General features: G+C 72.6%; 49 protein-coding genes, 1 tRNA gene, 1 pseudogene and 1 riboswitch (1 of these 52 cut by a window edge). Of the genes and pseudogenes, 18 read left to right on the top strand and 33 right to left on the bottom strand.

What is annotated here, in order from left to right:
* Positions 1-127 carry the 3' end of a dihydroxy-acid dehydratase gene (ilvD, locus tag LO762_RS27005; RefSeq protein WP_230618840.1) on the top strand. 1,736 nt of this gene lie to the left of the window's left edge, so the window shows 127 of its 1,863 coding nt (coding positions 1,737-1,863); its start codon lies beyond the left edge, outside the window; its stop codon occupies positions 125-127.
* A gap of 148 nt (positions 128-275) precedes the next feature.
* Here ilvD and LO762_RS27000 read toward each other — a convergent pair whose 3' ends face one another.
* The 3 genes from LO762_RS27000 to LO762_RS26990 form a co-directional block, all read right to left on the bottom strand.
* Positions 276-695, bottom strand: coding sequence for an ester cyclase (locus LO762_RS27000; RefSeq protein WP_230618839.1), 420 nt, complete (start codon positions 693-695; stop codon positions 276-278).
* Between the two features lie 46 nt (positions 696-741).
* Positions 742-960 carry a zinc ribbon domain-containing protein gene (locus LO762_RS26995; protein ID WP_230618838.1) on the bottom strand — a complete coding sequence of 73 codons (219 nt, stop codon included), beginning with the start codon at positions 958-960 and terminating at the stop codon, positions 742-744.
* 73 nt (positions 961-1,033) lie between these two features.
* Entirely contained in the window at positions 1,034-1,543 is a 510-nt protein-coding gene (locus LO762_RS26990; RefSeq protein WP_230618837.1) for an HNH endonuclease, read from the bottom strand.
* Positions 1,544-1,819: 276 nt separating this feature from the next.
* On the opposite strand from LO762_RS26990, the gene LO762_RS26985 reads away from it, so the two are divergent.
* Positions 1,820-3,880: a prolyl oligopeptidase family protein gene (locus LO762_RS26985; protein WP_230618836.1), complete on the top strand. Its 2,061-nt coding sequence runs from the start codon at positions 1,820-1,822 to the stop codon at positions 3,878-3,880.
* 45 nt (positions 3,881-3,925) lie between these two features.
* On the opposite strand, the gene LO762_RS26980 is transcribed toward LO762_RS26985, so the two are convergent.
* Both LO762_RS26980 and LO762_RS26975 read right to left on the bottom strand, forming a co-directional pair.
* On the bottom strand, positions 3,926-4,468 hold the full coding sequence (locus LO762_RS26980; protein WP_230618835.1) for a GNAT family N-acetyltransferase: 543 nt from the start codon (positions 4,466-4,468) through the stop codon (positions 3,926-3,928).
* Between the two features lie 4 nt (positions 4,469-4,472).
* The gene (locus tag LO762_RS26975; protein ID WP_230618834.1) at positions 4,473-6,095 is read right to left on the bottom strand and encodes an XRE family transcriptional regulator; all 1,623 of its coding nucleotides are present in this window, start codon (positions 6,093-6,095) and stop codon (positions 4,473-4,475) included.
* A 342-nt stretch (positions 6,096-6,437) separates the two neighbouring features.
* Between LO762_RS26975 and LO762_RS26970 the strand changes: the two genes are divergently transcribed.
* The 4 genes and pseudogenes from LO762_RS26970 (at position 6,438) to LO762_RS26955 (ending at position 9,917) form a co-directional block, all read left to right on the top strand.
* Positions 6,438-6,719, top strand: a complete 282-nt coding sequence (locus tag LO762_RS26970) for a hypothetical protein (protein ID WP_230618833.1) — start codon at positions 6,438-6,440, stop codon at positions 6,717-6,719.
* Between the two features lie 359 nt (positions 6,720-7,078).
* Positions 7,079-8,011 carry a mechanosensitive ion channel family protein gene (locus LO762_RS26965; RefSeq protein WP_230618832.1) on the top strand — a complete coding sequence of 311 codons (933 nt, stop codon included), beginning with the start codon at positions 7,079-7,081 and terminating at the stop codon, positions 8,009-8,011.
* A gap of 22 nt (positions 8,012-8,033) precedes the next feature.
* Positions 8,034-8,393, top strand: a pseudogene (locus tag LO762_RS26960) (globin); the annotation flags it as partial.
* A 30-nt stretch (positions 8,394-8,423) separates the two neighbouring features.
* Positions 8,424-9,917: a glycoside hydrolase family 13 protein gene (locus LO762_RS26955; RefSeq protein ID WP_230618830.1), complete on the top strand. Its 1,494-nt coding sequence runs from the start codon at positions 8,424-8,426 to the stop codon at positions 9,915-9,917.
* A gap of 63 nt (positions 9,918-9,980) precedes the next feature.
* Here LO762_RS26955 and LO762_RS26950 read toward each other — a convergent pair whose 3' ends face one another.
* The 16 genes from LO762_RS26950 to LO762_RS26875 all read right to left on the bottom strand — a co-directional run bounded on the left by LO762_RS26950 (position 9,981) and on the right by LO762_RS26875 (position 28,605).
* Positions 9,981-10,337, bottom strand: a complete 357-nt coding sequence (locus LO762_RS26950; protein WP_230618829.1) for a hypothetical protein — start codon at positions 10,335-10,337, stop codon at positions 9,981-9,983.
* A 147-nt stretch (positions 10,338-10,484) separates the two neighbouring features.
* Positions 10,485-10,934 carry a thioesterase family protein gene (locus tag LO762_RS26945; protein ID WP_230618828.1) on the bottom strand — a complete coding sequence of 150 codons (450 nt, stop codon included), beginning with the start codon at positions 10,932-10,934 and terminating at the stop codon, positions 10,485-10,487.
* Between the two features lie 88 nt (positions 10,935-11,022).
* The gene (ettA, locus tag LO762_RS26940) at positions 11,023-12,684 is read right to left on the bottom strand and encodes an energy-dependent translational throttle protein EttA (RefSeq protein ID WP_230618827.1); all 1,662 of its coding nucleotides are present in this window, start codon (positions 12,682-12,684) and stop codon (positions 11,023-11,025) included.
* Between the two features lie 84 nt (positions 12,685-12,768).
* The gene (locus LO762_RS26935; RefSeq protein WP_230618826.1) at positions 12,769-13,977 is read right to left on the bottom strand and encodes a GGDEF domain-containing protein; all 1,209 of its coding nucleotides are present in this window, start codon (positions 13,975-13,977) and stop codon (positions 12,769-12,771) included.
* A gap of 640 nt (positions 13,978-14,617) precedes the next feature.
* A complete protein-coding gene (locus tag LO762_RS26930) occupies positions 14,618-15,088 on the bottom strand; it encodes a single-stranded DNA-binding protein (RefSeq protein ID WP_230618825.1) in 471 nt (156 codons plus the stop codon).
* A 108-nt stretch (positions 15,089-15,196) separates the two neighbouring features.
* Positions 15,197-17,683, bottom strand: coding sequence for a hypothetical protein (locus LO762_RS26925; RefSeq protein ID WP_230618824.1), 2,487 nt, complete (start codon positions 17,681-17,683; stop codon positions 15,197-15,199).
* Positions 17,680-19,362 carry an AAA family ATPase gene (locus LO762_RS26920; protein WP_230618823.1) on the bottom strand — a complete coding sequence of 561 codons (1,683 nt, stop codon included), beginning with the start codon at positions 19,360-19,362 and terminating at the stop codon, positions 17,680-17,682. The genes LO762_RS26925 and LO762_RS26920 overlap by 4 nt, the downstream gene beginning before the upstream one ends.
* A gap of 68 nt (positions 19,363-19,430) precedes the next feature.
* Entirely contained in the window at positions 19,431-20,681 is a 1,251-nt protein-coding gene (gene cobA / locus LO762_RS26915; RefSeq protein WP_230618976.1) for a uroporphyrinogen-III C-methyltransferase, read from the bottom strand.
* Positions 20,682-20,814: 133 nt separating this feature from the next.
* Positions 20,815-21,840: an Rv2231c family pyridoxal phosphate-dependent protein CobC gene (cobC, locus tag LO762_RS26910; RefSeq protein WP_230618822.1), complete on the bottom strand. Its 1,026-nt coding sequence runs from the start codon at positions 21,838-21,840 to the stop codon at positions 20,815-20,817.
* Between the two features lie 25 nt (positions 21,841-21,865).
* Positions 21,866-22,453, bottom strand: a complete 588-nt coding sequence (locus tag LO762_RS26905) for a precorrin-8X methylmutase (RefSeq protein WP_230618821.1) — start codon at positions 22,451-22,453, stop codon at positions 21,866-21,868.
* A complete protein-coding gene (locus LO762_RS26900) occupies positions 22,453-22,872 on the bottom strand; it encodes a cobalamin biosynthesis protein (protein WP_230618820.1) in 420 nt (139 codons plus the stop codon). Before LO762_RS26900 ends, LO762_RS26905 begins: the two co-directional genes overlap by 1 nt.
* Positions 22,869-24,059, bottom strand: a complete 1,191-nt coding sequence (cbiE, locus tag LO762_RS26895) for a precorrin-6y C5,15-methyltransferase (decarboxylating) subunit CbiE (protein ID WP_230618819.1) — start codon at positions 24,057-24,059, stop codon at positions 22,869-22,871. Before cbiE ends, LO762_RS26900 begins: the two co-directional genes overlap by 4 nt.
* A complete protein-coding gene (locus LO762_RS26890; protein ID WP_230618818.1) occupies positions 24,050-25,387 on the bottom strand; it encodes a cobyrinate a,c-diamide synthase in 1,338 nt (445 codons plus the stop codon). Before LO762_RS26890 ends, cbiE begins: the two co-directional genes overlap by 10 nt.
* Entirely contained in the window at positions 25,384-25,986 is a 603-nt protein-coding gene (gene cobO / locus LO762_RS26885; RefSeq protein ID WP_230618817.1) for a cob(I)yrinic acid a,c-diamide adenosyltransferase, read from the bottom strand. The genes LO762_RS26890 and cobO overlap by 4 nt, the downstream gene beginning before the upstream one ends.
* A complete protein-coding gene (locus LO762_RS26880) occupies positions 25,986-27,935 on the bottom strand; it encodes a putative cobaltochelatase (protein ID WP_308104623.1) in 1,950 nt (649 codons plus the stop codon). Before LO762_RS26880 ends, cobO begins: the two co-directional genes overlap by 1 nt.
* Before the next feature lie 36 nt (positions 27,936-27,971).
* A riboswitch (cobalamin riboswitch) is annotated at positions 27,972-28,100 on the bottom strand.
* 82 nt (positions 28,101-28,182) lie between these two features.
* Positions 28,183-28,605 carry an ATP-binding protein gene (locus tag LO762_RS26875; protein ID WP_230618816.1) on the bottom strand — a complete coding sequence of 141 codons (423 nt, stop codon included), beginning with the start codon at positions 28,603-28,605 and terminating at the stop codon, positions 28,183-28,185.
* Between the two features lie 161 nt (positions 28,606-28,766).
* On the opposite strand from LO762_RS26875, the gene LO762_RS26870 reads away from it, so the two are divergent.
* From LO762_RS26870 to LO762_RS26855, 4 genes are read left to right on the top strand one after another with little or no spacing between them, the layout of a single operon-like run.
* Complete coding sequence (locus tag LO762_RS26870) at positions 28,767-29,597, top strand: helix-turn-helix transcriptional regulator (protein WP_230618815.1); 831 nt, start codon at positions 28,767-28,769, stop codon at positions 29,595-29,597.
* A 4-nt stretch (positions 29,598-29,601) separates the two neighbouring features.
* Positions 29,602-29,778 carry a DUF397 domain-containing protein gene (locus tag LO762_RS26865; protein ID WP_230618814.1) on the top strand — a complete coding sequence of 59 codons (177 nt, stop codon included), beginning with the start codon at positions 29,602-29,604 and terminating at the stop codon, positions 29,776-29,778.
* 50 nt (positions 29,779-29,828) lie between these two features.
* Positions 29,829-30,833: an LLM class F420-dependent oxidoreductase gene (locus LO762_RS26860; protein WP_230618813.1), complete on the top strand. Its 1,005-nt coding sequence runs from the start codon at positions 29,829-29,831 to the stop codon at positions 30,831-30,833.
* A 22-nt stretch (positions 30,834-30,855) separates the two neighbouring features.
* Complete coding sequence (locus LO762_RS26855) at positions 30,856-31,827, top strand: alpha/beta hydrolase (RefSeq protein WP_230618812.1); 972 nt, start codon at positions 30,856-30,858, stop codon at positions 31,825-31,827.
* A 23-nt stretch (positions 31,828-31,850) separates the two neighbouring features.
* Here LO762_RS26855 and LO762_RS26850 read toward each other — a convergent pair whose 3' ends face one another.
* From LO762_RS26850 to LO762_RS26840, 3 genes are read right to left on the bottom strand one after another with little or no spacing between them, the layout of a single operon-like run.
* Entirely contained in the window at positions 31,851-33,614 is a 1,764-nt protein-coding gene (locus tag LO762_RS26850) for a serine/threonine-protein kinase (RefSeq protein ID WP_230618811.1), read from the bottom strand.
* Between the two features lie 38 nt (positions 33,615-33,652).
* The gene (locus LO762_RS26845; protein ID WP_230618810.1) at positions 33,653-34,615 is read right to left on the bottom strand and encodes a quinone oxidoreductase; all 963 of its coding nucleotides are present in this window, start codon (positions 34,613-34,615) and stop codon (positions 33,653-33,655) included.
* A 25-nt stretch (positions 34,616-34,640) separates the two neighbouring features.
* Positions 34,641-35,306 carry a TetR family transcriptional regulator gene (locus LO762_RS26840; RefSeq protein WP_230618973.1) on the bottom strand — a complete coding sequence of 222 codons (666 nt, stop codon included), beginning with the start codon at positions 35,304-35,306 and terminating at the stop codon, positions 34,641-34,643.
* 196 nt (positions 35,307-35,502) lie between these two features.
* On the opposite strand from LO762_RS26840, the gene LO762_RS26835 reads away from it, so the two are divergent.
* Entirely contained in the window at positions 35,503-35,769 is a 267-nt protein-coding gene (locus LO762_RS26835; protein WP_230618809.1) for a DUF6504 family protein, read from the top strand.
* Between the two features lie 10 nt (positions 35,770-35,779).
* Here the strand turns inward: LO762_RS26835 and LO762_RS26830 are convergent, their stop codons facing one another.
* The gene (locus LO762_RS26830; RefSeq protein WP_230618808.1) at positions 35,780-36,463 is read right to left on the bottom strand and encodes a DUF4328 domain-containing protein; all 684 of its coding nucleotides are present in this window, start codon (positions 36,461-36,463) and stop codon (positions 35,780-35,782) included.
* A gap of 154 nt (positions 36,464-36,617) precedes the next feature.
* On the opposite strand from LO762_RS26830, the gene LO762_RS26825 reads away from it, so the two are divergent.
* Complete coding sequence (locus LO762_RS26825) at positions 36,618-37,178, top strand: TetR/AcrR family transcriptional regulator (protein WP_230618807.1); 561 nt, start codon at positions 36,618-36,620, stop codon at positions 37,176-37,178.
* Here LO762_RS26825 and LO762_RS26820 read toward each other — a convergent pair.
* The 3 genes from LO762_RS26820 to LO762_RS26810 are packed head-to-tail and all read right to left on the bottom strand — an operon-like array spanning position 37,141 to position 40,205.
* Positions 37,141-37,710: a DUF1444 domain-containing protein gene (locus LO762_RS26820; protein WP_230618806.1), complete on the bottom strand. Its 570-nt coding sequence runs from the start codon at positions 37,708-37,710 to the stop codon at positions 37,141-37,143. The genes LO762_RS26825 and LO762_RS26820 overlap by 38 nt on opposite strands.
* Positions 37,711-37,740: 30 nt before the next feature.
* Positions 37,741-39,240, bottom strand: a complete 1,500-nt coding sequence (locus LO762_RS26815; protein ID WP_230618805.1) for a cobyric acid synthase — start codon at positions 39,238-39,240, stop codon at positions 37,741-37,743.
* On the bottom strand, positions 39,237-40,205 hold the full coding sequence (locus LO762_RS26810) for a cobalamin biosynthesis protein (RefSeq protein ID WP_374201601.1): 969 nt from the start codon (positions 40,203-40,205) through the stop codon (positions 39,237-39,239). The genes LO762_RS26815 and LO762_RS26810 overlap by 4 nt, the downstream gene beginning before the upstream one ends.
* Positions 40,206-40,241: 36 nt before the next feature.
* On the opposite strand from LO762_RS26810, the gene LO762_RS26805 reads away from it, so the two are divergent.
* Both LO762_RS26805 and LO762_RS26800 read left to right on the top strand, forming a co-directional pair.
* Entirely contained in the window at positions 40,242-41,567 is a 1,326-nt protein-coding gene (locus LO762_RS26805) for an FAD-binding oxidoreductase (RefSeq protein WP_230618803.1), read from the top strand.
* Between the two features lie 43 nt (positions 41,568-41,610).
* Positions 41,611-42,189: a GNAT family N-acetyltransferase gene (locus LO762_RS26800; protein ID WP_230618802.1), complete on the top strand. Its 579-nt coding sequence runs from the start codon at positions 41,611-41,613 to the stop codon at positions 42,187-42,189.
* Here the strand turns inward: LO762_RS26800 and LO762_RS26795 are convergent.
* From LO762_RS26795 to LO762_RS26780, 4 genes are all read right to left on the bottom strand, one after another.
* Positions 42,186-43,142: an NAD(P)-dependent oxidoreductase gene (locus LO762_RS26795; protein WP_230618801.1), complete on the bottom strand. Its 957-nt coding sequence runs from the start codon at positions 43,140-43,142 to the stop codon at positions 42,186-42,188. The two genes, LO762_RS26800 and LO762_RS26795, sit on opposite strands and share 4 nt — an antisense overlap.
* Before the next feature lie 54 nt (positions 43,143-43,196).
* Entirely contained in the window at positions 43,197-43,688 is a 492-nt protein-coding gene (locus LO762_RS26790) for a methylated-DNA--[protein]-cysteine S-methyltransferase (RefSeq protein WP_230618800.1), read from the bottom strand.
* Positions 43,685-45,148 (bottom strand): DNA-3-methyladenine glycosylase 2 family protein, encoded by a 1,464-nt coding sequence (locus LO762_RS26785; protein WP_230618799.1) that lies wholly within the window; start codon positions 45,146-45,148, stop codon positions 43,685-43,687. Before LO762_RS26785 ends, LO762_RS26790 begins: the two co-directional genes overlap by 4 nt.
* 110 nt (positions 45,149-45,258) lie before the next feature.
* Positions 45,259-45,332: transfer RNA gene (locus tag LO762_RS26780), tRNA-Arg, on the bottom strand.
* 457 nt (positions 45,333-45,789) lie between these two features.
* Between LO762_RS26780 and LO762_RS26775 the strand changes: the two genes are divergently transcribed.
* The gene (locus LO762_RS26775; RefSeq protein WP_230618798.1) at positions 45,790-46,860 is read left to right on the top strand and encodes an FKBP-type peptidyl-prolyl cis-trans isomerase; all 1,071 of its coding nucleotides are present in this window, start codon (positions 45,790-45,792) and stop codon (positions 46,858-46,860) included.
* Positions 46,861-47,014: 154 nt separating this feature from the next.
* Entirely contained in the window at positions 47,015-49,771 is a 2,757-nt protein-coding gene (locus LO762_RS26770; RefSeq protein ID WP_230618797.1) for a transglycosylase domain-containing protein, read from the top strand.
* Between the two features lie 53 nt (positions 49,772-49,824).
* Here LO762_RS26770 and LO762_RS26765 read toward each other — a convergent pair whose 3' ends face one another.
* The gene (locus tag LO762_RS26765) at positions 49,825-50,199 is read right to left on the bottom strand and encodes a hypothetical protein (RefSeq protein ID WP_230618796.1); all 375 of its coding nucleotides are present in this window, start codon (positions 50,197-50,199) and stop codon (positions 49,825-49,827) included.
* Between the two features lie 176 nt (positions 50,200-50,375).
* Here LO762_RS26765 and LO762_RS33725 point away from each other — a divergent pair, with 176 nt between their 5' ends.
* Positions 50,376-56,975 carry an SseB family protein gene (locus LO762_RS33725; RefSeq protein WP_308104616.1) on the top strand — a complete coding sequence of 2,200 codons (6,600 nt, stop codon included), beginning with the start codon at positions 50,376-50,378 and terminating at the stop codon, positions 56,973-56,975.
* Entirely contained in the window at positions 56,972-57,340 is a 369-nt protein-coding gene (locus LO762_RS26750) for a hypothetical protein (RefSeq protein ID WP_230618795.1), read from the top strand. Before LO762_RS33725 ends, LO762_RS26750 begins: the two co-directional genes overlap by 4 nt.
* Positions 57,341-57,358 lie beyond the last annotated feature (18 nt).

The raw sequence follows: 57,358 nt of genomic DNA, 5'->3' as shown, positions 1-57,358 counted from the left end.
CGACCTGGGCGGCTACCGCCCCCGCGACCGCCAGCGCAAGGTCAGCGCCGCCCTCCAGGCGTACGCCGCCATGGCGACGTCGGCCTCCACCGGCGCCTCCCGCGACGTCGGCCAGCTCCACCGCTGACCGACCCCACCGGGGCTCCCTCGGCACCGAGGAGCCCCGGCCACGGGTGTCGGCCGGGAAAACGACCAGGGCCGCTCTCCCGGGTGGGAGAGCGGCCCTGAGCCGTCCGGAGACGGCTGGGGACTTCTTCGGGGACGAGCCGTCAGGGCTAGCTCCCCAGCAGGCCGAGCTGGCCCAGGAAGGACGCGTTGTCCCAGTAGACGCGGTGCTCGCTGATCTTGTCGCCGCGCAGCACGAAGATGTCGATCAGCGGGAAGGTGACGAACTTGCCGGTCGGCGGGACCTCGCCCTCAGCGGTGCCCAGCGGCCCGGTGTGGGTGCCGCTGAAGACGAGTTCGGCGATCGCGGTGTCGCCCTCGACCCAGACGGCCTGCTGGGTGACCTTGAGGTCGGGGAACGCGGTGGCGAACGCCTGGAGGACGCCCAGGATGCCGTCGGCGCCGTGCACCGTGCCGGTCGGCAGCACGGCGACGAGGTCGTCGGTGAAGATGCTCGCCGACGTGGCGGGGTCGCCCGCCTCCAGCGACGAGTGGTGGATCTCGATGAGCTTGAGCAGCTGCTCCCGCATGACCATGCTCATTCGGCCATCGCCGCCGCGCCCTGGCGGGCGGGGGTCAGCCGCAGCAGCCGCCTCCGCAACAGCCTCCGCCGCCGCCACCCGAGGGGCGCTGGACGGGGGCCGACGCGCCGCCCGTGACGGCCACCGTGGACAGGAGCTTCACCGTGTCCGCGTGGCCCTGGGGGCAGCTTGCCGGCGCGGACGACTCCGCCATCGGCCGGGACAGCTCGAACGTGTCGCCGCACGAGCGGCACCGGTAGTCATAACGAGGCATGACCCCGAGTGTAGGTAACGGAAGCGGGCCGCCGCACGAGGCGACGGCCCGGGTCAGCCCGAGGACTGGGGGATTAGGCGGCAGGCTCGGTGACGTAGGCGGCCCACTGGGGGTCGCCGTCACTGATCAGGCCGATGAGGCGCCAGTGGGCGCCTCGGGGGACGGCGGGGGGGATGTCGAGGGACCAGCCGAGCTCCTCAAGGAGACGGTCGGCCTTGCGGTGGTTGCAGGGGGTGCAGGACGCGACGCAGTTCTCCCAGGCGTGCTTGCCGCCACGGGAGCGCGGCAGCACGTGGTCGATGGTCTCGGCCTTCTTGCCGCAGTAGACGCAGCGGTAGTTGTCGCGCCGCATGAGGGCGGCCCGCGTCAGCGGGATCCTGGTCCGGAACGGGATGCGCACGTACCGGCGCAGCCGGATCACCGACGGCACCTGCATGGACGTGCTCGCCGACCTGACGTGGGCGCCGGAGGAGTCATGGTGGACGACCTCGGCCTTCTCCCGGAGCACAAGACAGACGGCCCGTCGCAGCGGGAGCGTGGTGAGCGGTTCGTAGGTGGCGTTGAGGAGGAGGACCTGGCGCATCAGCCGACCTCCACCCTTACCCGCGTACCGCCGTTGTACCACCGATCCTGATCACCTGGAATGCCCGGCATGTCCGGCACACCCGGTCTGGTGTGCCGTGGCCGGGCCCCTGGCTCGGCCGAATCTGTCGCACCCGCCACGAGGACCTCCTCTGTGGGCGATGAGTCAACCCCAAGTTGTCAACAGTGTGACCAATGGGAAGCGGTTCGCGCTACCCCTTTATGCCCAGATCCGGGCGACCGCAGTCCTGGCGGTCCTGGCCGTAGGCTGATCCACATGGACTATCCGGTGGCACAGCGTCAGGACATCGTCGAGGAGATTCACGGGCACCGGGTCGCCGACCCCTACCGCTGGCTGGAGGACCCGCACAGCGCGCAGACCAAGGAGTGGCTCGCCGCCCAGGACGCGCTCTTCCACGCCGAGGTCGACGGCCTGCCCGGCCGGGAGCGGCTGCGCGCCCGGATCACCGAGCTGCTCGGCGCGGGCAACGTCTCGTCCCCGATCTGGCGGGGCGAGCGGCGGTTCTTCATGCGCAGGGCCGCCGACCAGGAGATGTCGGTGCTCTACACCATCGATCCCGACGGTTCCGAGCGCGCCCTGATCGACCCGATCGCCCTCGACGCGTCCGGGAAGACCACCCTTGACTCCTGGCAGCCGGACAAGGAAGGCAGGCTGCTCGCCTTCCAGTTGTCGGTCGGCGGCGACGAGGAGTCCCGGCTGTCGATCATGGACGTCGCCACCGGGGAGACGGTCGAGGGCCCGATCGACAGGTGCCGGTACTCGGCGGTGGCCTGGCTGCCGGGAGGCGAGGCGTTCTACTACGTGCGCAGGCTCCCCAAGGACGAGGTCCCCGAGGGCGAGGACCAGTACCACCGCCGTGTCTATCTGCACCGCCTGGGCACCGACCCCGACGCCGACGACGTCCTGATCTTCGGCGCGGGCCGGGAGAAGACCGAGTACTACGGCGTCGGGGTGAGCCGCGACGGCAGGTGGCTGACGGTGAGCGCGTCCCGTGGCACCGCGCCGCGCAACGACCTGTGGTACGCCGACCTGTCCTCGGGCGACCTGGAGACGCCGGAGCTGGTGCCCGTCCAGGTCGGCCTCGACGCCCAGACGGGCGTCCGGTTCGCCCGCGACGGCCGCGCCTACGTCTTCACCGACCTGGCCGCCCCGCGCGGCCGCCTCGCCGTCGCCGACCCCACCGACCTCGCCCCCGAGCGCTGGCGCGACCTCCTGCCCGAGGACCCCGAGGCCGTCCTCAGCGACTTCGCGATCCTGGACGAGCTGGACACGCCCGTCCTGCTCGCCGGGTGGACGCGGCACGCGATCAGCGAGATCACCGTGCACGACCTGGCCACGGGCGAGCGGATCGGCGCGGTCCCGCTGCCGGGACTCGGCTCGATCGGCGGGATCGTCGAGCGGCCGGAGGGCGGGCACGAGGCGTGGTTCGGCTACACCGACAACGTGACGCCCGGGAGCATCCAGCACTACGACGCCAGGACGGGTGAGACGTCCCTGTGGGCGGCGCCTCCCGGATCCGTCGAGGTGCCTCCGGTGGAAGCGAGGCAGATCGCTTACACGTCCAAGGACGGGACGACGGTAAGGATGCTCGTCCTGGGCAGCCTCGAAGGCGGCCCGAAGCCCACGATCCTGTACGGGTACGGCGGCTTCAACATCTCCCTCACGCCCGCGTACTCGGCGGGCATCCTCGCCTGGGTGGAGGCGGGCGGCGTCTACGCGATCGCCAACCTGCGCGGCGGCTCCGAGGAGGGCGAGGAGTGGCACCGGGCGGGCATGCTCGAACACAAGCAGAACGTGTTCGACGACTTCCACGCGGCGGCCGAACGCCTCATCGCCGACGGCTGGACGACGGCGGACCAGCTCGCGATCTCGGGCGGCTCCAACGGCGGCCTGCTCGTCGGCGCGGCCCTCACCCAGCGTCCCGAGCTGTACAGGGCGGTCGTGTGCTCCGCGCCGCTGCTCGACATGGTGCGGTACGAGAGATTCGGGCTCGGCCAGACCTGGAACGTCGAGTACGGCAGCGCCGAGGTGCCCGAGGAGCTCGGCTGGCTGCTGTCGTACTCGCCCTACCACCACGTGAAGCCGGACGTCTCCTACCCGGCGGTGCTCTTCACCGTCTTCGAGAGCGACACCCGGGTGGACCCGCTGCACGCGCGCAAGATGTGCGCCGCGCTCCAGCACGCGCGGGGCGGGCCGATCCTGCTGCGCAACGAGGCGGAGGTCGGGCACGGGGCCCGCGCGGTGAGCCGCAGCGTCGACCTGTCGGTGGACACGATGTCGTTCATGGCGGCCCAGACGGGGCTCGTCCTGGAGTAGCCGGGGTGGTCCGGGCGGGGTGCTCGCTTCCCCGCCCGGCCCCCGCTACAGCAGCTTCTTCTCGCCGTAGATGTTGACGATGCCGTTGATCAGCTCACGCCGCAGCTCCACCCACCCGAAGGCGCGGTACAGCTCCAGCGCGGGCCCCTGCAGCTCGGTGGTGTCGCCGGTGAGCCGTGGGTAGCCGAGGTCGAGCGCGCGCTCCTCCAGCGCCTGGAGCAGCGCCGCCCCGTACCCGTGCCGGTGCAGGTCGTGCCGGACGCGCAGCCGGACCATCTCCCCGGTCTGCTCGTCCACCCTGCGCAGCCCGCCCATCGCGACGGGCTCGCCGTCCGGGAGGACGCCGACCAGGAACTCCCCCCTGCCGTCCTCCAGGTAGATCCGCTCCAGCATGAACAGGTCGTCCTCGTAGTAGACGCCGTCGCCGGGCCGCAGCCCGATCCTGGCGAGGCCCTCGCGGTGCAGCGACACCACCGCCCTGTGGTCCGCCGGACGGTACCGGCGGATGTGGAGGTCCCCGAACGTCCACTCGGGCGTGGCGGCCGGGCGCCGGACGAGTGTCCTGGCGCCGCTCCCGATAGCCGCCACGGGATCAGGCCCGGTCCGTGGGGGGCGCGGGCGGCTCCCCCGGGTTCATGGGGCTCTGGACCGACGGGATCGTCGCCAGGGTCTCCCTGAGGTCGCGCAGCTCGGCGTAGTCGCCGAACTGCTGGAACGCGGCGGCCGCGAGCTGGCGGGCGCGGTGCATGAGGATGTCGGAGCGGTGCTCGGGGTCGAGCTCCATGATCGCCTCCTTGGCGCGCATGGCCGCCTGGTCGGCCTGGCCCGCGTGGATCGAGCAGTGCGCCCGGTCCAGCTTGACCAGCGTCCGGTCGATGATCTCGGTCGGCGCGTACAGCGTCAGCGCGCCGCGCAGCACCTCGTCGCCCTTGGTGTGGTCGCCGAGGTTGGTGAACGTGTCGCCCTCGTAGAAGGACATCTGGCGCTCGGTGAACCCGAAGACCAGGTCGCTCTTCTGCGTCTTGCTGAGCTGCTCGAACACCGCGCGGCCGCGCACCAGGGCGCGCCGTGCCGTCGGCGCCGCGTCCGACCTGCCGCGCAGCGCGAGCTGCCCGAGCGCGCGCGCCTCGACGGCGGGTGCCATCGCGGCGGCGACGTTCGGGCTCCGCCCGGCGAGGTCCTGGGCCTTGCGGGCCAGGTGGAGCGCCTCGCGGGGGTCGCCGTAGTAGAGCGGGAGCAGCGACTCCCGGACGGTGACCCAGGCGCGCAGGCCCCGGTCCCCGGTCTCGTCGGCGGCGGTGCGGGCGGTGCGGAAGAACGAGCGGGCGAGCCTGTGGTCCCCCAGGTTGATCATGATCAGCCCGGAGATCCCGGACAGCTGGGCGGCGATCCGGCAGAGCCGCTCCTGGAGCTCGACCGGCTGGCGCTGGTCGCACAGCCTGCGCACCTCGCTGAAGTCGAGGAGCACGTCGCAGAGCATCCGCAGGGAGGGCGTCGACTGGTACGACTGGCCGTACCCGAGGATCGTCTCCTCCCACTGATCGAGCATGGTCGGCGACACCGTCGCGTTGACGAGGGTGTCGTCCATCTTCCTGCGGAGCTGGTCCACCGCCCCGAGGAACTGGCCGTCCAGGGCCACGCCCGCTCCGGCCAGCAACTGCAGTAGCGTCCGGCGAAGCACGACGTCCTCCTCTCCTAGGTCCATCGACCCCGGCGCCTCGGCGCCGCGGAGGCCCTGACCGAGCTGGTGCCGCGCGACCCAGGCCCGGTCGATGACCGAGCCGATGAGGGCCTCCGCGTCGTCCCGTGCCTGCGCCACCTGGGCGCCGCCGGGCCGCTGGTCGTGGGTCCGTCCGCAGACGCAGGGTCCCGGGTAACCGAGATCGCCGGGTTCGACGCGGTAGACCAGGCACAGGTAGTGCATGTACTCCGGACCTGGTCGTTTGTAGCCGCTCTCGTAGGCCGAAAGGAGCGTCTCGCCGATCTTCGGCGGGGGCTTGCCGTCCAGCTCGTAGAGGGCCCGCATCTGGGCCACCACGTCTGACAGCGCCACCCCGTTCGCGAGCCGGTGCGCCTTGATCCGGCTGGTGCTGAACAAGGGTCCGCACTGCTCCGCGATCTCCGCCGCGATCTGCGTGACGGCCAGGCCGCGGGCCAGACCCTGCGCGCGGATCCAGCGCGCCCGGTCGGCTTCCTTACGGGGGGGTTCTGCCATCCGTGCCGGCCTCCTCACCACTCGCCGGTTGTGTGCTTCGTCACTACTGTGCACGCCCCCGAGCGCTGGCGACCGGCTTTCTCGGTCAGTTTCGTAATTGATATCCATACGCAGCGTAAGGCGGCGACCATCGGCGGCCAACCCACCTGCGGGCATTCCGTCCGGCACCGGGAGCAACAACGTTTCCAGAAAGAGCGGATCCTCATCCCGAGTAGAAGGATCCTCATCCCGAGAAGGGGATGACAGGTCGAACCGGCGGGTAGCCCACCTTGACCGGACCAGTGGAACTTGCAATTCTCGCTTCGCGGTCACAGTTCGAACTCTTCTGAGGAGGTGCACGCGGTGACGGGAGACGAGCGGATCGGCCATCTGGAGCGGCTCGTCCGGGAGCTGGCGGCCCGTGGGCTGCTCGCCCGGGTGGTCAGGACCCGTTCTGGGCCGGCCTTCCTGAGGGTCGTCAACCCCGACGCCGCGAGCCTCACCGAGAACGTGACGTGCGCGCCGTCGCCCGAGTCGCGCGAGCCCTACTTCTGGTGGAGCTGGGGTGAGCGGCTGCACCGGGTGGACGATCCGGGCGCGGCGGCCAGGAAGCTGGCACGGGTCCTGGAACCGAGGACCCCCTAACAGACCCGGACGGGTTCCGCGGGTACCGGGGAACCAGGCGCGGTGGCCACGGGCCCCGCGGAATCCGTCCGCGACACCTCCCGACAACTCGGGACAACAAGGAAACACCGATTCACGACAGTTGTTCGCCCCGATTGTCGTGAATCTCCCTAGGTGGACGGCGGCCTTCCGGAGGGGGGAGCGCCGACGTACCGCCGAAAGGGGACCCTCCCCCGGGGGCGAGGCCGCGAGCTCCCGGCGGCTGTGTACGGTCCGATCAGTTCCGTCCCCTACGATCGGAAAGTCCCAGTCGCACGTCCACGGCGGTGCCGCCGGCCCACCCAGGGGGAGGGTCTCCTCTGTTCTTCAAAGACCAGCCGATGCCAGCCGAAGTCTGCGACCCGAAACCGAGTGTCGCGTGCCGGACCGTCTGGAACGTCTCGCACAACGACGAGGTCACCAGGTTCTTCCACACCTGGCTCGACGGGCTCGTGACCGCGCTCATGTGGGGCGTCATGGCGTTCGTCGCCGCCCTCGTCGTCCGGCACTTCGTGCATAAGGCGATCACCCGGATCACCCGCCAGATGGCCAACGGCGCGGTGCCCGGAAGGTTCCGCGACCGGCTTGAGGGCACCCAACTGCTCGCGCACGAGCGGCGCAGGCAGCGGATGGAGACGCTCGGCTCGGTATTGCGCAGCGTCGCGTCCGTGGTGATCTTCGGCACCGCGCTGTTCACCGTGCTCGGCGAGATGGGGCTGAACCTGACCCCGATCCTCGCCAGCGCCACCGTCGTCGGCGCCGCCGTCGGCTTCGGCGCGCAGAACACGATCAAGGACCTCCTGGCCGGGCTGTTCATGCTCCTGGAGGACCAGTACGGCGTCGGCGACGTGGTGGACACCGGCACCGCCAAGGGCACCGTCGAGGCCGTCTCGCTGCGGATCACCCGGCTGCGCGACGTCAACGGGGTCGTCTGGTACGTGCGCAACGGAGAGATCACCAGGCTCGGCAACGAGTCGCAGAACTGGGGCAGGGCGCTGCTCGACATCCCCGTCGCGCCCGACCAGGACGTCGACCAGGTCCGCGACCTCATGCAGCAGGCCGCCGACGAGCTCGCCTCCGACAAGGAATGGCAGGCGTCGATCCTGGAGGAGCCGACGGTGTGGGGCGTCCAGGCGCTCACCAACGACGCGATGGTCGTCCGGGTGACGGTCAAGACGGCGCCGAACCAGCAGGGCCCGGTGGCCCGCGAACTACGCGAACGGGTCAAAAAGGCGTTCGACGAAGCTGGCGTCTCGCTGGGATCGCTGGCATAGGCTGGTGCCGATGAGCCAGCAGGTGACCTTCTACGAGGCAGTGGGCGGCGCGGACACCTTCCGCCGCCTGGTCCACACGTTCTACCAGGGCGTCGCCGAAGACCCGGTGCTCCGGCCGATGTACCCCGAAGAGGACCTCGGCCCCGCCGAGGAACGGCTCACGCTGTTCCTCATCCAGTACTGGGGCGGCCCCGGCACCTACAGCGAGACCCGCGGCCACCCCCGGCTGCGGATGCGCCACTTCCCCTTCACCATCGGCCCGCGCGAGCGCGACGCCTGGCTCGGCCACATGCGCGACGCGGTGACGGCCCTGGAGCTGCCCCCGCAGCTTGAGGAGATCCTCTGGGAGTACCTCGCCCGAGCCGCGCACAGCCTGGTGAACTCCGAAGGGTGAACGGGTAGGTCGAACCGCATGACAACGACAACCCCCTGGTGGCGCGACGCCGTGGTGTACCAGGTCTACCCCCGCAGCTTCGCCGACTCCAACGGCGACGGCGAGGGCGACCTCCAAGGACTCCGCTCCCGCCTGCCCTACCTCGCCGACCTCGGCGTCGACGCCCTGTGGCTCACGCCCTTCTACACCTCACCGCTCGCCGACGGCGGCTACGACGTGGCGGACTACCGCGACGTCGACCCGCGCTTCGGCACCCTCGCCGACTTCGACGCGCTCGTCGCCGACGCCCACCGGCTCGGCCTGCGCCTCATCGTCGACATCGTGCCCAACCACACGTCCTCGGCCCACCCGTGGTTCCAGGAGGCGCTCGCCGGCTACGGCAGGGAGCGCTACCTGTTCCGCGAGGGCGACGCGCCGCCCAACGACTGGCAGTCCAACTTCGGCGGGCCCGCCTGGACGCGCGTCGAGGACGGCTCCTGGTACCTCCACCTGTACACGCCGGCGCAGCCCGACCTGAACTGGCGGCACCCCGAGGTCCGCAAGGAGTTCGAGCACATCCTCCGGTTCTGGCTCGACCGCGGCGTCGACGGGTTCCGCATCGACGTCGCCGCCGGGCTGTTCAAGCACCCGGGCCTGGCCGACCTCGGCGAGGGCGGCACCCACGCCGTCGGCAGCCCCATGTACGGGCGGCCCGAGGTGCACCAGATCTACCGCGACTGGCGGGCCATCCTCGACTCCTACCCGGACGAGCGGATGGCCGTCGGCGAGGTGTGGACGGAGTCCCCGGACGACCTCGCCCTGTACGTCAGGCCGGACGAGCTGCACCAGGCGTTCCAGTTCCACCTGCTGCTCGCGCCGTGGTCGGCGCGGGCGTTCCGGGAGACGGTGGAGACGTGCCTGGCCTCGCCCAGCGGGAAGGCGCCCACCTGGGTGCTGTCCAACCACGACGTGATCCGCCACAGCAGCCGCTACGGCCCGGCGGAACGGTCCCGCAGCGCGCTGATGTTCATCCTCGCGCTGCCCGGCTCGGCCTACCTGTACCAGGGTGAGGAGCTCGGGCTGCCCGAGGTCTTCGACCTGCCCGACGCGGCCCGGCAGGACCCGATCTTCTTCCAGGGCAAGGGCAAGGGCCGCGACGGCTGCCGGGTGCCGCTGCCGTGGTCCGGCACCGCCGCGCCCTACGGGTTCGGCGCCGGGGAGCCCTGGCTGCCCCAGCCGGACTCCTGGGCGCCCCTGACGGTCCAGGCGCAGTCCGCGGACCCCGAGTCGATGCTCGCCTTCTACCGGCGCGCCCTGGCCCTCAGAAGGCGTCTCAGGGGCACGCTGCCCGTCGACGTGGAGTGGCTGGAGACGTCGTCGCCCGACGTCCTGTCCTTCCGCCGCGGCCCGCTCACCTGCACCGTCAACTTCGGCGACGAGCCCGTCCCGTTCGACGGCGCCGTGCTGCTCGCCGCCGGGGACGTCGCCGCCGGGAAGATCCAGGGCGGAGGCGCGGTCTGGCTGACCGTCTAGCCCGCCGACCGGGCCCCGCCACCGCGCGCCGGGGCCCGGACGCCCGCAGCCGGACGGCTCAGCTCAGCGCACGACCCAGCAGTTCTTGGCGTAGGAGTACCTCCAGTGCTTGCCGGGCAGCCGGTACGTCTTGGCCCGGACCTGCCGCTTGCCGACCCTGGCGATCACGTCGACGATCCTGGGCTTCACGTGGGCGGCGCGCAGGTTGCGCACCACCTTGTCGGCCCGCTGCAGCGCGAGCTTCCGGGACGCCGCCTTCACCGTGACGTACATCGCGTCGGGGTCGCCGCCGAACGTGCAGCGCTTCACCCCGTGACAGGGCCGCGGGTCGGGCTTGACGCACCAACTGGCGGACGCCGCGCCGGGCACCCCCAGCACGAGTGCGCCGCCCAGGAGCACGACCATCATGATCCGCCGCAAGGAGCCTCCCGGAGAAGATCGCGAGCGACCAGAGTACTCGCGGCCCGTCCGGTGACCCCGGCTTTCGCCCTGGCCGATACCGGCGTTTTACCCGACCCTGAAACCGGGCATGACGCCCCTACCCGTGCGCTCGCGGCGCCCTGCGGGCTAGCCGTCGGCGGGCTTGACGAACCTGCCGATGTACTCGCGCTCGGCCGGCGTGTACCGGCGCAAGCGGGCGCCCTCCACGTCGAACGCGACGAGGGTCGAAGTCGCCGTGGCGTACACGTTGTCGTCGTCACGGACCTCGTAGGACAGCTTGAACGAGGCGGCACGCAGCTCCGTCACCCAGCTCTCCACCCGGACCGGATGCAGCACACCCGTCAACGGCACCTTGTAGTCGATCTCGTGCCGGGCGACGACCATGCCGCGCACCGGCTCCAGACCAGCCCGCACCGGGTCGGAGTGGAACATCTCCAACCGGGCGTCCTCCAGGTAACCGAGGAACTTCACGTTGTTCACATGCATCTGGGAGTCGATGTCCCCAAAACGAACGCGGAACTCGTAGAGGTGACGGTACGAGGTGTCACGCGCGGGAAGCGTCGCGGTGTCTTCCATGTCCTGCCTCGGGGGTCGAAGTCCGGGAACTGACTGATCGTACAAGAAGGGGCCGCCCCGGCATTCCGGGACGGCCCCTGGCCCGCCTCTAGCGGGTGAGCTTGCGGTACGTCACGCGGTGCGGCCGTGCCGCCTCCGCGCCCAGGCGCTGGATCTTGTTCTTCTCGTAGTCGGCGAAGTTGCCCTCGAACCAGAACCAGCTCGACTCGCCCTCCCACGCCAGGATGTGCGTGGCGATGCGGTCGAGGAACCACCTGTCGTGCGAGGTGATCACGGCGCAGCCCGGGAACTCCAGGAGCGCGTTCTCCAGCGACGACAGCGTCTCGACGTCCAGGTCGTTGGTCGGCTCGTCCAGCAGCAGCACGTTGCCGCCCTGCTTCAGGGTGAGCGCCAGGTTCAGCCGGTTGCGCTCACCGCCCGACAGCACGCCCGCCTTCTTCTGCTGGTCCGGGCCCTTGAAGCCGAACGCCGCGACATAGGCGCGCGAGGGCATCTCGACCTGGCCGACCTTGATGTGGTCGAGGCCGTCGGAGACGACCTGCCAGACCGTCGCCTGCGGGTCGATGCCGCCGCGGCCCTGGTCGACGTAGGAGATCTGCACCGTGTCGCCGATCTTCAGCGCGCCGCTGTCAGGCTGCTGCTCACCGGTGATCATCCGGAACAGCGTCGTCTTGCCGACGCCGTTCGGGCCGATGACGCCGACGATGCCGTTCGGCGGCAGGTTGAACGTCAGGTCGTCCATGAGGACCTTGTCGCCGAACGCCTTGTTCAGGTGCTCGGCGACGATCACCGTGCCGCCCAGCCGCGGACCCGGCGGGATCTGGATCTCCTCGAAGTCCAGCTTGCGGGTCTTGGCGGCCTCCGACGCCATCTCCTCGTACCGGGCGAGACGGGCCTTGCTCTTGGTCTGGCGGGCCTTGGCGTTGGAGCGGACCCACTCCAACTCGTCCTCCAGGCGCTTCTTGCGCTTGGCGTCCTTGTTGCCCTCGACCTTGAGGCGCTCGGCCTTCTTCTGCAGGTACGTCGAGTAGTTGCCCTCGTAGGGGAAGCACCGGCCCCGGTCGAGCTCCAGGATCCAGGTGGCGACGTTGTCGAGGAAGTACCGGTCGTGGGTGACCGCCAGGACGGTGCCCGGGTACTTCTCCAGGTACGACTCGAGCCAGTTGACGGACTCGGCGTCGAGGTGGTTGGTGGGCTCGTCGAGCAGCAGGAGGTCGGGGGCTTCCAGCAGCAGCTTGCACAGCGCGACACGGCGCCGCTCGCCACCGGACAGGCTCGTCACGGGGGAGTCGCCGGGCGGGCAGCGCAACGCGTCCATCGCCTGCTCCAACTGGGAGTCGAGGTCCCAGGCGTTGCGGTGGTCGAGCTGCTCCTGGAGCTTGCCCATCTCGGCGAGCAGCTCGTCGCTGTAGTCGGTGGCCATCTGCTCGGCGATCTCGTTGAACCGCGCGAGCAGGCCCATGGTCTCGGCGACGCCCTCCTGGACGTTCTCCAGGACGGTCTTCGACTCGGTGAGCGGCGGCTCCTGCTGGAGCATGCCGACGGAGTAGCCCGGCATGAGCCGCGCCTCCCCGTTGGACGGCTGCTCGATCCCGGCCATCATCTTCATCAGCGTCGACTTGCCCGTGCCGTTCGGACCCACCACGCCGATCTTGGCCCCGGGCAGGAAGTGCAAGGTGACGTCGTCCAGGATCACCTTGTCGCCATGCGCCTTGCGCACACGCTGCATCGTATAGATGTACTCGGCCATACCCCCTACCTTATGGTCTCCCCACCCCTCCCCAAGCCCCCGTCGAGGCGCACGGTGGGCATGGGGTCGCGGGGGTGGGCGGGGTCAGCCGGATTTCCGGACGGCGGGGAGGCAGACCCGGTCTCGGCCGGACTCCTTGGCCCGGTAGAGGGCCAGGTCGGCGGAGGCGAGGAGTTCGATGAGGTCCTCGCCGTGGGTGCGGTAGAGGGCGACGCCGACAGAGATCGTGACCGACACCGTGTTGTCGTCGGCGGGCACCGCCAGGCGGCGGACCCGCGCGCGCAGGCGCTCCGCCACCCGGCACGCCTCCACCGTGTCCGCGCCCGGAAGCAGCACCGCGAACTCCTCACCGCCGAACCGGCCGATCACGTCGTAGTCGCGCAACTGGTGGCACAGCGTCGCCGCGACCGCGACGAGGACCTGGTCACCGGTGAGATGGCCGTAGGTGTCGTTGACCCGCTTGAAGTAGTCGATGTCGATGAGCAGCACCGCGAGCGGCTCATGCGAACGCTCGGACCTGGACAGCTCCGTCTCCGCCTCACGCTGCCACGCGCCCGCGTTGAGCAGACCCGTCTTGGCGTCGGTACGGGCCGCGGCCTGCAACTGCTGGTGCATCAGGCTGCGTTGCAGCAGCACCACCGGCGGCAACGTGAGCAGCAGCAGCGCCGGCGAGATCACACAGCAGATCGTGATCAGCACGCCCAGACACAACTCGACGACGTCGAGCTCAAAACTCTCCCGCGTCCACAGCACGTCGCGCCAACGGACCTGCGGGCTGCTCCCCCGCGCCGCGACCGCGACGATCAACAGGTTCAACACGATGAACAACACCGCGCACCCGACCGCCGCCAGAATCGCCCGCTGATCCTCCACCACCCAGCGCGGACCCGCCGCCAACGGCTCCGGCACCACCCGGTGGAACACCGCCGACGCCGCCGCGCCCGCCAAGCCCAGCGCCGCCGTCACCAACACCCTGCGGTACAGCAGCGCCCGCCGCACCCGGTACTGCAACAACACCTGCAACGGCACCGGCATCAGCAGGGCGTACACCGGCGGCAGCAGCAGCGCCGCGGGCAGCCACCACGCCGACAGCAGATCCCGCGCGATCCCCGCCGGAATCCCCAACCGCCGCGACGCCTCGACGCAGACCGCGCAGCACAACGCCAACGCCACACACGTCAACACGTCCCACAACCGGAACCCGGTGACCGCCACCTGCCACACCGTCACCCACAGATACGACGCGACGATCAGCGACACATACACGACAAGCCACGGCGGCTGCGCCAGCAACGCCGACCTCCCGTGACCCCGGCCGGACTCCCCGCCCTCCCGGCGATGCTCATCGGAGGCTGACTGGTGCACTGCCGTCATGCTTCCCCCACCCCGGCCACCTATCACGTTAGGTAACACGATAGTTGCAAGGCGTGCTGTGCGCGCCAAAAAGCTCTGTTTATTGGCGGCTCCTTCGTCGCCGCGGGTTCGGGCGCTTTGCGAGCCCGGCGCCGCCCCTCCGGCCTGGCGGCCTCCGGGGCGACACCGGGGCGCCCGAACGTGCGGGTTGCTCTGGAACTCACGGTGCGGGTTGCTCTGGAACTCACGGTGTGGGGTGCTCTGGAACTCACGGTGTGGGGTGCTCTGGAACTCACGGTGTGGGGTGCTCTGGAACTCATGGTGTGGGGTGCTCTGGAACTTGTCCGGGTGGGGCGGGTTCGGCCGCTTCGGCCTGGTGGCTTCCGGGACGGACCCGGGATGCCCGGATCTTGAGGGTTGACCTGGAGTATGTCCGGGGTGTGTGTCCTCCTGTTCGGGTTGTTCTGGGACTTGGGGGGCTGGGTTCGGGCGCTCTGGGCTGGGGTGGGTGAGGGCTGAACTGTGGGGGGCTCTGGGGTGGGGTGGGGTGGGTGGTCGGGGGTTCTGGGGTTGGGGTGGGTTAGGCGGCGTGGGGTTCGTTGTTCTTGGTTTTGGGGGTGATCTCCTCCTCGTTCTCGTCTTGGGGTGCTGTTGCTTCTGGGGGGTGGGTGGGTGGGGATGTTGTGGGGCGGGGGGTTCGGGTGTAGTGGGCGGTGCCTCGGGTTAGGTCGGGGCCTAGGGCGATGGCTTCCAGGTCTACGGCGGTGCGGCGTTCGCCGTCTCGTTCGTAGGAGCGGACGCGGAGGCGGCCGTGGACGATGACGGGGGTGCCTGGGGGGAGGTCGGAGGCGGCTACGTTCTCGGCCAGGGAGCGCCAGCAGGTGACGCCCAGGAAGGTGGGGTCGGCGGTTTCCCAGTGGCCGGTGGTGCGGTTGAGGCGCGCGGGGGTGACGCCTACTCGTAAAGAGAGAAAGGGGATTCCGGTGCGGGTGAAGGTGAGCAGGGGGCGTCTTGCGACCCAGCCGACCAGTGTGGTGAAAGCCTCGTCCATGGCACAGCTCCGTGTGCTCGGGGGCCCCAGGTCGGGCCCGTCGAGACCAAGCCTGCCCCCGGCGGTCACCCGCCACAACCACAGAATCACGTTCTGTGGATAACTCGCTCACGCGACGGCGATATCCACCGTTTTGCGGTAGTCCGCGTAGGCCTTGAGTTCGGCGGCGACGGGGCGCAGCACCAGTTCGTCGGCGACGGACTCCAGGCTCTGCCGCATCCGGGCCTCGACCCGCTCGCCGTGCCGGGCAGCGGACAGGGCGACGACGTTGCGGCAGGCGGCGGCCGTCAGAGCGCCCATGCCGACCATGCAGACGGTGAGGATCACCACCCAGGGCAGGATCGCCAGGTCGCCGATCAGCGCGCTGGGCGCCTCGGCCACCTCGAACGCGCCGTACACGACGAGCAGGACGATCCACCCGAAGCCCAGGGCCGTCCCGGCGAGCAGGAGGCGCTGCCAGAACTTGACCAGCCACCACCAGCGCGGCACCTGGTTGAACGACGGCACCGTCTCGCGCAGCGCGACGCCGAGCGCGTCCGGCAGTTGGGCGGCGTGCGTGCGGGCGGCGGCCCGCACCGAGCGCCGCCAGGGGCCCGGCAGGTCCTCGGTGACGCCGTCGGTGACGCCGTGCAGGGCGCTGTCCACGCCGCCCTGCTGCGCGCCGAGCGGTCCGGTGAAGGAGCCGCGCAGTTCCTCGCGCAGCTCCGACAGCCGCATCGTGCGCAGCGGGTCGCGCCGGAACCTGGCGGCCCAGCGGGCGGGCGGCCAGCCGACGTAGTCGGCGGCGCGCAGCTCGAACGCGCTCTGCATGGCCTCGGCGACGGCGGGCACCCCGGCCGCGACGGTCAGCGCGTCCAGCAGCGCCTCGGCGTGCGGGCCATCCACCTCGGCGGCCGGGTCGGCGGCGTCGGTCGGGCCCGCGTGCCGTTCGAAGCGTTCGATGAGCGCGTCGATGTCGGCGGCGAGCCGGGACGCGCGGGCGCTCTGCGCGGCGACGGTCTGGGCGAGGATCTCGCGCAGCTCGTCCACCCCGCCCCGGGCGACGGCGGAGGTGGTGATGATCCGCGGGTCGGTCAGCCCCTCGGCCTCCAGGAGGCGGCGCAGGTCGGTGACGCAGTCCTTGACCTCGGCGGGTCCGAGCCGGTCCACCTGGTTGAGCACGATCAGCGTGACGGCGGCGTGCCGGGCGAACGGGATGATGTAGTCGTGGTGGAGTGACGCGTCCGCGTACTTCTGCGGGTCCACCACCCAGATGAGCAGGTCGGCGACGCCGGTGAACCTGTCGACCTCGGCGCGGTGCGCGGCCTGGATGGAGTCGTGGTCGGGCAGGTCGATCAGGACGAGGCCGCGCAGGGAGCCTTCGGCCCTGGTGCCGGACCTGTCGAGGGCGCTGGCGCGGGCGTAGCGGAACCGCTTGTCGATGTTCAGCCAGTCGAGCAGGGGCGCGGCGCCGTCCATGCCCCACACGCAGGCGTGCGGGAGCGACGTCATGGGCCGCCGCATGCCCGTCGGGGAGAGTTCGAGGCCGCAGACGGCGTTGAACAGCGAGGACTTGCCGCTGCCGGTGCCGCCCGCGAGGGTGACGACGGTGTGGTCGCCGGACAGCCGCATCCGGGCGCCCGCGCGGTCCAGGAGAGCGCGGGCCTCCTCCAGCAGGTCCTCGTCGAGCCTGCCTTCGCCGAGTTCGACGAGGCTTTCCAGCGCGGTGATCCTTCCGCCGAGCTCGCCGGGGATGGCCTCCTTGGCGGGCTCGTCCTCGGGCTCGGGGGTGTTGTCCTCGGCGGCGTCCTCTTCCGCGACGTCCTTCTCGGCGTCGTCGGCGGGCTCGTCTTCCGCGGCCTCGGCGGGCTCCTCCTCCACGGCGGGCTCTTCGACGGCGGCCTTCTCGTCGTCGGAGGAAGGCTCCTCCGTCTCGGCGACCTCAAGGTCGTCCCGGGTGGAGGCGGGCCGTTCGTCGGTGTCCGGCTCGGGCTCGCCGGGCTGGACGGGCTGGTCGTCGCGGGTGTCGGCGGGCCGCTCGCGTCCCGCGCCGGCGGGTTCGGGCGCCTCGAACCTGGGCCCTGCGGCGTCCTCGGCCTTGGTCTCCAGCAGCGCGGCGAGTTCGGAGGCGCGCGGCACCCGGTACTCGGCGCTGGTCAGCGGGTCGTCGTCGGTGTCGCGGCCGTACCTGCCCCAGGTGGGGCGGGCGCCGGGCGCGCCGTCGGACGTGAACGGGTCGGTGCCCTCGGCGGAGACGGGCGCGCGCAGGGCGCGGGAGGCGAAGTCGTCGGCCGGGCTCGGCCGGGGCACCAGGACGACGGGCTCCGCGCCCTCCTCGGCGTCGGCCTCGGATTCGGACGCGGGCTCGGATTCCGTCTCGGCCTCGGCGGCGCCGGGCGGCGCGGGCCAGGCCGAGCGCAGCCCGCCGGGCCCGAAGTCGTCGCTGGTCAGCGGGTCGTCGTCGGACGACGGGGCGGGCGCGGGCACGCGGGCGCCGCCGCCCGTCTGGCTCCGCACCAGCTTGAGACCGCGCGGTCCGAAGTCGGCGCTGGTCAGGGGGTCTTCCTTGGGCGGGGGCGGGGACGCGGGGTCGCGGACCTCGTCGGGGTCGGTCACCGGGCGACCTCCAGGTTGTACGTGGCCTGGTAGAGGGCGACGGCCAGGCTTTCGTCGGGGATGTCGGCCTGGTCGAGTGCCGCGTGGAAACGCAGGCTCTCCTCGTCGAACAGCATGGTGATCCGGCTGCGCAGGTCGGCCTTGGCCTTGGCGCTCATGCCGCGCAGCGACTCGGGCCCGAACAGCGACTTCAGCAGCCGCTGCGGCACCGCGCTGGTGCCGCCCTCAACGACGACGTCGCTGGTGCCGTAGCCGAAGATCCCGACCATGAGCACGACGGACAACGCCTCCTCGTCGAAGGAGACGAGCTTGGCTATGGACCGCTTGATCACTCCCTCGGTGCGCACCAGCTCCAGCACGTGGTCCTGCCAGGCGCTGACCGCGCGGGTGATCCGCCGGGACAGCTCGGGCGAGACGTGGCCGAGCTGCTCGGCCATGTCGCCGAGCACGTGCACGCCGGCCGGGTCGGCCTGCCAGCGGGTGACGGCCTGCTCGGCGCCCTGCTCGGCGCCGGCGAGGATCAGCGCTTCGAGGCCGGAGCGCAGCGCGCCCTTGAGCGCCCGCACCCGGGGCGCGGTGTGGCGGCGGCGCGAGCCCTTGGGGGCGTCCTTGCCGCGGCGCAGGTGCAGGGCGCGCAGCAGGTCGCCGGTTCCGGCGAAGTCCTGCCAGCGGGCCAGGACCTCGCCCTGGAGGAGGGCGCCGTTGCGGGTCGCCTCGTCCAGTTCGGCGAGGGCGGTGGAGTAGGCGGCCTCGACCTCGCGGGCGAGCAGGTCACGGCGGTCGACCTGCTCCTCGATCTGCTTGGCCAGCTGCGGGATACGCACCCGGAAGCTGTCCAGGACACCGCCGAGGGTCTCGGCGATGACCTCGTCACGGGCCTCCAGGTCGTCCACCAGCTCCATCAGCCATGCCCGGATCGTGGCGATGTCGTCCTCGGGAAGGCGCGAGTCGGTGATCGTCGTCTCGGGGATGGTGAAGCGGGGGGCGACGCCGAAGTCGCGTTCGTCCAGCATCTCGGCGAAGTGCTCGGCGATCTCCTCGCCTCCGCCGGGCTGCACACGCGACAGCACGACGCCGAGGGTGGCGCCCTGCTCGCGCGCGCGCTCCAGCATCTTCCAGACCTGGGCGTCGGCGTACCGGGCGGCGGTGGTGACGCAGATCCACAGGTCGGCGGCGGCCATGAGCTTTGTGGCGAACCCGTAGTGGTCCTCGAACAGCGAGTCGAAGTCGGGGCTGTCCAGGACGGCGAGGCCGCGCGGGACGGCCTCGGTACGGATCACGACGAGCTGGTCGCCCACGACGGCGTCGGGCGCGGGCCCCTCGACCCGGCCCATCGTCGGCAGCACGCCGGGGGGCCGCTCGTCGGTGCCCATGAACCAGTCGAAGTTCTCGGGGTGGCAGACGAGGATGGGGCTGGACGTGGTGGGGCGGAGCACGCCGGTGCCGGAGACCCGCGCGCCGACCAGCGAGTTCACCAGGGTGGACTTGCCCGCGCCGGTGGAGCCGCCCAGGACGGCCAGCAGCGGCGTGGCCGCGGCGCGCACCCGGGGCAGCACGTAGTCGTCGAGCTGGTCGCGGATCTCCCGCGCGGCCACGGCGGCGGCGTCGGCCCCGGGGACATCGAGAGTGAACCGCAGTGCGTCGATCTGGTCGCGCAGGTCTACCAGGACGCGGCCCAAGGGGACCGGTCCTTCGGCCGACGCGGAGATCAAGCCGTCGCGCCGTGCGCTCTGGTCCGCCGGGGAGGTCACGGATCCCGCCCTATATCCGCCGTCAGGTTGCCCATCTGTGCTGCCACGCGTACGACCTCGCCGACGACCACGATCGCCGGTGGCCGCACCCCGTGCGCCGTCATCTCGTCCGCCACGGTGCCCAGCGTGGCGAAAACCGCTCGCTGGCCCGGGAGGGTGCCGTCCTGGATGACTGCCACAGGTGTGTCAGTCGCACGACCATAGCGCATGAGAGCGTCAGCTATCAGGCGCATCCGCTCGACGGCCATCATCAGCACGAGAGTTCCCCCGTTCCGGGCGAGGACCTCCCAGTCGACGGTCGAGTCGGGGTGGCCGGGAGGCACGTGCGCGGAGACGACGTGGAACTCCTGGGAGACGCCCCGGTGCGTCACGGGGACACCCGCCGCGCCGGGGGCGGCGATGGAGCTGCTGATGCCGGGCACGACCGTGACGGGCACGCCCTGCGCGGCGCAGTAGATCGCCTCTTCGCCTCCGCGGCCGAAGACGAAGTTGTCGCCTCCCTTGAGCCGTACGACGAACTTGCCTTGTTTGGCGTGCTCCACGAGCAGCTCGTTGATCTTGTCCTGGTGCAGCGCCCTGCCGTAGGGGATCTTGGCGGCGTCGATCACCTCGACGTCGGGGGCGAGCTCGTCGAGGAGGACGCTGGGCGCGAGCCGGTCGGCGACCACCACGTCGGCCTGGGCGAGGAGCTGCTTACCGCGCACCGTGATGAGGCCGGGGTCGCCGGGGCCGCCTCCGACGAGGGCGACGCCGGTCGGCTTGTGCCGGGAGTGGCGGGCCTTCAGGGTGGCGTCGCGCAGGCCGTCCACGATCGCGTCGCGGATGCCGGCCGAGCGGGCGGGGTCGCCGTCGCTGGTGACGCCGACGGTGGTCTCGCCGACGTAGCCGGTGGCGGGGGTCCAGGCGGCGGACGCCTCGGCGTCGTCGGCGCGCACGCACCAGATCCGGGCGGCCTCGGCGTCGGCCGCGACGAGCCCGTTGACGGCGGGGTCGTCGGTGCACGCCTGGACGAGCCAGGCGCCGTCGAGGTCGCCGGTGCGGTAGGGGCGCGGGTGCCAGGCGGCGAGGCGGTCGCGCAGGCCCTCCAGGGACGGTGTGATCTCCGGCGCGACGAGCTCGACGGACGCGCCGGCGGCGAGCAGGGTCGGGACGCGCCGCTGCGCCACCCTGCCGCCGCCCACGACGACGACACGGCGTCCGGTGAGACGCAGTCCCAGGAGATAAGGCGGCACCTGCGGGCTTCCCATCTGCAGAAACTTCGGCGGCTGCTGCTGGACCATGAGGTCGGCCAGGCTGCTGGGACAAAGGTACTCGGCCGGGAGAGCCGCGCCCGCCACAAGGGGGCTTCAGCCAACGATCGTGACTTTCCTGGAAGGAAACCTAAGAAACCGACAGGATCCGGGCAAGGGTGGTGAGGAGGGGGTCGGTCGCCTCGGGCGTGCGGACGGCGACCCTGATCCACTCCGGACCCAGGCCGGGGAAGGTGTCGCCGCGCCTTACCGCGAACCCCTCGGCGCGCAGGGCGTCGCGTACTCCGTCGCCCGCCCGCGCGCACACGAACGAGGCGCTGGCACCGGGCACGACGTGCAGGCCGAGCGCAAGCAGGCCGTCGGTGAGGTAGGCGCGGTGGGCGGTGAGTTCGGCGGCCCAGCGGCCGGTCTCGGCGGCGGCCCGCTCGCCCATGCACGCCTCGATCGCGGCGAGCGCGGGCGTGGAGACGGCCCAGAGGGGCTGCGCGGCGGCCAGCGCGCCGACCAGGGGTTCGGGCGCGAGCACGTACCCGGCGCGCAGGCCCGCCAGGCCCCAGGTCTTGGTGAGGCTGCGCAGGACGACGACGCGGCCGTCACCGGCCAGGCTCTCGGGCTCGCCGGGGACGCAGTCCATGAACGCCTCGTCCACGACGACCGTCCTTCCGGGCCGCAGGAGGGCGCGGATCCCGGCCGCCGGGTGGAGCACCGACGTGGGGTTCGTGGGGTTGCCGATCATGACGAGGTCGGCGTCGTCGGGGACAAGGCACGCGTCGAAGGCGAAGGCTCCAGAGAGGACCACCCGGTGGACCTCGTGGCCCGCCGCGCGCAACGCCGCCTCGGGCTCGGTGAACTGCGGATGCACCACGACGGCCTTACGCGGCCGTAGGACACGGGCGAGGAGGACGAACGCCTCGGCGGCCCCGGAGGTGAGCAGCACCTCTCCGTCCCGTCTTCCATGCCTGCGGGCGACGGCGGAGCGCGCGCGCGAGGAGTCCGGGTAGGCGGCGATCCGCGTCAGGGACTCCGCGACGATCTCCGCGAGCCAGCGCGGGGGCGTGTCGGCCCGCACGTTCACCGCGAAGTCGGCGAGGCCCGCGCCCACCTCGGCGTCCCCGTGGTGCCCGAGGTCCAGAACGTCGGGGAAAGGAGACCCCACCGGGGGCCGCTGTTGGGCCGGCATCTCAGGGCTGGAAGAACAAGAGGGCGTTGACCGCGGCCGCGGCGACGGTCGCGCCGCCCTTCTCGGACACGTTGCTGACCTGCGGGAGCCCGCTGCCGCGCAGTTTGGCCTTGGCCTCGGCGGCGCCCACGAACCCGACGGGCATGCCCACGACGAGGCTCGGCCGCACCCCGCGCAGGATCAGCTCCTCAAGGGCGCTGGAGGCGCTGCCCACGACCCACACGGCGCCGGGGCCGACCTCGGAGTAGGCGAGCCGCACGGCGGCGGCGGACCGGGTGATCCCGGCGGCCTTGGCCATCCGGACGGCGGCCGGGTCGTCGATCGGGCAGACGGCCTGGCGCTCGGCTATCCCGGCGGCGACGGCGGGCACGTCGGTGACGATCGGGGCGCCCGCGCGCAGCGCGTCGAAGCCGCGCCGCAGGTGCCGCTCGTCGGTGACGAGGTCGACGGCGTACTCCAGGTCGGCGCTCGTGTGGATGATCCGTTCGGCCACCGCCCGCCACAGCGGCGGCATCGGCGACAGGTCGACCCGGGACCGGAGGATCTCGTACGAGGCGGCCTCGATCGGGTGCGGCTGCCGCACGTTCATCACGTCTCCTCCTTAAACCGCGCCACTGCCACGGTAGCCCCTGCCGAACGCGTCTTGGCCACCACCAGGACGGCCTCCGCGGCGGCCGTGGGCGGGCCGTGCGCGCCGCGCCGGGCGGCCCCGGCGAGCGCCGCCGCCTCGGCCACACTGCCCGTGCCGACGGCCCGCGACGCCGCGCCGCCGGACGCCGCACCCGGTGTCCCGGCAAGCGTAGCGGCCCCGAAGATCAGCAGCCTCCAGCCCCGTTCCTCCACCAACCGCACGATCCCCCGCTCCCCCGCCTTAGCCTCAACCGTCCCCACCGCCACCACCTCGTCAGCACAAATCCCGGCCTCCCCCAACACCCGCTCCACCAACCCGTCCACCTCCCCAAACCCCACCCCCCGCCGAGCCCCGACCCCCACCACGTACCGGGTCATGGGCGGGTGCCGGAGGCGATGAAGACGGGGTTGGTGGGGTGGAGGCGGTGGGTGCCGTCGGGGAGGGGGGTGAGGCGGGAGGCGGAGAGTTGGACGGCTTCGGCGGTGTAGCCCTCGGCGCGGAGGAGGGCGAGGACGGGGGCTACGCGTTCGATGGCGGCGAGGGAGACGGTGATGGCTCGGAGGGCTCGGGGGGCGCATGCCTGGATGGTCTTCAGGCCGCCGCCGCCTACGAAGATCGCGTCTGGTTCGGGGAGGTGGTCGAGGACGGCGGGGGACTCGCCTCGGGAGACGGCGACCTTGACGCCGTGGCGCTGCACGTTGCGGCGGATGCGGGCGCAGGACTCCTCGTCGCGCTCCACGGCGATCGCGGCGGCGCCCAGCCGGGCGCACTCGATGGCGACCGAGCCGCTGCCCGCGCCGATGTCCCACACCAGGTCGCCGACACGCGGGCCCAGCCTGGACAGGATGTAGGCGCGGGTCTCCGCCTTGGTGATCTGCCCGTTGCGGTACTCGAACTCACTCTCCGGCAGCGCCCACCCGGACGGCCCGGGACGCGCCCCTGCGATCCACCCGGCGGGCCCGACGGGCTTGCGCGGGTCGTACACGATGACGACGTTCGGGTCGCGCCACGGCCTTGTGGTGGCCTCGGCGGGGCGGACCCGGACGACCCGCTCGTCCGGCGCCCCGAGGTTCTCGCAGACGACGAAGGCGCGCGGTGTCTGCGGGTGCAGCTCCCTGCCGAGTTCGGCGGGCCCGGCTCCGGGCGCGGTGAGCACCGCGACCTTCGGGTGGGCCCGGCAGGCGTTGACGGCACGGCGGATGTCGCGTCCGTTGGCGGAGACGACGAGGGCGTCGTCCCAGGACATGCCCGCGCGCGCGAAGGCGAGCGACACGGACGAGCGCGCCGCGAACACCTCAAGGGTGTGGCCGCGCTCCCGCAGCGCCCGCACGATGCCGAAGAAGCCGGGATCCCCGCTGGCCAGGACGACGGGACGGCCTTCGTGCGCGTCCAACTCGTCCAGGGCGGGCGCGAGTCGGCCCAGCACGATCGTCGGCACCCCCTCGGGGGGAGGCAGCGCCGCGAGGTGGCGTGCCCCGCCGACGATGAGGGTGGCCTCCGCAAGCCGGGCCAGGGCTTCCGGCTCGGGGGCTGTGCCGTCGTAGCCGATCACCGTCACGCGCATGCGGCCACCAGCCTTTCCGGGAGGCGGGGGGCGCCCGCCCAGTGCAGGTGCAGGTAGGACGCGAGGACACCGCCGTGGACGAACCCCTCGGGGCCGTCGGGGCTCCACTGCCAGGCGGGGGTCGTGCCACGCGGCGGTGTCATCGCCGTCCGGTGGAACTCATGCCCGTGCACCCGCTCCCCCACCCGCGCCACGGCCGAGTCCGCGACGGCGACGGCGCGCCGGTAGCCGAGGGTCAGCTTGGGTGTCATCGCGGCCGTCGCGTCGAGGACGCCGCACATGGGGGTCCCGTCGAGTTCGCGGGCCAGGTAGAGCATCCCGGCGCACTCGGCGTAGACGGGTCCGGCGAATCCGGCGATCTCGGCCATGAGGGGCTTGTTGCCGCCCAGGTCGGCGGCGTACATCTCGGGGAAGCCGCCGCCGATGACGAGGGCGCGCGCGCCGGGCGGGAGCGCCTCGTCGCGCAGCGGGTCGAACGGGACGACGGTCGCGCCCGCCGCCTCCAGCAGTTCGCTCTGCTCGGCGTACCCGAACGTGAACGCGGGGCCGCCCGCGACCGCCACGACGGGGTTCCCCGCCGAACGCGCGACCTCGTCCTCCGGCGCCCAGGCGGGCCCGTCGAGCGCGGGCGCGGTGCGGGCCAGCGCGAGGAGCGCGTCGAGGTCGCACGACCCCTCGACGATCGCGCCGAGCCGCCGTACGGCCCTGAGCGCGTCCGGACGGCGTTCGGCCACCGGGATGAGGCCCAGATGCCGGGACGGGGTCGCGACCTCCTCGTGGCGCCGTACAACGCCGAGCACGGGCACTCCCAGTTCGGCCATCGCCGCCCGGCAGATCTCCTCGTGCCGGTCGCTGCCGACCCGGTTGAGCACCACGCCGCCGATCCACACCGGTCCGTGCCCGCCCGGGTCGAAGGTCAGGAACCCGTGCACGGCCGCGGCGATCGAGCGGCCCGCCGACGCGCAGTCCACGATGAGCACGACCGGCGCCCGCAGCAGCCGCGCCACGTGCGCGGTGGACGCGAAGTCGCCCTGCCCGACCGCCCCGTCGAACAGTCCCATGACGCCCTCGACCACGGCGACGTCGGCGCCGCGCGCGCCGTGCCGGAACAGCGGCGCCACCCGCTCCTCGCCGACGAGGAACGGGTCGAGGTTGCGGCCGGGCAGCCCGGTGGCCAGCGCGTGGTAGCCGGGGTCGATGTAGTCGGGGCCGACCTTGTGCGGGGAGACGGCGAGGCCGCGCCCGGCGAGCGCGGCCATCAGGCCCGTCGCGATCGTCGTCTTGCCAGCCCCCGAGGAGGCCGCGGCCACGACAAGGCGAGGGATCACCACTCGATGCCCTTCTGCCCCTTCTGCCCGCGGTCCATCGGGTGCTTGACCTTCGCCATCTCGGTGACGAGGTCGGCGAACTCCAGGAGGCGCGGGTCGGCGTCCCGGCCGGTGATGACGACGTGCTGGCGGCCCGTCCTGGCGGCGAGCGCGGCGATCACGTCCTCGACGTCCACCCAGCCCCACTTCATCGGGTAGGTGAACTCGTCGAGGACGTACAGGCCGTACTTCTCGGCGGCGAGGTCGCGCTTGATCTGGGCCCAGCCCTCGCGGGCGTCGGCGGCGTGGTCCTCGTCGCTGCCGCTCTTGCGGATCCAGGACCAGCCCTCGCCCATCTTGTGCCAGTCCACCGGCGCGCCCTCGCCGGAGGCGCCGAGCGCGAGCAGCGCCCGTTCCTCGCCGATCCGCCACTTGGCCGACTTGACGAACTGGAACACCCCGACCGGCCAGCCCTGGTTCCAGGCGCGCAGCGCGAGCCCGAACGCGGCGGTGGACTTGCCCTTGCCGGGGCCGGTGTGCACGATCACCAGCGGTTGGGTGCGGCGCTGCCGGGTGGTCAGGCCGTCGTCCGGGACGCTCTCCGGTTTGCCCTGCGGCATCAGGAGGCCCTCCTCTCGCCTCGCGAGGCGCGTCTGTCCCTGACGACGGAGGCGAGCGAGCCCAAGCCGTCCAGGGGGATGAGTTCGGCTTGCAGAGACACCGCGAGATCGGCGGCGAGGCCGAGCCGCACCGGGCCCGTCTCGCAGTCCACGACGACGGCGGGCACCCCGGCCAGGGCGGGCGCGAGGGTCTTCGGGTCGGGCCCGTGCGTCGCCCTGCCGTCGGTGACGAGCACGAGGAGGGGCCGCCGCGAGGGGTCGCGCAGCCGTTCGGCTCGTAGCACGTCGGCGGCCTTCAGCAGCCCGGCCGCGAGCGGGGTGCGGCCGCCGACGGGCAGCCGCTCCAGCCTGCGCGCCCCGGCCTCCACCGACGACGTCGGGGGCAGCGCGAGGTCCGCGCCCGTCCCCCGGAAGGTGACGAGGCCGACCTTGTCGCGCCGCTGGTAGGCGTCCAGCAGCAGGGACAGCACGGCCGTCTTCACCGCGCCCATCCGCTTGCGCGCGGCCATGGAGCCGCTGGCGTCAACGACGAAGAGCACGAGGTTGCCCTCACGCCCCTCCCGGACGGCCCGCCTCACGTCCGCTCCGGTGAGCACAAGGCCGGGCCCGCTACGGCCGCGCTCACGCTGGTGCGGAGCGGCGGCGCGCAGGGTGGCGCTCAGGTGCAGCGGCCCCTGCCCTTCGGTTCTGGCTCCCGTGACGCGTCCCGCGCGGCCGCGCGCCTTGGACCTGCGTCCGGGCGCGCCCTCCCCCACGCCGTCCACGGTGAGCAGCCTCGGCCGGAACGCCTGGCCCGCGTGCGACGGCTGCGGCGCCGCCCCCTGGCCCTGGCCGCCCCCTTCGCCAGCCTCGCCGCCGCCTTCGCCCTGCGGAGGCACGTCGGACGGGGCGGGCGGCTCCGAGCCGCCCGAAGGGTCGGGGTCGGGCTCGGGTTCCGGCTCGAAGGAGTTCTCCTCCAGCAGTTCCTCAAGGCGCTGCTCGTCCAGGCCCGGCGCGTCGAACGGGTCGCGGCGGCGCCGGTGCGGCAGCGCGAGCCGGACGGCCTGGCGCACGTCGTCCTCGGTGACGTCGCCGCGCCCGTGCCAGGCGGCGAGCGCCAGCGCGGCCCGCGCGGTGACGAGGTCGGCGCGCAGCCCGTCCACGTCGAAGCCCGCGCAGATCGCGGTGATCGCCTTGAGCGCCTCGTCGCCGAGCACCACCGACGGCAGGAGCGCGCGCGCTTCAGCGATCCGTACCCCCAATGCCGCCTCCTCGGCGGCGTATGCGACGGCGAACCCCGACGGGTCGGCTTCGAACGCCAGCCTCCGCCGGACGACCTCCGCCCGCTCTTCCGGGTCCCGGGTGGCGGCCACCTCGACCGTCAGCCCGAACCGGTCGAGGAGCTGCGGCCGCAGCTCGCCCTCCTCGGGGTTCATCGTGCCGACGAGCAGGAACCGCGCCGCGTGCCTGACCGAGACGCCTTCGCGCTCCACGAACGACCTGCCCATGGCGGCGGCGTCCAGGAGGAGGTCCACCAGGTGGTCGTGCAGGAGGTTGACCTCGTCCACGTACAGGACGCCCCGGTGCGCGGCGGCCAATAGGCCGGGCTCGTAAGCGCGCACGCCTTCGGTGAGGGCACGTTCCAGGTCGAGCGAGCCGGTCAGCCTGTCCTCGGAGGCCCCCACGGGCAGCTCGACCAGGCGCGCCGCCCGCGTCTCCACGGAGCCGGGGGCGTGCGGCCCGTCGGGGCACTCGGGGTCGGGCGCCGCCGGGTCGCAGGAGAAGCGGCAGCCCTGCGCCACGTCCAGGCCGGGCAGGAGCGCCGCCAGCGCGCGCACGACGGTCGACTTGGCTGTGCCCTTCTCCCCTCGCACGAGGACCCCTCCGACGGCGGGGGAGACGGCGTTGAGCAGGAGCGCGAGTTTCAGGTCGGCCATGCCGACGACGGCGGAGAACGGATAGGGCGTCACGGTGTCCTTCCCACGGGTTTCCTCGCCCGGTCGGGGTGAACTGTCGCGGCGGCCGGAGTTCCTGGCTTCCGGTCTCGCCGGTCACAGTTGCGGGACAGCCCCGGACTCCCACCGGGTTCCTCCGCGGACACGCCGCAAAGAGCATCCCACAGCCGGTGACCAGTGACGAGACCGCCCCGAACAGGACGGCCACCACCATGCAGGAAGGAAATAGTCGTTAATCGTAGATTTCCGGTGAAAGTTCGCATTAGCGCGAGCAGCTGAACCAGATCGCCTTGCCCCGGATCCGGGGGTCCAGCCGCGCCCGCGCGACCTCCGTGCCCCACCGGCCCTTGCTGAGTTCCGCGACGATGCTCAGGCCACGACCGAAATCCCCGCGCTCGAACGCCAGCGGCAGATCCCGCGTCGGCAGCGCGTCGAAGATCGCGCACGAGAACTCGAACGCGTCGAGGCACGACACCCACAGCTCGTGCGGCGGATGGCCCGCCGCGTGCTGGTGCGCGTTCGTCGCCAGCTCGCTCACCATGAGCCCGGCGTCGTCCACCGCGCCTTCGGGGACCCCCAGCTCAGCGAGGGTGTCCCGGACCAACCGCCGGGCCGTGCGGGCGCACGTGGCGTCCGCGGGCAGCGACCACGCCCAGGTGCGTCCCAGGTCTCTAGCGAGCTCCACAAGCGCCCTTTCGCCGGAGTGCCGACGGACCGCCGAACACGCGGCGTTCCCGAACAGTCACGATGGTTAGGCTGACGTGGGAATCTCACCCTTGCAACAGACTTCGCGAAGATTATTGGTTTCTTATGTACGTAAACGCAAGACGGCAGCAGACTCATCCCATGACTTACCGTCCCACCGTAAGAGGGCGCCGCCTGGCGCGGGAACTCCGGCGCCTTCGCGAGAACCAGGGGCTCACGCTCCAGGACGTCGCCGACCGTCTCGGGTGGTCCCGCGCCACCGTGTCACGTCTGGAGACCGGCCAGACCAGGCCGCGCGACGTCGCAGAACTGCTCGACCTCTACGGGGTCACCAGCCCCGACCGTGACGCCTTGCTCACCCTGTCGCGTGAAGCGCGGCAGATGGGATGGTGGACGGCTTACGTGGACGTCTTCAGCGGGTCCTATGTCGGCCTGGAGGACGAGTCCTCGGAGATCCGCAACTGGGACTCCCAGCTCGTCCACGGGTTGCTGCAGACCGAGGACTACGCGCGCGCGGTGATCACCGCGGGCCGCTTCCTCCCGTCCAAGGCCGACATCGACCGCAGGATCCACGCCCGCAAGCAGCGTCAGGCGCTGTTGGACCGGGACGACGCGCCGCATCTGCACGTCGTGCTGGACGAGGCGGCGATCCGGCGGCCGATCGGAGGCGAGCCGGTGATGCGGGAGCAGCTGCTGTCGCTGGTGACGGCGGCGGATCGCCCGAACGTGACGATTCAGGTGATGCCGTACACCGCGGGCGCCCACGCGGGGCTTGACGGCAGGTTCACCATTCTGTCGTTCCAGGACCCGGCCGACCCCGATATCGCCTACGTAGAAGGCACCATGGGTGACGTGTATGTGGAGAGCGCTGAGGCAATAACACAACACAGAACCCGGTTCGAGCGCATCGAAGACGAGGCGCTGTCCCCCGCAGAATCCGTCCGGCTGCTTGCCGAGGCGGCGAAGGAGTAAATCCGTGGCTCAGCTCATCTGGCGCAAGTCCTCCCACAGCGGCTCCGGAGACCAGTGTGTCGAGATCGCCGCGCTCCCCGAGGGCGGGTGCGCGATCCGCGACTCCAAGAACCCCGGCCTGTCGTCCCTGTCCGTCTCCCCGGCCCGCCTGACCGACCTGATGCGGGGGCTTTCCGAATAACTGAAACGTGTTCTAGTCTCCAGGCACGCACATCTGGAGGTGCAGGACACGTGAAGCTCGGAATCAACGTCGGCTACTGGCAGCGCGACCCGGAGGACGCCACCGAGACGGTCCTCGCCGCCGAGCGGCAGGGCTACGACTCGGTGTTCACCGCCGAGGCGTACGGTTCGGACGCGTTCACCACGCTCGCCTGGTACGGCGCGCGCACGTCGCGCATCAAGCTGGGCACCGCGGTGGCGCAGCTGTCCGCCCGCACCCCGGCCGCCACGGCGATGCACGCGCTCACTCTGGACGCGCTGTCCGGCGGACGGCTGATCCTGGGCCTGGGCGCCTCGGGGCCGCAGGTCGTCGAGGGCTGGTACGGCGTGCCGTTCCCCCGGCCGCTCGCCAGGACCCGCGAGTACCTGCGCGTCCTGCGCGCCGTCTGGGCGCGCGAGGCCCCCGTCACGAACGACGGCCCGCACTACCCGCTCCCCTATCCGGGTGGTGCGGGCCTCGGCAAGCCGCTGAAGTCCATCACCCGGCCGTTCCGCCCCGACATCCCGGTCTACCTGGGGGCGGAGGGGCCGAAGAACGTCGCGCTCGCCGCCGAGATCGCCGACGGGTGGCTGCCGCTGTTCTGCGACCCGGAGAAGATCGAGGACGTCTTCGGCGGCTCCCTCGCGGGCCGCGGGCCGGGCTTCGAGATCACCGCGACGGTGACGACCGTCGTCGCGCCGCTCAACGAGGCGCTCGCCTGGGCGAAGGTGCCCCTGGCGTTCTACATCGGCGGCATGGGCGCCAAGGACAAGAACTTCCACCTGGACCTCATCGGACGGCTCGGCTACGCCGAGGAGGCCGCCCACGTCCAGCGGCTGTTCCTTGAGGGCCGCCGCGACGAGGCCATCAAGGCGGTCCCCGACGGGCTCGCCGACGGCATCTCCCTCCTCGGCCCCCTGGAGCGCGTCGCCGAGCGCCTGGAGCTGTGGAAGAACAGCCCGGTGACGACGCTGCTGCTCGCCGGGGTCAAGGACGAGCCCACCCTCAAAGCGATCCGGGGGCTCGTGGACTCCTGACCCGCCGTGGTGGAATGGCCCCATGGCAGACGCGGCGATCGAAGACATCCTCGGGCCCGGTTACGAGGCGCGGGAAATCCCCCTCCCCTCCGACGCCGAAGGCGAGGTGGTCGCGACGCTGGTCCGGCGGACGGGCGGCGCGCCCACCCGCCGGGCCGTGCTGTACGTGCACGGGTTCGTCGACTACTTCTTCCAGACGCACCTGGCCGACTTCTACGCGGCGCGGGGCTTCGACTTCTACGCGCTCGACCTGCGCAAGTACGGCAGGTCGCTGCGCCCGCACCAGACGGCCAACATGGTCGAGAGCCTCAGCGAGTACTTCGCCGAGCTGGACGAGGCGGTCCGGATCATCCGCGAGGACCACGACGTGCTCCTGGTCAACGGGCACTCCACGGGCGGCCTCATCACGGCGCTGTGGGCCGACCGGGTGCAGGGCAGGGGCCTGGTGCAGGGGCTCTTCCTGAACAGCCCGTTCTTCGACCTCAACGAGACGGCCGTCATGCGGGCCGCGGGCGTCGGCGTCGCCAGGTCGCTGCGCGGGGTCCGGCCGCTGGCCAAGCTGCCCGCCCCGCTCTCGTCGGTCTACGTGACGACCATCCACCGCGACTTCGACGGCGAGTGGGACTTCGACCTGAAGCTGAAGCCGTTTGAGGGCTTCCCGGTGCGGGCGGGCTGGCTCGCCGCGATCCGGCGCGGCCAGAAGCGGGTGCACGCGGGCCTCGCCATCGACGTGCCCGTCCTGGTGATGGCCTCGACCAGGACCGTCCCGGCGCGCGCCGGAGGCGAGGGCATCACGGGCTCCGACATCGTCCTGGACGTCGAGCACATCGCGAAGTGGTCGCCCGGTCTGGGGGCGCACGTGACGATCGTGCGGATCGAGAACGGTCTGCACGACCTTGTCCTGTCCGCCAAGCCCGCGCGCGACCAGGTGTTCACCGAGCTGGGCCGCTGGATCGACGCCTACGTGCCCGCCGAGGCCGACGCGCCCGCCTGAGCGGGGGGCGCGCCGGAGGGGCCTCAGTCGCGGATCTCGGCGATCTGGAAGTTGTCGTACTGCGCGGTGAGGCCCACGGCGTCCCAGTTCCCCTGCTGCAGGATGAGGCCGCCGTCGCCGCCGACCATCGCGCCGTTGGCGTCCACCTCGTCCAGCACCAGGTCGCCGTTCACCCACAGGCGCAGCCGCACGCTCTTCGCGTCGCGCTTCTCGCACGCGATCTGCACCCGGTTGGCCCGCTTCGCCGCGAACCCCGGGACGCCGTCCTTGCGCACCGCGATCTCGCGGATCCCCTGGGTCACGTGCACCCGCTGGACGACGGCGCCCTCCCCGTCGGCGCGGACGAGGAACTGGTAGCCGTCCACCTGGTTGGGGTCCTGGCCGAAGCAGAACAGGCCCGCCGTGGCGCTCGCCGAGCCCGCCATCTTCAGGTCGACCGACAGCAGGGCACGGTCCGGCAGCCCCTCGACCGGCGACTTGGCCTGCACCGTGAGGTCGCGCTCGGCGCTCTTCATCTGGTACACCCACTCGTCGCCGACCTGGACGTAAGCACGCGGGTAGCCCAGGATGTCGCTGTTCCAGCCGGTGGACTTGTTGCTGAACGCGTCGTCGAACCTGCTGAGCGCGTCCGGGACGCCGCCGCCGCGCGCGACCAGGAACGCGCCCACGACCACCGCCGCGACGGCGGCGGCGGCACCGACGAGCAGGTACCTGCGCTGGCTGCGGCTCGGCCGCCTGACGGCGGTGCCGCCCGTCCCGGTCGGGCTGGGCGTGGGCGGCGGCATCGGCGACGCCCACGCCTGCGGCGGCGTGCCGGGGCCCGGCGGCGGGGTGCCGGGGCCGAACGGCGGGGCGGCGGCCAGCGCGCCCACGGGCGCCTGCGGGACGGGTGCCCGCTGGACGGGCGGCGCGAACGGCGGCGGGGTGTCCTGGACGGTCGGGCCCGACGGCCAGGAGGCGGCCTCGATGGTCGGCGCGATCCGTGCCGGGTCCGCGCTGGTCTGCCCGGTGAGCAGTTCGAGCAGCCGTTGCGCGCTCGGCCGCCGCGCCACGTCGTGGGACAGCGCCCGCTCGACCAGCTCGCGCACCGACGCGTCGAGCCCCTCAAGGTTCGGCTCGCCCTGCGTCACCTGGTAGAGGATCGCCGGGACGTTCGCCGCCGCGAACGGCGTGACGCCCGTCCCGGCGAACGCGACGACACAGCCCCACGCCCAGATGTCGGCGGCGGGAGTGGCCTCCTCGCCTCGGATCACCTCGGGCGCCATGTAAGCGGGCGTCCCGACGAACGTTCCAGTACGGGTCGCGGCCACCATCGTGTCCAGCGCGCGCGCTATCCCGAAGTCGATGACGCGCGGCCCGAACTGCGACAGGAGCACGTTGCCCGGCTTCAGGTCGCGGTGCACGATGCCCGCCCCGTGGATCGCCGTCAGCGCCGTCGCGATCCCGACCGCGAGGTGCTCCAGGCCGGAGCCGCGCATCGGGCCCGCCCGCCGGATGTGCTCGTCGAGGTTCGGCCCGTCGACGTACTCGGTGACGACGTACAGCGGGTCGGCCTCGAGGTTGGCGTCGAGCACGCTCGCGGTGCAGAACCGCCGCACGCTGCGCGCCGCCGTCACCTCGCGGCGGAACCTGTCGCGGAACGAGGACTCGTCGGCGAGCTCGTCGTTGATCACCTTGACGGCGACGCGCACGCCCTCGGCGTCCTCGGCGAGGTACACGGTCCCCATGCCGCCGCGGCCGATGCGGTCGAGCAGCCGGTAGGGGCCGATGTGCTGCGGTGCTGTCATGGACGCTCCTCGGGGGGCGAGCGGGCCTGAAGGACGGCTCAGGGGACGAGGAGCAACTTACCGGTTGTCCGGCGTCCTTCCAGATCTTCGTGCGCCTTCCTCGCCTCGGTGAGCGGATACGTCGCCCCGACATGGACCGTCAGGGCGCCCGAGGAGACGAGGTCGAAGACGGCGGCGGCCCTGTCGCGCAACTCCTGCGTCGTCAGCGTGTAGTGCACCAGTGTGGGCCGGGTGAGGTACACCGAACCGGCGGAGGCGAGGCGTCCGGTGTCGAATCCGGTGACGGCGCCGCTGGCCGCGCCGAACAGCGCGAGCAGGCCGCGCGGGCGCAGCGAGGCGAGGCTGCCGTCGAACGTGGCCTTGCCCACACCGTCGTAGACGACGTCCACGCCGCGACCCCCGGTGAGCTCCCGGACGCGCGCAGCGAAGTCCTCGTAGCCGATGACCTCGTCGGCGCCCGCGTCACGCGCGAGCTTCTCTTTCGCGGCGGTGGACACGGTGCCGATGAGCCGTCCGCCGCGCAGCTTGACGAGCTGGGTGACGAGCAGCCCCACCCCGCCGGACGCCGCGTGCAACAGGACGTCGTCGCCCTCCCGCACGGGATGCGTGTCGTAGGTCAGGTAGTGCGCGGTGAGGCCCTGGAGCAGCACGGCGGCGGCCTGCTCGGCGCTCACCCCGTCCGGGACGGGCACCGCGCGCGCCGCGTCCACCAGGGCGTACTCGGCGTACCCGCCGGTCGTGGAGGAGCTGACGACGAGGTCGCCCACGGCGAACCCGGTGACGTCCGGGCCGACCGCCTCGACCGTCCCCGCGGCCTCCTCACCCGGGACGAACGGAAGGTTCCGGTGGTAGTGGCCGGCCCGGTAGTAGGTGTCGATGTAGTTCACCCCCGCCGCCACCACCTTGACCAGGAGCCGGCCGGGGCCGGGCGACGGCACGGGCGCCTCGGTGACGGTCAGGGCCTCGGGGCCGCCGTGTTCGGTGACGACGATCGCGCGCATGCGGGTTCCTCCAGGGACGTGGGGTTCAGGTGCGGACGCCTCCGGGAGAACCGGAACCGCGGACCCAATCTTCCCTGAGCGCGCCCAGCGCCTCCGCGACCGACGCCTCGACGCGCGCGATGACCGCGGGCGGGTCGAACACCTCGCGGCACGCGCACTCCTCGAACCCGACCCTGACCGCCGCGTAGAACATCGACGCGAGCAGCCGGGGCCGCAGCGCGAGCGGCGCGCACGGGCCGCCCGGCGGCTCGCCCAGCCGGGCCGCGAGCTCCTCGGCCAGCGCCCGCGCGCTGAGCTGGTGGCGGGCCATCTGCGCGGCGACCAGCGCCGGGTTGGTCTCCAGCACCTGGCGCAGCCGCCGCATCCGCTCCACCTCGACGGCGTCGCCCAGCTCCGCCTCGCGCAACACCTGGCGGAACGCGCCGAGCAGGGCGCGGGCGGGGTCCTCCGCGCGGGGGCGCGCCCGGACGGCGGCCACGGTGCGGTCGTCGAAGTCGGCGACGAACCCGAGGATCACGTCCTCCTTGGTGGCGAAGTACCGGAAGAACGTCCGCTGGGACACCGGGACCGCCGCCACGATCTCGTCGATCGTCGTCTTCTCGTAACCCCTGCTGAGGAACAGCTCGAGCGCCGCGTCCACCAGGGCGAGCCGCGTCCGCCGCTTCTTCAGCTCGCGCAGCCCGGCCGTCATACCGGCCACCACCCTTTTCCCTCCCTCTCCCGCTTCTCCGCCCGTTCCCCGCCGCCCCGGTGGGCGTCCGCGCGAAGTGTCAGCCGCCGTCATGGTAAGGGGGCGGCGGTGCTGCGGCGGCACCCCGGGACCCCTCGTGCCCCCTACCGCGCGGTGTGTGGCGCGACCCGGCCGTATTCGATAGTGTTTTCGAACGATGAGCGAGGTCGAGCCGGTCACCGTCTGGACCGGGCAGGACGGCCTGCCCCGCCGCTTCGTCTGGCGGGACAGGCTCTTCGTCGTCCAGCGGGTGCTGCGGCACTGGATCGGCAGCCGCGAGCTGTGGCGGGAGCCGGGCCCCGGGCAGGGCCCGGTGCGCGAGTTCTGGCGGGTCGAGGCGTCGCCGGGGCGCGACGCCGGGGTGTACGACCTGCACCGCGAGCCCGGCACCGACACCTGGACGCTGTCGCGCGTCTGGCGGTGAGCGGGCGGCGTCAGGCGGGCGGCACCCGCAGTTGGAGCAGCGTCACGTGGAAGACGACGGCCATCGCGAGCGTCGCCGCCAGGCCGATCGTCGCGGCGGCGGCGGTGCCGATCTGCACGGCGAACACGGCGTCGCCGAGCGAGCCGGTGCGCATCGAGGGGAACAGCTGGGCCAGGCCGACCGCCGCGAGCAGGTTCGACCACCAGGCCGTCACCACGAGCGTGACGGCGTGCCGCTGCGGCAGCGTGTACCGGGCGCTGGCCACCCAGACGTCCAGGACGAGCCGGGGCGGCAGCCACAGGTTCCCGACCGGCACGAGCCACGCGCCGACCGTCCACCAGCGGCGCTGCCGGACGGGGCGCAGCGTCTGCCCGTGCGCCTGCCACAGCCAGGCGAGGAACAGCACGCTCGTCACCACCGCGAGGCACAGCGAGACGACGAAGACGTCACGGTAGCCCTGGAGCGTGACGGAGGCGGACTCCGGGTCGTAGGACAGCGCCGTCGTCCTGGCGAGTTCGGACGACAGCCGCAGCAGGCTCACCGAGGAGCCCATCGCGAGGAAGGCGTTGAAGCCGAGCAGCATGAACAGGCCGATGCCGAGCGCCCGGAAGTCGCGGCGGCGCGACCACGCGCCGCAGGCCGGGCACCTGACCACCTCCAGCGGGATGATGTCCCCGCACAGCCCGCACGGCACCGGGTCACCTCCGCCCCGCTTTTCCCGCAGTCTACGTGTTGTCGACCTGCACTTTAGTGCCGCCTACCTACCGGTATGGAAACCTACCTGCATGGTCCGCCACAGCCCCCACGACACCACGCGTCCGCCCTCCTCGCCCCCGGCGGAGCCCGCTTTGGAAGCGCGTAGGGCGATCCTGGAGGCGGCGCGGCGCTGCTTCCTGCGCGACGGCTGCCACGCCACCTCGCTGCGCGACGTCACCTCCGAGGCGGACGTGCCGTTCCCGGCGGTCGCCGCGCACTTCACCGGCATGGACGAGCTCGTCGAGGCGTTCGCGCAGGACGCGGCGGGCGAGGTCGCGGCGGTGTTCGCCGCGGCGTTCGGCCCGCTGCCCCGGCCGGTCGCGGTGTTCCCGCACGTCGAGGACGGCTTCGCGCTGCTGGCGCTGCGGGTGTGGAGCGCGACGCTGCGCGCGTCGGTCCTGGACGAGCGGGTGGACGCCGCGTACACGATGTTCACCCGGGCCCTGCTGTGGTACGTCGAGCTGTACCAGCGGGGCGGGATGATCACCCGCGAGGTGGACGCGCCCTCCGTCGTGCGGCTGCTGGTGGCCCTCATCCACGTGTTCATGGTGCAGCGGACCCTGTTCGGCGAGGTGGACACCCGGCTGTTCCACGACGGCCTGCGCGCGCTGGCGCTCACGCCCGAAGCGCCGTCCAGCCGTCCCGGCCCCTGAGCAGCAGCCCGCGCGACAGCAGGTGGTCGCCGCGGGCCCACACCCGGTCGGCGACCCAGCGGAGCTTGGCGAGGCCCTGGGCGTCGCGGGAGCCGGTGGCGGTGAACACGTCGCGGGCGGGCACCCCGACGACGAGGTCGCCGTCCACGTCGCCCGCGAGCTTGTCCAGGAACGCCTCGTCAAGGAGGAGCCCGGCCTCCAGGTCGCCGCCTACGGTGACCGTCACGGCGCGCACGTCGGGGAACCAGTTGAGCGCGAGGTCGGGGCGGCGGGCGCGCAGGTTGCCCGCGGCGCGCTCGCGCAGCGCCTCCGGGCGCAGCCCGAGGTCGGCGATCCGGCGCGGGGTGAGCGGGTCGAAGCGGGGCCTGCCGTCGTCGCCGGGCGGGAGGTCGATGCCGTACGAGAGGTACAGCCCGGCCGCGAAGGGCTCCCGGACGGGGGTGTCCTCGGGCAGCGGCGGGTAGTCCAGCCGGACGTCCACCGGAACCCGTGCCCCCGGTATCGGGACGATCAGGTCATAGGGATCGGTCATCGGCTGTCCTTCGCAACAGGGTTCGCGCGCTCACGATAGCGGCTGGTGGGAGGCGCCGCCCGGCGGAAGCACGGGCAGCCCGGCGGGGGCGCCGGAGGCGACGAGGGCGTCGAACGCGGGCCCGTCGAGGTGGTCGGCGACGAGGTCGCCGAGCGCGTCCAACTGGGCCTCGCGCAGCGCCGCGAAGGACGTGCCGGGGGCGGGCGCGAACCTCCGGCCGGAGAGCGCCGCCACGTCGGCGAGGAAGGCGCGGCGGAAGGCGTCGTTCTCCAGGGCGCCGTGCCACGTGGTGCCGAAGACACGTCCTTGCCTGCATCCGTCCAGGAAGGGTTCGCCTCCGTGCACGGTGACGCGGCCGTGGTGGATCTCGTAAGCGCGCACACGGCAGCCGTAGTGCTCGCCTTTGGGACGGGCGAGCACCTTGTCCTTCTCGAACCGGACGGACGTGGGCAGGAGGCCGAGCCCGTGGACGGTGCCCTGCTTCGACTCCACGGGGTCGTCGATCGTCTCGGCGAGCATCTGGTAGCCGCCGCAGACACCCAGGATCGGCGCCTTGGCCGTCGCCAGGGCTTCGGCGAAGCCGCGCGCGCGCAGCCAGGCGAGGTCGGAGACCGTCGCGCGGCTTCCGGGCAGCACGATCAGGTCGGCGTCGGCGAGCTCGCCGGGGCCGGTGACGAACCTGACCGAGACGCCGGGCTCCAGGGCGAGCGCGTCCAGGTCGGTGAAGTTGGAGACGCGCGGGAAGCGCAGGACGGCGACGCGTAGGGACTCCGCGCCGTACGGGGCGCCCGTGGCGGGTCTGGCGGCGTCGAGGCCCAGGGAGTCCTCCACGTCGATCCATAGGCCGTCCAGCCAGGGCAGGACGCCCAGAGTGGGGCGCCCGGTGAGCGCGGTGATCTGGTCGACGCCGGGGGCCAGCAGCTCGGGCGCGCCCCTGAACTTGTTGATGACGAACCCGGAGATCAGCGCCTGGTCGGCCGGTTCCAGCAGCGCGACGGTCCCGTACAGGGACGCGAACACCCCGCCCCGGTCGATGTCCCCGACGACGAGCACCGGCAGGTTCGCGGCGCGGGCCAGACCCATGTTCGCGATGTCGCCCTTGCGGAGGTTGATCTCGGTGGGGCTGCCCGCGCCCTCACAGATCACGACGTCGTAGGCGGCGCGCAGCTCTTCGTAGCTCTCCAGTGCGGCGTCCCTGAGCCGGTCCTTGAACGCGTAGTACTCCAGCGCGTCCACGTCGCCGATAGGACGGCCGCGCAGGACGACCTGGCTGCGGCGGTCGCTTCCGGGCTTCAGGAGGATCGGGTTCAGGTGCGCGGTCGGCTCGATCCCGGCGGCCTGCGCCTGCATCACCTGGGCGCGGCCGATCTCCGCGCCGTCGGCGGTGACCATCGAGTTCAGCGACATGTTCTGCGCCTTGAACGGCGCGACCCGCACGCCGCGTCGGCGCAGCCAGCGGCAGATCCCCGCGACGACGACGCTCTTGCCCGCGTCCGACGTGGTCCCGGCGACGAGCAGCCCGCCCCTCACCTAGGGCCCTTCCGGGCCGCGCCGAGGCCGAGCGCGAGCAGCACCCCGGCGGCGACGGCGGCGCCGGACACCGCGCGGGTCAGCCGGACCGCGCGCCTGATGTCCGGGATGTCGGGCACGGGGCCGTCGCCGAGCACGGGCCGCGCCTCGACCGTGTCGCCGTAGGTGTTGGCGCCGCCCAGGGAGACGCCCAGCGCGCCCGCAGCGGCCGCCTCGCAGCGTCCGGCGTTCGGGCTGGGGTGGTGGGCCCCGTCGCGGCGCAGGACCCGCCAGGCGTCCGCGACGGCCCCGGCCCGGCCGGTGACGGGCGCGGCGAGCACGGTCAGCGCGCCGGTGAGCCGTGCCGGGATCCAGTTGGCGGCGTCGTCCAGGCGGGCCGAGGCCCACCCGAAGTTCACGTACCTGGGGCTGCGGTAGCCGACCATCGCGTCGAGCGTGTTCACGGCACGGTAGGCGAGCAGCCCGGGGACGCCCGCCACGGCGCCCCAGAACAGGGGGGACACCACGGCATCACCGGTGTTCTCCGCAAGGGACTCGACCGTGGCGCGGGCCAGGCCCTTGTCGTCCAGGGTCGAGGGGTCGCGCGCGCACAGATGGGACAGCCGCACCCTTGCCGCGCCCACCTGGCCCGATTCCAGGTGCCGTGCCATGATCTCGCCCTCGCGGGCCAGGGAGGCGCCGCCCAGGACCGTCCAGGTCGCCGCCGCCGTCGTCAGGCAGCGGACCACGGGACGGCCCCGGCCCGCCCGCTCCGCGAGCGCGCCCAACGCCAGCGCCCCGCCAACACAAGCTCCCGTGAACAGGACGCCGCGCGCCCTGTCGTCGGCGTAGACCGCCCGCTCCAGGCCCGCCGCCGCCCTGCCGAAGCCCGCGACGGGATGGCCGCGCCGGGGGTCGCCGAGGAGCGCGTCGAGGCCCGCGCCGAGCAGCAGTCCCGCCGCCCGCGCCGTCACACCCGTGCTCACCACAAGCCATGACGGTAATGCACGACAATCGGAGCCATGCTCGCGGACCGGCTCTCCCAGGCGACCCAGGTGGTGACCGACCCCTCCGTCACGGCGGGGTACGAGGTGGACTTCACGGGGGCCTGGCGCGGGCGCGCCCTGCTCGTCGCGCGGCCCGGATCGACGGCCGAGGTGGCCGAGGTGCTGCGGATCTGCGCGGACGAGGGCGTTCCCGTCGTGCCCCAGGGCGGCAACACAGGGCTCGTCGGCGGGGGCGTGCCGGTGGACGGCGGCGTCGTGCTCTCGCTGCGGCGGCTCGCCGCGCTCGGGCCCGTCGACCGGGCGGCCCAGCAGGTGACGGCCGGGGCCGGGGTCACCCTCGCCGCGCTGCAGAGGCACGCGCGGGCGGCCGGGCTGGACTTCGGCGTCGATCTCGCGGCCCGCGACTCCGCGACGGTCGGCGGCATGATCGCCACCAACGCGGGCGGCGAGAAGGTGCTCAGGTACGGGACGACCAAGGCCAACGTCGTCGGGGTGGAGGCGGTGCTCGCCGACGGGTCCGTGGTGTCCCGCCTCGACGGCCTGCCCAAGGACAACACGGGGTTCGACCTTCCCTTCGCCGCCAGCGAGGGCACCTTGGGCGTCATCACGGCGGCCCGCCTGAAGCTGGTGCCTCTGCTGCCCTACCGGGCGACGGCCCTGCTGGGGCTGCCTAGCGCGGACGCCGCCCTGGCCGCCCTCGCCCGGCTGCGGGAGGTGGCGTCCCTGGAGTCGGCCGAGTTCTTCCTCCCTGCGGGGCTCGCCCTCGTGCGGCGTCACACGGGGCTGCCTGCGCCCACGCGGGACGGGCACGCCTTCTACGTCCTGGTGGAGTGCGCCGCGACACACGACCCCTCGGCTGACCTGCATGAGGCGTTGGCGGACGTGGACGCTCCTGAGGCCGTCCTTGCGGGCGACTCCGCCGACCGGCACCGGCTGTTCACCTACCGGGAGGCGCACGCGGAGGCCATCCGCGCCGAGTCCACGCGGGTCGGGGGCGCGGCGCGCAAGCTGGACGTCGGGGTGCCGCTGGCGGTGCTGCCCGCCTTCCTGGCCGAGCTGCCAGCCCTGGCCGGAGACGCCACCCCCTACCTGTTCGGGCATCTGGCCGAGGCCAACGTGCACGTCAACCTGCTGGGCGGCGCCGACGATCCGACGGCCGCCGTGCTGGGGCGGGTGGCGGAGCTGGGCGGCACGATCAGCGCCGAGCACGGCGTGGGGCGCGCCAAGGCCGCCTACCTGCCGCTCACCCGCGACGCCGCCTCCCGGGCCGCCCTGCGCGCCGTCAAGGCCGCGCTGGACCCCACGGGCGTCCTCAACCCCGGTGTGCTGTTCCCCGGCTGATCCGGGCGGCGTTGGCCCGTCCACAATGCGGAATCATGGGCTGATGGCCCCGATTCTCGCCGACCTGCCCTGGCCCAGGAGGACCGACCGCCTCGTCCTGCGCCCCGCCGTCCCGGCGGACGCCGAACCGACCTGGCGGCGGTACCGGCGGCTGCCCGAGATCCGCTGGTGGCTGTCGGGCGGCGACGCCGACTTCACCTCGTACCTGGCCAAGTACTCCGACCCGGCGAGGCTCGCCGCCACCCTCATCGTCGAACACGAGGGGACGATCATCGGGGACCTCATGCTGCGGGTGGACGACCTCTGGACGCAGCCGCCCGCGCCGCCCGGCGGGGTGCCCCGGCAGGCCGAGATCGGCTGGGCGCTGGCGCCGTCCGCGCAGGGCAACGGGTTCGCTTCCGAGAGCGCCCGGGAGCTGCTCCGTATCGCGTTCGCCGACCCACGCCTGCACCGGGTCACCGCTGTCTGCTTCACCGGCAACACGCCGTCCTGGCGGCTCATGGAGCGGCTCGGCATGCGCCGCGAACAGCACTCGCTGAAGGACGCCCTGCACACGTCCGGCGAACTGATGGACTCCTACATGTACGCGATGCTCGCCGAGGAGTGGCGGCCCGAGCGCTAAGGCCGGACGGCCGCCTGGAGGTCCGCCGCGAAGCCCTCCTTCCATGACGCGTACTTCGGCCGCCACGACAGTTCGGCTTTCGCGCGCGTGTTGTCGGCGCCCCTGAGCCGGGTGAAGAACGCGACGCCCCACGCGCCCGTGACGAGCCTGGCCAGCGGCGTCGGCACCCGGTGCGGCGGCTCGGCCCCGAGCAGCTCCGCCAGCGCGGGCAGCCACTCGGCGACCGGGGTCGGCGTGTCGTCGACGACGTTCAGCGAGCCCGTCACGCCCGTCGTGAGCGCCGCCGCCACGGCCGCCGCCGCGTCGTCGGCGTGCAGGAACGAGAACACCGCGGTGCCCTCCCCCACCACCGGCACCCTCCGCTCCCGGATCTGCCCGGTGATCCACCCGTCAGGGCTCTGCTCATCCGGGCCCAGAGGGCTGTAAGCAGTGCCCGGCCCGTAGAGATGGCCGAGGCGCAGGACGAGGCCGTCGGCGGCGTGGGTGAGCGCCTCCAGCTCGACCAGGGCCCGCTGTGTGGTGGCGAACTGCTTGGGCGGGTCGTGCCAGAACGGGGCGTCCTCGTCGGCCGGGCCCTCGCCCGCTGGGTCGTAGGCGTACGCCAGGCCCTCGCAGACGATCCGGGAGGCCCCGGCGTCGCGGGCCGCCTCCAGGAGCGTCACCGTGGCCTCCGTGCGCAGCCGGTTCGTCTGGGCGAACGCCCGCTCCATCCGGCGCGGGTCGATGACCGGCGGGATCGCGGTGAGCAGGTTGACCACGGCGTCCGGCTTGGCCTCCAGGACGGCGGCGCGCAGGTCGGCCGCCTCCAGCGCGTCCACGGCCAGCGGCCGCACCGGGGGCGGCGCCGGGTCCGGGGTGCGCGCGAGCGCGAACACCTCGTGGCCCGTCCCCGCGAGCAGCGGCACCAGCCGCCTCCCGATCACCCCTGTCGCCCCCGCGACGAGCACGCGCATGGCAGTCCCCCTCTCCCTGTGCCGCCTCAGGGGGTCCTACCCACCTCGCCGGGTCTAGGGCAGGGCGCCCTCCAGGGTGAGGAGCGCCTGCTTGGCGGGGAGGCCGCCCGCGTAGCCCGTAAGCGCGCCGGTGGAGCCGACGACCCGGTGGCAGGGCCGCAGGATCAGCAACGGGTTCCTGCCGATCGCCGAACCGACCGCCCGCACGCGCGCGGGCGAGCCGCCCAGGACGGCGTTCAGCTCCCCGTAACTCGTAGTGGCGCCGTAGGGCAGGGCGTCCAGGGCCGTCCACACCTGGCGTTGGAAGGGGGTGCCGGAGACGGCAGCCTCGTAAGAGAACTCCTTGAGGTCTCCGGCGAAGTAGGCGGCCAACTGTTCGACGAGCGCGGCGAAGGGTTCGGGACGGCGGTCGCCGCGCGCGTCCGGGACCGGCGCGTTCGGCTGGTCCGGCAGCGACAGCGACGCCAGGGCGAGGCCGTCGCCCGTCTCGGCGCCGACGAGGACGAGGTCGCCCAGCGGGCTCGGCACGATCGTGTGGATCCTCATGATCCGTTCCTTTCTCGGGAGGGCGCGGGCGCGCGCCACAGCAGCTGGGTGGCGTAGCTGCGCCAGGGCGCCCAGGCCACGGGGTCGGGCGCGCCCGCGGCGGCCAGCGCGCGGCGCAGCACGACGTCGCCGGGCGGCAGCACGTCGGGGTCGCCGAGCGCGCGCATGCGGATGTAGGCGGCGGTCCAGGCGCCGATGCCGCGGACGGACAGGAGCGCCTTCTCCGCCTCGTCACGGTCGGCTCCCGGATCCAGAGGGATCTCGCCACTGGAAAGCGCCGTAGCCAACGCGTGCAGGGCGGCGTGCCGGGAGGCGGGCATACCCAAGCCCGTCAAAGGAGACTCGGCGAGCGCGGCAGCCTCCGGGAACAGGTGGGTGAGCGTGCCGGAAGGCTCGGGGAGCGGTGTCCCCAAGGCGCTGACGACCCTTCCGCCGAGCGTGCGCGCCGCCGCCACGGTGACCTGCTGGCCGAGCACCGCGCGGAACGCCAACTCCTCGGGATCGGCGGCGCCCGGGGCCCGCACCCCTGGGACGGCCTCCACCAACGGCCCCAGGACGGGATCACCCGACAGCGTCTCGGCGACGGCGTAGGGATCGGCGTCCAGGTCGAACAGCCTCCGAACGCGCTGGGTGGCCGCCGCCAGGTCACGCAGATCAGCGAGCGTCACCGTGCACTCCAGCCACCCGCGCTCCCCCGACGGCTCCCTGACGGCGACGAGCCCAGGACCGCCCGGTAGCGCGAGCGTCCTGCGGTAGCGGCGTGCCCCGGGCTCGCCCTCCATCTCCTCCACGCCGGGGATGGCACGGGCGGCCAGGAAGTCGAACACAGGGCGGGCCGCGTAGGGCCCGCGATAGGCGAGCCGCAGAGGGATGCCCGAGGAGGACGCCCGTACAGGGTTCCGTCCCGAGGCACGGAGTTCGGTGGGCGTCGCCGCGTACACCGCGCGGACCGTGTCGTTGAACTGGCGCACGCTGGCGAACCCGGCCGCGAACGCGACGTCCGTCACGGGCAGCGTCGTCGTCTGGAGCAGGATCCTGGCGCTGTGCGCGCGCTGCGCCCTGGCCAGGGCGAGCGGGCCCGCCCCTACCTCGGCCACGAGCAGCCGCTGGAGCTGGCGCGGGCTGTACCCCAGGCGGGCCGCGAGCCCCGCGACGCCGTCCCTGTCCACCGCGCCGTCGCCGATCAGCCGCATCGCCCGCGCCGACGCGTCGGCCCGCGCCTGCCAGGCCGCCGAGCCCGGCACCGCGTCCGGACGGCACCGGCGGCACGCCCTGAAGCCGCCCGCCTGCGCGGCTGCCGCGCTCGGATAGAAGACGACGTTCTCCCGCCGGGGAGGCCGCGACGGACAGGACGGGCGGCAGTAGACGCCGGTCGTCCGCACGGCGAAGAAGAACTCGCCGTCGAACCTCGCGTCACGGCCGCGCACCGCCTGGTAGCGGGCCTCCTCTGTCTGCGTCACCCCTTCAGTCTGCGCGATGCCGGACGCGTTGACTGGCGGTTTTCGGACATGACGCCAGCCAGTGAAGATCCACCGGTTCCGGATCTGTGGTGGTGGTGCCCCGAGAACTGCGCGCCCAGAGGGATTCGAACCCCCGGCCGACGGATTAGAAGTCCGTTGCTCTATCCAGCTGAGCTATGGGCGCAAGATCAAGTCGTCTACCTGCAACTTCCCGCCGACCCTCCGAATCCGTGCCCCCGCCCACGGGCGGGACAGCAAAGGATCCGCAGGTCAGCCGATGGCGACCGATCATCCCTGAGTGTAGAGCGGGCCGTCAACCTCGTTATCAGACGGAGACACCCCGCATGGCCAAGATGGCCAACAAGACCCCCAAGAAACGCCTCCCGCCCCCACCCAACCCGGGAGATCCCAAGGAAATCCGGCGCCTTGCCGGGACCCGTGGGAGATCCGGGACACGTGCGGCGGCCCAGGGGCTGCCGGGAGAGACGGAAAGCGCCGGAGCGTGGGAAGGTGGGCTCGCATTGGTGGGGGCAGGGCCGGGGTGCCGGTATTTTGAGGTGATTTCACTCCGTCCTTAGGGTGGAGCTGGAAGAGTGTGGCCCCGCCCCCCACGCCTGACGTCGACCGGAGATCTGAGGACCATGTCGGACAGTGACAAGACCCCCAGCGTGAAGCTGCCGGACGCCCGGGACATCAGCCGGACCAGCTTCACCCCGCACGGCATCAACCGGGGCAAGGGGTCGTTGAAGCGTCCGGCCAACAAGGCGGAACTGCGCAAGCAGCGGATCCGGCAGACCGGCGTCGGCCTCCTCGTGCTGGCCGTCATCGCCGGCGTCGCGGGCGGCGCCTGGACCCTCACCCGGCCGGAGGAGAACTTCACCGTCACCGGCGCCTTCAACAAGGACCCGAACGTCTCCTGGCCCGAGGTCGAGCCCTACACCAAGGGCCGCACCGAGAAGCTGATCTCCGGCGACGGCGAGGCGCTCAAGGACGGCGACACCGCCTACGTCAACTTCGAGACCTACCAGTGGACCGGGGCCAAGGAGCACGAGGAGAAGAACAGCAGCTACGCCGAGGGCGGCCCCACCACGCTGCCCGTCGGCGGCGAGGGCAGCGGCTTCAAGCGGCTCGACGACGCGATCAAGTCCGCCAAGATCGGCGACCGCTACCTCCTGACGATCCCCGTCAGCGAGCTGGGCGAGACCGCCGAGCAGACCGACCTCGCCAAGGACGACAACGTCGTGTTCATCCTCGACGTCGTCAGCAAGCAGTACCAGGTGACCGGCGAGCACCTCGCCCAGGACGACAAGTCCCTGCCGAAGGTCAACCCCGGCAAGGAGGCGACGGACGCCCCGACGTTCGACATCCCCAAGAACGACCCGCCCAAGGAGCTCGTCGTCAAGACGCTCATCGAGGGCACCGGGCCGGTCTCGCAGAAGGGCCAGACACTCGTCACGAACTACTCGGGCAAGGTCTGGCGCACCGGCAAGGAGTTCGACTCCAGCTGGGCCAACGGCCAGCCCGCCAGCTTCAAGATCGGCGAGGGCCAGGTCATCGCCGGGTGGGACAAGGCGCTCGTCGGCGTCAAGGCCGGCAGCCGCCTGCTGCTCGTCATCCCCTCCGAGGACGGCTACAAGGACGGGAACAAGGACGCGGGCATCGAGAAGGGCGACACCCTGGTGTTCGTCGTGGACGTGCTCGCCGCCGTCTGAGCGAGGAGCGGTCGGTCCCCTTCGGGTGGGGATCGGCCGCTTTCGGCATTCTCCGGCAGCACCTCAGACTTATCCACAGGGCGCGTGGGGCCCGCGTCCGGGCGGACCCGCGCTCCGGTATCGTCATGCGTAACGGAAGGGTAACGGGGGCATCTTGAGCGAGAATGGCGATGAACCGCGGGAAACGGCGCGGGGGGAGGGGTCCCCGCCGGAACCACCCGCGGACCAGCGAGAACCGGCCACCCCGGAGACCCCCGAGCCTCCCGAGGCGGCCACCGACCCCGTCGACCTGCCCACCCCCGCCGAGCAGGTCACCCCCACCCCCACCCCCACCGAAGCCACGGAAACCCCCCTCGACCCGGACGACGAGAACACACCCGACGACCGCGACGCCCGCGACGCCGACACTCCCGTCGAAGCCGACGACACCACGCCGCCCGAAGCCGACGCATCCGCCGAAGCAGACGAAACCGCACGGCTCGACACGGACGCCCCGCTCGATGACACCGCGCGCCTCGAAGCCGACGTGCCCGACGACGCCACGCGGCTCGACACCGGCGCGCTCGTCGAGACGGACGAAACCACACGGCTCGACGCGGACGCCGATGAAGTCGGGGAGACGTCGGCGGAGACCACGCGGGTGGAGGCGCTGCCGGTGCTGGAGCCCGCGGCGACGACGCGGGTCGAGGCGCTGCCGGATCTCGCGGCCATCGGCGCGGCGTCCGGCTCGGCCGGGGCTGGCAAGGCGGGCGAGGGCGCGTCAGGGAAGCCGGAGCCTTCGACGGCGTCGCGGCAGCCCGGCCTGAAGCGGCGCCGGGGCAGGCTGATCAGGCGGCTCGCCTACGGCGTGCTCGGGGTGCTCGGTATCGGCGTCATCCTGTTCGCGATCGCCTACGTGCTCACCCCGATCCCGGAGAGCCAGCAGCTCAGCGCGCGCGAGCAGCTCAACATCTTCTACTACGCGGACGGCAAGACGGTCATCGTCGAGGAGGGCACCAACCGGCGTCCGGTCGACCTGGCCGCGGTGTCCCCGTCCGTCAAGGAAGCGGTCATCTCCGCCGAGAACCGGAGCTTCTACACCGACCCCGGCATCTCGGTCTCGGGCACGTTCCGCGCCTTCTGGTCGACCGTCTCGGGCCAGCAGGTGCAGGGCGGCTCCACCATCACCCAGCAGATGGTCCGCAACTACTACAGCGGCCTCAGCCAGGAGCGCTCCCTGTTCCGGAAGCTGAAGGAGGTGATGGTGTCGCTGAAGGTGAGCCAGTCCAAGGACAAGGACTGGATCATGGAGCAGTACCTCAACACCATCTACTTCGGCCGCCAGAGCTACGGCATACAGGCCGCCGCCCAGACGTACTTCAAGGTGGACGCCAAGGACCTCGACCCGGCCCAGGGCGCCTACCTCGCCGCGACGATCCAGCAGCCGTCCACGTTCAGCAAGGTCACCAAGGAGAACCGCGCCTCCCTGGAGTCGCGCTGGCGCTACGTCGTCAACGGCATGGTCGACGCGGGCAACCTCACCCAGGCGGAGGCGAGCGCGCTCAAGTTCCCGACCCCGGTCAAGGAGGAGCACAAGAACATCTACCGGGGCCAGATCGGCTACATGGTCAACGTCGCCAAGAAGGAGCTGCGCGAGCAGCGCGGCATCGACGACGAGGACCTCGCGCTCGGCGGCCTGCGCGTCGTCACCACGTTCCGCAAGCCGCTCATGGACGCCGCCGTCAAGGCCGTCAAGGACAACGTCCCCGCTGACATGCCCAAGGAGCAGCGCGTCGGGCTGACGGCCGTCGATCCGGGCACCGGCGAGGTGATGGCGTTCTACGGCGGCCGCGACTTCCTGAAGGAGCAGCTGAGCAGCTCGTTCGGCCTGCGCGCGCAGGCCGGTTCCGGGTTCAAGCCGTTCGCGCTGGCCGCCGCGCTGGAGTCCGGCGTGAAGCTCACCGACACCTACAGCGGCGCCGCCCCGCTCGTCGTCAACGGGCATCCGATCCGCAACTCCTCGGGCCGCGGCTACGGGAACCTGAACCTGGTCCAGATGACGCGCGACTCCACGAACACGTCCTATGTCCGGCTCGGCCAGGACATCGGCAACGACAGGATCGTGAAGCTGGCGGAGAGCCTCGGCATCCCCAGGTCGCAGCTCACCGCGAACGGGGCGAACACGGCGGCGACGTTCCCGCTCGGCGTCACCGACGTGAGCCCGGCCCAGCAGGCGGGCGCGTACGCGGCGTTCGCGAACGCCGGCATCTGGTACAAGCCGCACGTCATCAAGTCCATCACCAACCGGCGCGGCGTCGAGCGGAAGATCAAGGTCGAGGGCGTCCGGGTGATGAGCAAGGACACCGCCGCAGACGCCACCTACGCGATGGAGCAGGTCGTCCGGAGCGGCACCGCCACCGCCGCCCGCCTGTACGACCGTGACGCCGCGGGCAAGACGGGCACCACGGACGGCGGCGCCGCCGTGTGGTTCAACGGGTACATCCCCCAGATCTCCACATCGGTCGGGATCTTCCAGACGAAGAACATGTCGAAGTCGCTCAACCTGTCGCCCTACTCGGCGTACGGCGGCGTGCTGCCCGCGATGGTCTGGCGCCAGTTCATGGCGGAGGCGACACAGGGCATGGAGGTGAAGGAGTTCCCCGACCCCGTCACCTACGACTACACGCCGTACTACGACTACGCGCCCGAGCCGGACGGCCCGTCCTCGCCCAGCGGCCCGTCCCCCAGCGGCCCGGAAGGCCCCGACGAGCCCACCGTCGAGCCGCCCGTGGAGCCCGAGCCGGGCGGTCCCGGCCAGCCCGGTGACGGCCCCGACCTCCCCGATGACGGCGGCGTCCCACCGGACGACGGCGGCGTCCCGCCACCCGACCAGGGCGGCGCGCCACCGGACGGCGGCCAGGGCGGCCCCTGACGCGTCACGGCGGGACGGCCCCCCGGCCGTCCCGCCGACCCGCACCGGGCCGGTCAGCCGCAGGCGGCGCCGAGCTTGGCGGGCTGGTCGCGGACGAGTTCGGTCAGCTTCGCGACGTCGCCCGTGTCGGTGAGGCCGGGTCCGGCCTCGCGCCATGACGTCGCGAGGCCGGTGAGGGTGTCGCGCAACTTCGCGTCGTCGGACTTCTTCGCCAGGCCGTCGAGCCGCGTCGCGAAGTCGGTCGCCGCCTGCGCCCACGCCGCGTTGTCGTTCGGCGGCAGCGTCTTCAGCTGCGCCGCGAACCCGTCGATCGCCTCCTGTGTCTCTTCGCACACCTCGGCGCGGTTGCCGAGCACCCCGTCGACGACCGAGCATCCCTGCGCCGCCGTCACCGCCAGCAGCACGACGGCCAAGACCCCGCGTCGCATGCGACCCCCTCCGGAGAAGTTCTGGAACGTCACATGATTCCCTAAACGGATCTCGGCCGCGACGCGCCTGGAAGAGGTCGCCGCGACGGGCTCCGAGCCCCCGCGACGGGCGGAATGAGCGGTGCTCACTCCGGTAGCGTAAGGGGGTCCGCAGGACGTCTGAGGAGTTGCATAACGTGGCCGACGAATGGCAGCCCGCGACCGAGCTGGAAAGGCTCCTGGCCGGTGCGCTCGGCGACCCTGAGCGCTACTTCCGGCTGCTCGCCGACGCCGAGGTGGTCGTCCCGCTCGCCCCCGAGACGGCGGGGCACGTGCTCGCCGAGGCGGTCCAGCCGACCTGGCCGACCCAGGAGCTCGACGACCGCACCCACGTGCTCGTCTACACCTCGCCGGAGGCGATGCGCGCCCGGCTCGGCCCGGCGTTCCGCCACCATCTGCGGCTGAAGCTCACCGACGTCGCCGCCGCCTGGCCGGAGGCCCGCTGGTGGCTCGCCGTCGACGCGGGACTGGCCATCCAGGCGCTCCTCCCGTCCTGGCTGCTGCGCCAGCTCACCGAAGGCGACCCCCGACCCTTCGTCCTCGGTCCCACCCGGGCCCTGCCCCCCTCGCCCCAACCCCGAAGCCTTCCTTCCCCGTCCAACGGCCTCCCGGGCGTCCCGCCCCCGGGCACCGTCCCCCCCGGCTTCGGCATCGCCGACCCCTCCACGCCCACCTCCGGCACCCCACCCATACCCCCGTCCCCTGACGGCGTCTTCCCACACACCTCCCCCTCCGACCACGTCCAGGACGTCCTGGGCGCCATCGCAGGCGCCGCCTCCGCAGCCCCCGGCGACCCGGCCCCCCTCCCCTCCCCCACCACCAACGCACCGGGCGTCTTCCCCCACACCTCCACCACCCCGTTCACGCTCCCCACCCACACCATCAACGGCACACCCCACGCCCCCACCGACGGCAGCGGCTTCACCCCCCACGGCTCCCCCGCCCTCCCCCAGAGCGCGGCCCCAGCAGGCGACCCGTCCGCTGACGACACGAACACACCGCAGGGCTACCGCGGACCGGAAGGCTTCGGCGTGCCCGGCGGAGGCTTCGGGCTGACGCACGGAGGCACTCCGGCGGGCGTCACCGGCCCGCCCACGTCCGAGGGCCCGAGCGCACCGCACGGCTTCGGTGCGCCCGGCGGCGAGGGCGGGGCTCCCGCTGGCGTCGCAGGGCCGCAGGGCTTCGGGACGGCCGCCGGGGACGGTCCGGTAGGCGGCTTCGGCGGGGCGTTCGGTGACGGCGGCGCGCCTTCCGGTGGGCAGGCCGCGCACGGGCGCGGCGGACGGCACGAGTCCTGGCACGGCGCCGAGGACTCCGAACCGCCTGACAGCGACGTGCCGGAGGGCCTGCCACGGAGGCCCGGCGCCCACGCGAGCGAGAGTTTCGGCGACGGCCAGGAGACGACCGGCAGGCACGGCCGCGTCAACGGCGTGGTGCCGGGCCCGCACGGCGACGAATGGGCGCCCCTCGTCCGAGACGGCGACGCCCCCCGCTACGCGCGCCCCGTCCCCGACGGAACCCGACGCGACGGCGCGCCGACCACCGACCTGCCCGTCGCCGGCGCGGACCGCCCCGAGGACGTCGTCGTCAACGGCCTCCCAAGCCTCGACGACCTACGCGCCGCCCAGGCCGAACTGTCCGCCAAACTCACCGACGACCCGAACTCCACCCTCCTGGACACCCCCCGCCCCGACCCGACGAACCCAGCCCAAAGCACACCACCCACACCCACAAACCCGGCGTGGCCCCAGCACGGCCCAAACCCACCGCGCCCCCGCCACAGCTCCACCCAGCCGACCGAACCCGACCAAGCCCCCACAGACCCACCGAGCGCCCCGTATGGCCCCGCGCCGGTCGCTCCCGCGGATCCCGCGAGCCGGTACGGCGCCGCCCTGATCTCCGGGCCCGGCCAGGCTGGTGTGCCAGCCGCTCCCACCGACTCGCCGAGCGCCACGCCCGCGCCCGCACAGCCGCCTGAACTCGGCCAGGGCACGCCCCCGGACTCGGCAGGCCCGCACGGTCCCGCACAGCCGCTCGGACCCGGCCAAGGCGCGCCAGGCGCACCCGGAGCCCCGGTCAGCGCCCCCCACGGCCAGGTCCCAACAGCCGGACCCCACCCGTCCGTGCCCGGCCTGAGCGCCTCGCCGAGCGCTCCCACCGCCCCCGGCCACGACAGCGCGCCTATCACCCCCGCTGACTCCGCAAGCACCCAGCACACCCCCGACACACCGGACACCCGACACGGACTCGGCCACACCGCCGCACCCGGCCAAGGCACACCCGGCGCCCCTAGCGACGCGCCAACCACCCCGTACAGCGCCACCCACACATCCGGGCCCACCCAGCACGTCGTACCGAGCGCACCCACAGACCCGACGAACGGCCAGCACGGCCCCACGCACACCACCGGACCCGCCCAGGGCACACCAGGCGCCCCTAGCGACGCGGCGGGCTACCCGTACGGCGCTGCCCACACGCCCGGACTCGACCAGGGTGACGCGCCCGTCACTCCCGCAGACTCGGCGAGCACCCAGCACGGCCCCGACACCGCCAACGCCCGACACGGCATCAGGCAGGCGGCGGGGCCCGGCCAGGGCCCCGCAGAACCGGTGAGCGGCCCGCACACCGACAGACCCTCCCAGGGCGCGCCAGGCGCTCCCGCAGACTCGACCAGCGCGCTGCACAGCGCTGCCCAGGCGACCGGCCCCGGCCACAGCGGCACACCTATCGTCCCCGCGCACTCGGCAAGCGGCCCGCACGACCCCGACACGGCGAACGCCCGTCCCGGCTTCGGCCAGACCACCGAGACCAGCCAGGGCACACCAGGCGCCCCTAGCGAAGCGCCAAGCGCCCCGCACAGCGCCGCCCACACATCCGGGCCCACCCAGCACGTCGTACCGAGCGCACCCACAGACCCGACGAACGGCCAACACGGCTTCGGCCACGCCGCAGAGCCCAGCCAAGGCACCGGAGATTCAGCGAGCGCCCAGCACAGCCCCACACACGCCACCGAACCCGCCCAGGGCACACCAGGCGCCCCCAGCCCATACGGCGCTGGCCAGCCGCCTGGACCCGACCACAGTGGCGCGCCCATCACTCCCGCAGACTCGGCGAACACCCAGTACGGGCCCGACACCGCAAGTGCTCGACACGGGTTCGGACAGGGGGCAGGGCTCGGCCAGGGCACCGCAGAACAGATAAGCGGTCCGCACGACCCCACGCAGGCAGGGGGACCTGCTCAGGGTGCGCTCGGCACTCCGGCGGACTTGGCGAGCACGCCTTACGGAGCTGCCCAAGCGCCTGGACCTGAACAGGGCGGGGCACCTGTCGCTCCGGCGGACTCGGCGAGCGGTCCGTACGGCCCCGGCGCGGTCGACACCCGACCTGGCATCGGGCAGGCCGCCGAGACCGGACAGGGCACACCAGGCGGTCCTGGGGACGCGGCGAGCGGCCAGCGCGGCTTCGGACAGGCAGCGGAGGCCGGACGGGGCATCGGCGATTCGGCGGGCGCCTGTCAGGGATTCGGCCAGGCGACCGGGCCTGGCCACGGCGCCGAGGATCGCGCGAGTAGTCGGCACGACACCACGCGCGCGGCCGGGCCTGGACAGGGCGCGCCAGGTGCTCCCGGCGACGTGACGGGTACCCCGTACAGCGCTGGCCAGACGCCTGGGCTCGACCAGGACGGCGCGGCTATCGCTCCCGTGGACTCGGCGAGCACCCAGCACGGGGCCGACACAGCGGACACCCGACACAGATTCGGACTAGCGGCCGAGCCCGTCCAAAACACCACAGACCCGGCGAGCGGCCAGCACGGACCCACACAGACACGTGGACCCGGCCAGGGCGCGCCAGGTGCTCCTGGCGACGTGACGGGCACCCCGTACGGCGCTGGCCAGACGGCTGGACTCGACCACGGTGGCGCGGCTATCGCTCCCGTGGACTCGGCGAGCACCCAGCACGGAGCCGACACAGCAGACACCCGACACAGATTCGGACTGGCAGCCGAGCCCGTCCAAAACACCACAGACCCGGCGAGCGGCCAGCACGGACCCACACAGACACGTGGACCCGGCCAGGGCGCGGCAGGTGCTCCCGGCGACGTGACAGGCACCCCGTACAGCGCTGCCCAGACGCCTGGACTCGACCAGGACGGCGCGGCTATCGCTCCCGTGGACTCGGCGAGCACCCAGTACGGGACTGACACGGCGAGTGCTCTACACGGGTTCGGGCAGGGGGCGGGGCTTGGCCAGGGCACCGCAGAACAGGTAAGCGGTCCGGACGGTCCCACGCAGGCAGGGGGGCCTGCTCAGGGTGCGCTCGGCACTCCGGCGGACTTGGCGAGCACGCCTTACGGAGCTGCCCAGGTGCCTGGACCTGAACAGGGCGGGGCACCTGTCGCTCCAGCGGACTCGACGAGCGGTCCGTACGGCCCCGGCGCGGTCGACGCCCGACAGGGCATCGGGCAGGCGGCAGAGGCCGGACAGGGCGTGCCGGGCGGTCCTGGGGACGCGGCGAGCGCGGCGTACGGTGCTGCCCAGGCTGGGCTCGGGCAGGGTGGTGTGCCTGGCGGTCCCGTGGACTCGGTGGGCGGCCAGCATGACGTCGTGCGGGCGGCAGGGGCCGGGCAGGGCGGACCGGAGGACTCAGCGAGTGGTTCGTTTGGTGTAGCCCGGGTGGCTGGGGCTGGCCAGGGTGGGCTTGCGGACTCGGCGGGCGGCCAGCGCGGGCTTGGCCTGGGAGACTCGGCGAGTGGTTCGTTGGGCTCCGGGGCGGAGGACGCGGCCGGGGGCTTGTATGCCGCCGGGGGTGCGCAGGGGGTGCCGGTCGCTCCGGTGGAAGGGGCGGGAGGGGCGCGTGACGCCGGGCGGGGGGTGCCCGGGGTTGAGGAGACCCTGGTGGACATGGCTCCGGTGGATCCGGACGGGCCTCCGCCGCGGGTGCGCTTCCAGCCCGCGAATCCGGTGGAGACGGAGTTGTTGCGGGCCGCCGACGAGGAGTCGGTCGTGCTCGCGTTGGCGGGAGCGGAGTTGCTGCTGCCCGTCCCGGCCGGCACGGATCCAGGGGCGCGGCCCAGTAGGCCGGACTTCCCCTGGGTGCCGGGCGATATCGCGGGCACCCCTGCGGTGCCGGCCTTCACCTCGCCCGAGCGGCTCCAGGACGTCATCGGCCAGGTCGACTTCGTGCGGGCTCCGTTCGCGCTCGTGGTCCGGCACTGGCCTGACGCGGCGTGGACGCTGGCCGTCAACCCCGGCACCCCCGTCTCGGCGACGTTGGCGGGCGCGCAACTGCCGCTCGTCTCCGCCGTCGTGGACGAGGCCAACGGGCGGGCCGAAGGGTTCACGCCGCAGAACGAGCTTGAGGAGCGGATGCGTGACGCGGCCGCGCAAGGCGACACGGATGCTTTGCTCGCCCTGCTGTCATCCGCGCAGGTGATGATCCCCGCCGATCCGGACACGCCGTGGGGCGCGCGGCCGGGCGATCCGGACTTCCCGTGGCGTCCCGTCCCGGTGAAGGGCGAGCCGGCGATCCTCGCGTTCACGTCGCCGCGCTGGATGCACGAGTCGGTCGGGCAGGCCCGGTTCGTCATGCCCGATTTCCGGGATCTCGCGGCGAACTGGCCGGAACGCGGCTGGTCGCTGGTGCTCGACCCCGGCACGCCGATCGCGCTGACCGTCCCCGGTGACGGCCTGCGCGCGACGACCAGGCCGCCGGTCGAGGAGCCACGGCCGGTGCCCGTGTCGTTCGAGCCGGGCAACCGCGTCGACAAGGACCTGGACGAGGCGGTCCTCGCCGGGGACACCGACGACTTCCTGCGGGTGACGCTCTCCGCCGAGGTGCTCGTGCCGGTCCCGGACACCGCGCAGGAGCTCGCGCCGGAGCATCCGGACTTCGACTGGAGCGCCGCCCTGTCCTCGACGCCGCCGGGCCCAGGCGCGTCCGTGCGCGTCTTCACGTCGCTCCCGAGGCTGCAGGAGACGGTCGGGGAGGCGCGGTGCGTCGTGGTCAGGTTCACCGACCTCATCGCGCACTGGAGGCGCCCGGACTGGACGCTGCACCTCAACCCCGGCAGCCGGATAGGCGCGTCGCTGACGGGCCCGCAGGTACGCGAGTTGCACGCGTGGGCGGTGTCGGTCGGGCTACACGGCGACGAGCCTGAGCCGCCCCAGCAGACGACGACGGCGCAGGCCCCCGAGGAGCCCGTGGCGGCGCCGCGCGAGGCTGAGCCCTCAGGCGGCCCGCAGACGACGATGATGCAGAAGGTCCTTCCGCACGCGCAGGTCGGCTGGTACCTGGACCAGAGCTACGACCGTGTCGGAGGCTTCGTCCATCCGCTCGCGGACTGCGCGGGCCTGGCGACGCCGGTCCAGCTGTACGAGGCTCTCGGCCTGCTGTACGCGGGCTCTCCTTTCAGCCCGTCGGACGAGTCCGTGCACGTCCTTCGGTGGCCCGCCTACTGCGAGGACCTGTACCGGGTGCCCTTCGGGGGACGTACCGAGGACGACCTCACGTCCTGGGGAGACGCGGGCTGGGTGGTCGAGCACGCGCCTTTCACCGGGGACGGGTTCGCCGCAGGCTCGGCCGGGACCATCCGCGAGTACAAGGCCGACAGCGCAAGGCTCCCGTCGGGTACGGAGCTCCACTTGCTCGGCGCGGACGGATCCGCCAGGCTCGTCGCCGTCTATGACGCCGACGTGCTCGCGTGGACGAGGCCGCGGGGCGAGGAGGAGGCACGGTGATCCGGGACGGCTACGTCGCCGTGTGGAAGGGCTCGGAGTACGAGGCGAGCCCTTCGGTGAACGGCGAGGTACGGCTGTACACGACGCAGCCAGCCGACGGCTTTGTGGAGACGCGTCCCGGGCGGCACCGTAGGAGCGTGCCCGTGGCGGAGTTGGAGCAGCTCCGCTATGTGCGGACGGCCTGCCGGTGGCGTGGCGAGCGTTTCATCGTCGTCGGTGAGCACGAGACGTGGCTGCGCGTGGAGTACACGGGCGGCCGCGCGACGGTGGCGGAGCGGCTCGGTCTTGACCGCATCGACCACGGCGTCTGGCAGACCTGGGCACCTCGGGCAGAGGTCGAGGATCTCCACGAAGAGTTTATTTAGGACTTAATTCTGGGTTTG

It is taken from the genome of Actinocorallia sp. API 0066, from assembly GCF_020991275.1.
GTDB lineage: Bacteria > Actinomycetota > Actinomycetes > Streptosporangiales > Streptosporangiaceae > Actinocorallia.
Note: the sequence above shows the minus strand (reverse complement) of the source record. Positions and strands in the feature narration are given on the sequence as shown.

Bases quoted from the DNA above. Each gene is read 5' to 3' on its own strand.
- LO762_RS26975 (WP_230618834.1), bottom strand. From the start codon at position 6,095: ATGGCAGAACCCCCCCGTAAGGAAGCCGACCGGGCGCGCTGGATCCGC.
- LO762_RS26805 (WP_230618803.1), top strand. From the start codon at position 40,242: ATGCTCGCGGACCGGCTCTCCCAGGCGACCCAGGTGGTGACCGACCCC.
- LO762_RS26850 (WP_230618811.1), bottom strand. From the start codon at position 33,614: ATGACAGCACCGCAGCACATCGGCCCCTACCGGCTGCTCGACCGCATC.
- cobA (WP_230618976.1), bottom strand. From the start codon at position 20,681: ATGGGAAGCCCGCAGGTGCCGCCTTATCTCCTGGGACTGCGTCTCACC.
- LO762_RS26790 (WP_230618800.1), bottom strand. From the start codon at position 43,688: ATGAGGATCCACACGATCGTGCCGAGCCCGCTGGGCGACCTCGTCCTC.
- LO762_RS26835 (WP_230618809.1), top strand. From the start codon at position 35,503: ATGAGCGAGGTCGAGCCGGTCACCGTCTGGACCGGGCAGGACGGCCTG.
- LO762_RS26990 (WP_230618837.1), bottom strand. From the start codon at position 1,543: ATGCGCCAGGTCCTCCTCCTCAACGCCACCTACGAACCGCTCACCACG.
- cobO (WP_230618817.1), bottom strand. From the start codon at position 25,986: ATGCCGCAGGGCAAACCGGAGAGCGTCCCGGACGACGGCCTGACCACC.
- LO762_RS26945 (WP_230618828.1), bottom strand. From the start codon at position 10,934: ATGGAAGACACCGCGACGCTTCCCGCGCGTGACACCTCGTACCGTCAC.
- LO762_RS26820 (WP_230618806.1), bottom strand. From the start codon at position 37,710: ATGACCGATCCCTATGACCTGATCGTCCCGATACCGGGGGCACGGGTT.
- LO762_RS26985 (WP_230618836.1), top strand. From the start codon at position 1,820: ATGGACTATCCGGTGGCACAGCGTCAGGACATCGTCGAGGAGATTCAC.
- LO762_RS26965 (WP_230618832.1), top strand. From the start codon at position 7,079: ATGCCAGCCGAAGTCTGCGACCCGAAACCGAGTGTCGCGTGCCGGACC.
- LO762_RS26775 (WP_230618798.1), top strand. From the start codon at position 45,790: ATGTCGGACAGTGACAAGACCCCCAGCGTGAAGCTGCCGGACGCCCGG.
- LO762_RS26930 (WP_230618825.1), bottom strand. From the start codon at position 15,088: ATGGACGAGGCTTTCACCACACTGGTCGGCTGGGTCGCAAGACGCCCC.
- LO762_RS26870 (WP_230618815.1), top strand. From the start codon at position 28,767: ATGACTTACCGTCCCACCGTAAGAGGGCGCCGCCTGGCGCGGGAACTC.
- LO762_RS26995 (WP_230618838.1), bottom strand. From the start codon at position 960: ATGCCTCGTTATGACTACCGGTGCCGCTCGTGCGGCGACACGTTCGAG.
- LO762_RS26795 (WP_230618801.1), bottom strand. From the start codon at position 43,142: ATGCGCGTGCTCGTCGCGGGGGCGACAGGGGTGATCGGGAGGCGGCTG.
- LO762_RS26905 (WP_230618821.1), bottom strand. From the start codon at position 22,453: ATGAACGTGCGGCAGCCGCACCCGATCGAGGCCGCCTCGTACGAGATC.
- LO762_RS26845 (WP_230618810.1), bottom strand. From the start codon at position 34,615: ATGCGCGCGATCGTCGTCACCGAACACGGCGGCCCCGAGGCCCTGACC.
- LO762_RS27000 (WP_230618839.1), bottom strand. From the start codon at position 695: ATGCGGGAGCAGCTGCTCAAGCTCATCGAGATCCACCACTCGTCGCTG.
- cbiE (WP_230618819.1), bottom strand. From the start codon at position 24,059: ATGCGCGTGACGGTGATCGGCTACGACGGCACAGCCCCCGAGCCGGAA.
- LO762_RS26900 (WP_230618820.1), bottom strand. From the start codon at position 22,872: ATGACCCGGTACGTGGTGGGGGTCGGGGCTCGGCGGGGGGTGGGGTTT.
- LO762_RS26955 (WP_230618830.1), top strand. From the start codon at position 8,424: ATGACAACGACAACCCCCTGGTGGCGCGACGCCGTGGTGTACCAGGTC.
- ettA (WP_230618827.1), bottom strand. From the start codon at position 12,684: ATGGCCGAGTACATCTATACGATGCAGCGTGTGCGCAAGGCGCATGGC.
- LO762_RS26800 (WP_230618802.1), top strand. From the start codon at position 41,611: ATGGCCCCGATTCTCGCCGACCTGCCCTGGCCCAGGAGGACCGACCGC.
- LO762_RS26855 (WP_230618812.1), top strand. From the start codon at position 30,856: ATGGCAGACGCGGCGATCGAAGACATCCTCGGGCCCGGTTACGAGGCG.
- LO762_RS26840 (WP_230618973.1), bottom strand. From the start codon at position 35,306: ATGACGGCCGGGCTGCGCGAGCTGAAGAAGCGGCGGACGCGGCTCGCC.
- LO762_RS26765 (WP_230618796.1), bottom strand. From the start codon at position 50,199: ATGCGACGCGGGGTCTTGGCCGTCGTGCTGCTGGCGGTGACGGCGGCG.